Annotated in this window: 44 protein-coding genes and 2 pseudogenes (1 of these 46 running past the window's edge); 33 read left to right on the top strand and 13 right to left on the bottom strand. The window is 71.5% G+C overall.

Going from position 1 to position 57,671, the window contains the following annotated elements:
- From ACFWIA_RS01590 to ACFWIA_RS01540, 11 genes are all read left to right on the top strand, one after another.
- Nucleotides 1-978, top strand: the 3' portion of a protein-coding gene (locus tag ACFWIA_RS01590; RefSeq protein ID WP_386999287.1) for an ABC transporter substrate-binding protein. It extends 96 nt beyond the left edge of the window; only the last 978 of its 1,074 coding nucleotides appear in the window; its start codon lies beyond the left edge, outside the window; the stop codon is at nucleotides 976-978.
- 62 nt (nucleotides 979-1,040) lie between these two features.
- Nucleotides 1,041-2,090 (top strand): FecCD family ABC transporter permease, encoded by a 1,050-nt coding sequence (locus tag ACFWIA_RS01585; RefSeq protein WP_386999285.1) that lies wholly within the window; start codon nucleotides 1,041-1,043, stop codon nucleotides 2,088-2,090.
- Complete coding sequence (locus ACFWIA_RS01580; RefSeq protein ID WP_386999283.1) at nucleotides 2,087-3,166, top strand: FecCD family ABC transporter permease; 1,080 nt, start codon at nucleotides 2,087-2,089, stop codon at nucleotides 3,164-3,166. The genes ACFWIA_RS01585 and ACFWIA_RS01580 overlap by 4 nt, the downstream gene beginning before the upstream one ends.
- Complete coding sequence (locus tag ACFWIA_RS01575; protein WP_386999282.1) at nucleotides 3,163-4,017, top strand: ABC transporter ATP-binding protein; 855 nt, start codon at nucleotides 3,163-3,165, stop codon at nucleotides 4,015-4,017. Before ACFWIA_RS01580 ends, ACFWIA_RS01575 begins: the two co-directional genes overlap by 4 nt.
- Entirely contained in the window at nucleotides 4,007-5,620 is a 1,614-nt protein-coding gene (locus ACFWIA_RS01570; RefSeq protein WP_386999279.1) for an ATP-binding cassette domain-containing protein, read from the top strand. Before ACFWIA_RS01575 ends, ACFWIA_RS01570 begins: the two co-directional genes overlap by 11 nt.
- Nucleotides 5,617-7,227 (top strand): ATP-binding cassette domain-containing protein, encoded by a 1,611-nt coding sequence (locus tag ACFWIA_RS01565; protein ID WP_386999278.1) that lies wholly within the window; start codon nucleotides 5,617-5,619, stop codon nucleotides 7,225-7,227. Before ACFWIA_RS01570 ends, ACFWIA_RS01565 begins: the two co-directional genes overlap by 4 nt.
- Before the next feature lie 127 nt (nucleotides 7,228-7,354).
- Entirely contained in the window at nucleotides 7,355-7,963 is a 609-nt protein-coding gene (locus tag ACFWIA_RS01560; RefSeq protein ID WP_386999276.1) for a hypothetical protein, read from the top strand.
- Between the two features lie 98 nt (nucleotides 7,964-8,061).
- The gene (locus tag ACFWIA_RS01555) at nucleotides 8,062-8,649 is read left to right on the top strand and encodes a histidine phosphatase family protein (protein WP_386999274.1); all 588 of its coding nucleotides are present in this window, start codon (nucleotides 8,062-8,064) and stop codon (nucleotides 8,647-8,649) included.
- 189 nt (nucleotides 8,650-8,838) lie between these two features.
- Complete coding sequence (locus tag ACFWIA_RS01550) at nucleotides 8,839-9,981, top strand: TetR/AcrR family transcriptional regulator (RefSeq protein ID WP_386999272.1); 1,143 nt, start codon at nucleotides 8,839-8,841, stop codon at nucleotides 9,979-9,981.
- Complete coding sequence (locus ACFWIA_RS01545; RefSeq protein ID WP_386999270.1) at nucleotides 9,978-10,610, top strand: transcriptional regulator; 633 nt, start codon at nucleotides 9,978-9,980, stop codon at nucleotides 10,608-10,610. Before ACFWIA_RS01550 ends, ACFWIA_RS01545 begins: the two co-directional genes overlap by 4 nt.
- A 77-nt stretch (nucleotides 10,611-10,687) precedes the next feature.
- The gene (locus tag ACFWIA_RS01540) at nucleotides 10,688-12,334 is read left to right on the top strand and encodes a pyruvate, phosphate dikinase (RefSeq protein ID WP_386999268.1); all 1,647 of its coding nucleotides are present in this window, start codon (nucleotides 10,688-10,690) and stop codon (nucleotides 12,332-12,334) included.
- Nucleotides 12,335-12,476: 142 nt separating this feature from the next.
- On the opposite strand, the gene ACFWIA_RS01535 is transcribed toward ACFWIA_RS01540, so the two are convergent.
- The gene (locus ACFWIA_RS01535; RefSeq protein WP_386999266.1) at nucleotides 12,477-13,688 is read right to left on the bottom strand and encodes a hypothetical protein; all 1,212 of its coding nucleotides are present in this window, start codon (nucleotides 13,686-13,688) and stop codon (nucleotides 12,477-12,479) included.
- Nucleotides 13,689-14,206: 518 nt separating this feature from the next.
- Between ACFWIA_RS01535 and ACFWIA_RS01530 the strand changes: the two genes are divergently transcribed.
- The 7 genes and pseudogenes from ACFWIA_RS01530 to ACFWIA_RS01500 all read left to right on the top strand — a co-directional run bounded on the left by ACFWIA_RS01530 (nucleotide 14,207) and on the right by ACFWIA_RS01500 (nucleotide 21,596).
- Nucleotides 14,207-14,581, top strand: a complete 375-nt coding sequence (locus ACFWIA_RS01530) for an FKBP-type peptidyl-prolyl cis-trans isomerase (RefSeq protein WP_386999264.1) — start codon at nucleotides 14,207-14,209, stop codon at nucleotides 14,579-14,581.
- A 131-nt stretch (nucleotides 14,582-14,712) separates the two neighbouring features.
- A pseudogene (locus tag ACFWIA_RS01525) lies at nucleotides 14,713-14,785 on the top strand.
- A 57-nt stretch (nucleotides 14,786-14,842) separates the two neighbouring features.
- Nucleotides 14,843-15,997 (top strand): gala protein, encoded by a 1,155-nt coding sequence (locus tag ACFWIA_RS01520; RefSeq protein WP_386999262.1) that lies wholly within the window; start codon nucleotides 14,843-14,845, stop codon nucleotides 15,995-15,997.
- Nucleotides 15,994-17,922, top strand: coding sequence for an ankyrin repeat domain-containing protein (locus ACFWIA_RS01515; RefSeq protein WP_386999259.1), 1,929 nt, complete (start codon nucleotides 15,994-15,996; stop codon nucleotides 17,920-17,922). The genes ACFWIA_RS01520 and ACFWIA_RS01515 overlap by 4 nt, the downstream gene beginning before the upstream one ends.
- Complete coding sequence (locus ACFWIA_RS01510) at nucleotides 17,919-19,109, top strand: AAA family ATPase (protein ID WP_386999257.1); 1,191 nt, start codon at nucleotides 17,919-17,921, stop codon at nucleotides 19,107-19,109. The genes ACFWIA_RS01515 and ACFWIA_RS01510 overlap by 4 nt, the downstream gene beginning before the upstream one ends.
- Nucleotides 19,110-19,123: 14 nt before the next feature.
- Nucleotides 19,124-20,329 carry a VWA-like domain-containing protein gene (locus tag ACFWIA_RS01505; RefSeq protein WP_386999255.1) on the top strand — a complete coding sequence of 402 codons (1,206 nt, stop codon included), beginning with the start codon at nucleotides 19,124-19,126 and terminating at the stop codon, nucleotides 20,327-20,329.
- A gap of 172 nt (nucleotides 20,330-20,501) precedes the next feature.
- Entirely contained in the window at nucleotides 20,502-21,596 is a 1,095-nt protein-coding gene (locus ACFWIA_RS01500) for an endonuclease/exonuclease/phosphatase family protein (protein ID WP_386999252.1), read from the top strand.
- Here ACFWIA_RS01500 and ACFWIA_RS01495 read toward each other — a convergent pair.
- From ACFWIA_RS01495 to ACFWIA_RS01485, 3 genes and pseudogenes are all read right to left on the bottom strand, one after another.
- Nucleotides 21,583-21,894, bottom strand: coding sequence for a hypothetical protein (locus ACFWIA_RS01495; protein ID WP_386999250.1), 312 nt, complete (start codon nucleotides 21,892-21,894; stop codon nucleotides 21,583-21,585). The genes ACFWIA_RS01500 and ACFWIA_RS01495 overlap by 14 nt on opposite strands.
- A complete protein-coding gene (locus tag ACFWIA_RS01490) occupies nucleotides 21,882-22,052 on the bottom strand; it encodes a hypothetical protein (RefSeq protein ID WP_386999248.1) in 171 nt (56 codons plus the stop codon). Before ACFWIA_RS01490 ends, ACFWIA_RS01495 begins: the two co-directional genes overlap by 13 nt.
- A 41-nt stretch (nucleotides 22,053-22,093) precedes the next feature.
- Nucleotides 22,094-22,561: pseudogene (locus tag ACFWIA_RS01485) on the bottom strand (hypothetical protein); the annotation flags it as partial.
- On the opposite strand from ACFWIA_RS01485, the gene ACFWIA_RS01480 reads away from it, so the two are divergent.
- From ACFWIA_RS01480 to ACFWIA_RS01470, 3 genes are all read left to right on the top strand, one after another.
- Nucleotides 22,560-23,693, top strand: a complete 1,134-nt coding sequence (locus tag ACFWIA_RS01480) for a serine hydrolase domain-containing protein (RefSeq protein ID WP_386999246.1) — start codon at nucleotides 22,560-22,562, stop codon at nucleotides 23,691-23,693. The pseudogene ACFWIA_RS01485 and the gene ACFWIA_RS01480 sit on opposite strands and share 2 nt — an antisense overlap.
- Nucleotides 23,694-23,842: 149 nt before the next feature.
- Nucleotides 23,843-24,634, top strand: a complete 792-nt coding sequence (locus ACFWIA_RS01475) for a class I SAM-dependent methyltransferase (protein WP_386999244.1) — start codon at nucleotides 23,843-23,845, stop codon at nucleotides 24,632-24,634.
- A 76-nt stretch (nucleotides 24,635-24,710) separates the two neighbouring features.
- On the top strand, nucleotides 24,711-25,073 hold the full coding sequence (locus ACFWIA_RS01470) for a nuclear transport factor 2 family protein (RefSeq protein ID WP_386999242.1): 363 nt from the start codon (nucleotides 24,711-24,713) through the stop codon (nucleotides 25,071-25,073).
- Between the two features lie 44 nt (nucleotides 25,074-25,117).
- On the opposite strand, the gene ACFWIA_RS01465 is transcribed toward ACFWIA_RS01470, so the two are convergent.
- Complete coding sequence (locus ACFWIA_RS01465; RefSeq protein WP_386999240.1) at nucleotides 25,118-25,510, bottom strand: PPOX class F420-dependent oxidoreductase; 393 nt, start codon at nucleotides 25,508-25,510, stop codon at nucleotides 25,118-25,120.
- An 81-nt stretch (nucleotides 25,511-25,591) separates the two neighbouring features.
- On the opposite strand from ACFWIA_RS01465, the gene ACFWIA_RS01460 reads away from it, so the two are divergent.
- From ACFWIA_RS01460 to ACFWIA_RS01420, 9 genes are all read left to right on the top strand, one after another.
- Nucleotides 25,592-26,086: a hypothetical protein gene (locus ACFWIA_RS01460; RefSeq protein ID WP_386999238.1), complete on the top strand. Its 495-nt coding sequence runs from the start codon at nucleotides 25,592-25,594 to the stop codon at nucleotides 26,084-26,086.
- A 68-nt stretch (nucleotides 26,087-26,154) separates the two neighbouring features.
- Entirely contained in the window at nucleotides 26,155-26,721 is a 567-nt protein-coding gene (locus tag ACFWIA_RS01455) for a TetR family transcriptional regulator (protein WP_386999236.1), read from the top strand.
- Between the two features lie 500 nt (nucleotides 26,722-27,221).
- Nucleotides 27,222-28,049: a fatty acid desaturase family protein gene (locus tag ACFWIA_RS01450; RefSeq protein ID WP_386999234.1), complete on the top strand. Its 828-nt coding sequence runs from the start codon at nucleotides 27,222-27,224 to the stop codon at nucleotides 28,047-28,049.
- Nucleotides 28,050-28,129: 80 nt separating this feature from the next.
- Nucleotides 28,130-29,206 (top strand): 3-oxoacyl-ACP synthase III family protein, encoded by a 1,077-nt coding sequence (locus tag ACFWIA_RS01445; protein ID WP_386999232.1) that lies wholly within the window; start codon nucleotides 28,130-28,132, stop codon nucleotides 29,204-29,206.
- A complete protein-coding gene (locus tag ACFWIA_RS01440; RefSeq protein ID WP_386999230.1) occupies nucleotides 29,197-30,267 on the top strand; it encodes a MupA/Atu3671 family FMN-dependent luciferase-like monooxygenase in 1,071 nt (356 codons plus the stop codon). Before ACFWIA_RS01445 ends, ACFWIA_RS01440 begins: the two co-directional genes overlap by 10 nt.
- Nucleotides 30,264-32,063: a beta-ketoacyl reductase gene (locus ACFWIA_RS01435; RefSeq protein ID WP_386999228.1), complete on the top strand. Its 1,800-nt coding sequence runs from the start codon at nucleotides 30,264-30,266 to the stop codon at nucleotides 32,061-32,063. The genes ACFWIA_RS01440 and ACFWIA_RS01435 overlap by 4 nt, the downstream gene beginning before the upstream one ends.
- Entirely contained in the window at nucleotides 32,060-33,256 is a 1,197-nt protein-coding gene (locus ACFWIA_RS01430; RefSeq protein ID WP_386999226.1) for a beta-ketoacyl-[acyl-carrier-protein] synthase family protein, read from the top strand. The genes ACFWIA_RS01435 and ACFWIA_RS01430 overlap by 4 nt, the downstream gene beginning before the upstream one ends.
- An 80-nt stretch (nucleotides 33,257-33,336) precedes the next feature.
- Entirely contained in the window at nucleotides 33,337-33,921 is a 585-nt protein-coding gene (locus ACFWIA_RS01425) for a sterol desaturase family protein (protein ID WP_386999224.1), read from the top strand.
- Between the two features lie 4 nt (nucleotides 33,922-33,925).
- Nucleotides 33,926-34,888 carry a phosphatase PAP2 family protein gene (locus ACFWIA_RS01420; protein WP_386999221.1) on the top strand — a complete coding sequence of 321 codons (963 nt, stop codon included), beginning with the start codon at nucleotides 33,926-33,928 and terminating at the stop codon, nucleotides 34,886-34,888.
- On the opposite strand, the gene ACFWIA_RS01415 is transcribed toward ACFWIA_RS01420, so the two are convergent.
- The 7 genes from ACFWIA_RS01415 to ACFWIA_RS01385 form a co-directional block, all read right to left on the bottom strand.
- Nucleotides 34,827-36,986, bottom strand: coding sequence for an MMPL family transporter (locus ACFWIA_RS01415; RefSeq protein ID WP_386999219.1), 2,160 nt, complete (start codon nucleotides 36,984-36,986; stop codon nucleotides 34,827-34,829). The two genes, ACFWIA_RS01420 and ACFWIA_RS01415, sit on opposite strands and share 62 nt — an antisense overlap.
- A gap of 19 nt (nucleotides 36,987-37,005) precedes the next feature.
- Nucleotides 37,006-37,767, bottom strand: a complete 762-nt coding sequence (locus ACFWIA_RS01410) for an SDR family NAD(P)-dependent oxidoreductase (protein ID WP_386999217.1) — start codon at nucleotides 37,765-37,767, stop codon at nucleotides 37,006-37,008.
- Between the two features lie 34 nt (nucleotides 37,768-37,801).
- Nucleotides 37,802-38,563, bottom strand: a complete 762-nt coding sequence (locus ACFWIA_RS01405; protein ID WP_386999215.1) for an SDR family NAD(P)-dependent oxidoreductase — start codon at nucleotides 38,561-38,563, stop codon at nucleotides 37,802-37,804.
- 42 nt (nucleotides 38,564-38,605) lie between these two features.
- Nucleotides 38,606-39,649 (bottom strand): prolipoprotein diacylglyceryl transferase, encoded by a 1,044-nt coding sequence (gene lgt, locus ACFWIA_RS01400; protein WP_386999213.1) that lies wholly within the window; start codon nucleotides 39,647-39,649, stop codon nucleotides 38,606-38,608.
- Nucleotides 39,650-39,926: 277 nt separating this feature from the next.
- Nucleotides 39,927-40,403, bottom strand: a complete 477-nt coding sequence (locus ACFWIA_RS01395) for a hypothetical protein (protein WP_386999211.1) — start codon at nucleotides 40,401-40,403, stop codon at nucleotides 39,927-39,929.
- A gap of 393 nt (nucleotides 40,404-40,796) precedes the next feature.
- Nucleotides 40,797-41,915, bottom strand: a complete 1,119-nt coding sequence (locus ACFWIA_RS01390; protein WP_386999209.1) for a fatty acid desaturase family protein — start codon at nucleotides 41,913-41,915, stop codon at nucleotides 40,797-40,799.
- Between the two features lie 8 nt (nucleotides 41,916-41,923).
- A complete protein-coding gene (locus tag ACFWIA_RS01385) occupies nucleotides 41,924-42,979 on the bottom strand; it encodes a ferredoxin reductase (RefSeq protein ID WP_386999208.1) in 1,056 nt (351 codons plus the stop codon).
- Between the two features lie 86 nt (nucleotides 42,980-43,065).
- On the opposite strand from ACFWIA_RS01385, the gene ACFWIA_RS01380 reads away from it, so the two are divergent.
- Nucleotides 43,066-44,205 carry a PucR family transcriptional regulator gene (locus ACFWIA_RS01380; RefSeq protein WP_386999206.1) on the top strand — a complete coding sequence of 380 codons (1,140 nt, stop codon included), beginning with the start codon at nucleotides 43,066-43,068 and terminating at the stop codon, nucleotides 44,203-44,205.
- Nucleotides 44,206-45,436: 1,231 nt separating this feature from the next.
- The gene (locus ACFWIA_RS01375; RefSeq protein ID WP_386999204.1) at nucleotides 45,437-45,994 is read left to right on the top strand and encodes an LmbU family transcriptional regulator; all 558 of its coding nucleotides are present in this window, start codon (nucleotides 45,437-45,439) and stop codon (nucleotides 45,992-45,994) included.
- Nucleotides 45,995-46,066: 72 nt separating this feature from the next.
- On the opposite strand, the gene ACFWIA_RS01370 is transcribed toward ACFWIA_RS01375, so the two are convergent.
- Entirely contained in the window at nucleotides 46,067-47,110 is a 1,044-nt protein-coding gene (locus ACFWIA_RS01370) for an ornithine cyclodeaminase family protein (RefSeq protein ID WP_386999202.1), read from the bottom strand.
- Nucleotides 47,111-47,508: 398 nt separating this feature from the next.
- Between ACFWIA_RS01370 and ACFWIA_RS01365 the strand changes: the two genes are divergently transcribed.
- On the top strand, nucleotides 47,509-57,671 hold a 10,163-nt coding region (locus tag ACFWIA_RS01365; protein ID WP_386999200.1), incomplete at its 3' end, for an amino acid adenylation domain-containing protein.

The following is a 57,671-nucleotide window of genomic DNA, read 5'->3' as shown; positions in this document are numbered from 1 at the left end:
CCATCGTCCCGGAAGACGGCGGCCAGCGACGGGGCGAGCCGGCTGCCGGCCGCCGAGGGGAAGACCTCCTACCCGCTGACCCTGGAATCGCCCTTCGGCAAGACCGTGTTGCAGAAGCGTCCCGAACGGATCGCGGCGGTCGTGCCGAACGCGATCGACACGGAACTGCTCCTCTCGCTCGGGGTGACGCCCGTGCTCAGCTCCAGCTTCGTCAAGGAGGGCGGGTACCTCGGCAAGCACGGTGCGGACGACGTCAAGACCTACGAGTTCGTGATGGGCGAGGAGGTGCCGGTCGAAGCGATCGCCGCGAGCAAGCCGGACCTCATCGTCGCCGTCGGGTGGACGGACGGCCTCGGCGGGGTGAAGCTCGCCGACCACTACGACCGGCTGAAGAGCATCGCCCCGGTCGTGACCAGCCCGGACACCTCGTCCCAACTGCTCATCCCCTGGCAGGACTCGATCCGGGTGCTCGGCGAGACGCTCGACCTCGTCGACGCCGCGAAGCGCGTCGTCGACGACCACGAGGAGCACTTCGCGACGCTCCGCAAGAAGCACCCGGAGTTCGAAGGGCTCACCGCCACCTGGGCGATCTTCTACGGCCAGGCCAACGGGCTCCAGTACCTGTCGCGGCCCGATTCCGCTCCGGAGACGTTCCTGGGTGAACTCGGCTTCGCCAACAACCCGAGCGCACGGGAGTTCGCCCGGGACGCCACGGTCAGCGACGAACTGCTGTCGAAGATCGACGCCGATGTGCTGCTGCTCGGTCAGAGCGCGGCTGCGGGCGACAAGGAGATGCGGGAGCTGACCGGTCGCGACCTGTTCCGGAACCTCGGCGCCGTGTCCTCCGGGAACTTCGTGCAGCTCGCGCCGAAGACCGACGACGGCGGGGACCTGCTGTGGGCGATCAGCAGCGGCGGGCCGATCGGCAACAAGTGGGCGACCGGACACCTCGTCCCGCGCCTCGCCGACGCCCTCTGACAGCCCACCGGTGCGGGGCGCGCGCGTTGGCGCGCCCCGCCCGCTCCTTCTGGAGGAGGATCATGACCACGGACGCGTCGCACGGCCTGCTGGAGAAGAAACGCCCGGAACGACTCCCGCCAGCCCGGCGGATGTTCGGGCTGGTGGCGCTGACGTGCGTCCTCGCCGGCGTGCTGGCCCTGAGCGTGAGCTTCGGTGCGAATCCGCTGCCGCTGCGGGACGTGTGGGGGAACGTGTTCCACCCCGACGGGTCCGAGGCGGCGTCGATCGTCTGGACGCTGCGGGTGCCCCGCACCGTCGTCGGCATCGTCTCGGGCATCGCGTTCGGGGTCGCCGGAGCGCTGATCCAGGCGCTCACCCGGAACCCGCTCGCCGACCCGGGAATCCTGGGCGTGAACGCGGGGGCGGGATGCGCGATCACCATCGGGGTGGGCCTGTTCGGAGTGTCGGGCGTCACCGGGTACGTGTGGTTCGCCTTCCTCGGCGCGGTCATCGCCACCGTGGTCGTGTACGCGATCGGCTCCTCCGGAAGGGGTTCCGCCTCACCCGTCACCCTGGTACTCGCCGGTGTGGCCCTGGCCGCGGTGCTGACGGCGTTCTCGACGTTCATGATGCTCATGGACGAGGAGACGTTCCGGTCCCTCAGGAACTGGGGCCTCGGATCGCTGGACCGCACCTCCCTCCCCGACACGCTCGCGGTGCTCCCGTTCCTCGTCGTCGGGCTGGTGATCGCGTGCTGTCTGGGCGGAGCGCTGAACGCCGTCGCCCTGGGCGACGATCAGGCCGCGTCACTGGGCGCCCGCGTCACCCGCACGCGCGTCACCGGGATCGCCGCGGTCACGCTGCTCGCGGGCGGCGCCACGGCACTGACCGGAGGAATGGCGTTCATCGGGCTGATGGTCCCGCACGTCGTGCGCTGGTTCACCGGACCCGACCAGCGGTGGATCATCGCCTACACCGTCCTGGCCTCGCCGACCGTCGTCCTGGCCGCCGATGTGATCGGGCGGGTCGTCGCCCGCCCCGGAGAGATCGAAGCAGGCGTGCTGACGGCCCTGATCGGCGCCCCCGTGCTCATCGCGCTCGTACGTCGCAGGAAGGCAGCCGGACTGTGAACCGCTCCACCACGGGGCCGAGACCGATCGACTTCGGCTACCGGCACGCCCGCCTCCGCATCGGCGGCCTCGTCGCCATCCGCTTCGGCTTCCGCAGCCTGGCGGTCAACACGGCCCTCGCGGTCCTCGCGGTCGGCGTCGCGGTGCTCTCCCTCGGCTTCGGCGACTATCCGCTCGGCCCCGTCGAGGTCGTGCGGGCGCTCACCGGGCAGGGCGACGACTTCCACCGGCTGATCGTGACCGAATGGCGTCTGCCGATGGCGATCGGCGCGCTCCTGTTCGGCGCGCTGCTGGGCATCGGCGGGGCCGTCTTCCAGTCCCTCACCCGCAACCCCCTCGGCTCACCGGACGTGATCGGCTTCGACGCCGGCTCCTACACCGGCGTCGTCCTCACGATGCTGCTCCTCGGCGGCCACCACTATGGGTCGGTGGCCACGGCCGCGATCGCCGGCGGCCTGCTCACCGCGGGCGCGGTCTACCTGCTCGCGTACCGCAAGGGGGTGCAGGGGTTCCGGCTGATCATCGTGGGCATCGCCGTCTCGGCCATGCTCGGATCGATCAACTCCTACCTCATCACCCGGGCCGACATCAACGACGCCATGAGCGTCGGCTTCTGGGGAGCGGGCTCACTGAGCCGGGTCGGATGGGCCGCCCTCGTCCCCGCCCTGATCGGCGGTGCGCTCGTCCTCGGATGCGTCACCGCCCTCGCCCCGGCGCTCCGACAGTTGGAGTTGGGCGACGACGCGGCCCTCGCCCAAGGGGTCAGCGCCGCCCGCGCCCGACCGGTGCTCCTGATCGCGGGTGTCGCCACGAGCGCCCTGGTGACCGCCGCGGCCGGACCGATCGGGTTCGTCGCCCTCTGCGCGCCGCAGCTCGCTCGCCGACTGACCCGCACCCCCGGGGTCACGGTCGCCTCCGCCGCGTTCATGGGGGCCGCCCTCCTCGCCCTCGCCCAAGCGACGTCACTGGCGATCGCGCAGGCGTACCGGCCCGTGCCCGTCGGCCTGATCACCGTCTGCCTCGGCGGGCTGTACCTGATCTGGCTGCTGATCCGCGAAACGAGACGAAGCATATGACCCGTTCCGACACCGAGAAGCGCGTGCGCCCGTCGACCGGCTGCCGGCTCCGCGCCGAGAACGTGACGATCGGATACGACGAGCACCCGGTCAACGCCCGGTTGTCCGTGGCGATCCCGGACCGATCGTTCACGGTCATCGTGGGCCCCAACGCATGCGGCAAGTCCACGCTGCTGCGCGGCCTCTCCCGACTCCTGCGGCCCTCGACCGGGCAGATCGTCCTCGACGGGCAGGACATCCACGCCTACAAGGCCAAGGACGTCGCCCGACGGCTCGGGCTGCTCCCGCAGTCCTCGCTCGCCCCCGACGGCATCCGGGTCGCCGACCTCGTCGCCCGCGGACGCTACCCGTACCAGAAGCTCATCCGCCAATGGACCGACACCGACCAGCGCACCGTCGCGGAGGCGATGGCCGCGACCGGTGTCGAGGACCTGTCGCCGCGCCTGGTCGACGAGCTCTCCGGCGGACAACGCCAGCGCGTCTGGGTGGCGATGGCGCTCGCCCAACAGACGGACATCCTCCTCCTCGACGAGCCGACGACCTTCCTCGACCTCACCCATCAGATCGAACTGCTGGAACTCTTCACCGACCTGCACCTCGCCGGCCGCACCCTGGTCGCAGTGCTCCACGACCTCAATCAGGCGGCACGGTACGCGACACACATGGTCGCCATGAAGGACGGCGCCGTCGTCGCCGAGGGCCCGCCGGCCGAGGTCGTCACCACGGACCTGGTCGAGGACGTCTTCGGGCTGCGCTGCCTCGTCGTCGCCGACCCCGTCGCCGGCACCCCCCAGGTCGTTCCGATCGGACTCGACCGCACGACCCGACGGGAGAGCGTCGATGACGTCTGAACACGGGTCGCCCTCGCCGTCGGTCCGGCGTTCGCCCCTCGCGCGGGCGCTGCTGCCCAGCCTCCCGGTGCTCGGCGTCGCCTCGCTCACCGCAGCGGTAGCCGGGCTCTGCGGTCTCGGCGCGCTCTGGTTCGCGACCCGGGTCCTCACCGACCCACGGCCCGCGCACGCGGTGGGGGCGTGCACCGCATGGGCCGTCAGCGGCCTGCTGTCCGCCGTGTCCTCGTGGACGGCGCACCGCGGCGAAGCCCGCTTCGCCCAACGTCTGCGACACGACGTGGCAGGGCACCTGGCCCGGATGCCGACGAGTGCGCTCGCCAAGCGCGGCGGCGATGCGCTGCGCCGCCTGGTCTCCGACGACGTCGCAGCGCTGCACCACGCCGTCGCCCACCTGCCCGCCGAGCTCGCGACGCTCGCGGTCGTCCCCCTGGCCAGCGCGGTCGCCCTGCTCTCCGTCGCAGGGCCGGCCGCATTGCTCGCCCTCGTCCCGGGACTGCTCGCCGCCTGCTACTACCTGCTCGTCGTTCCGCGGACCTCCGCACGCCACGGCGCCGAAAGCGTCCGGGTGATGAGCGACATCGTGACCGCGGTCGACGACTACGCCCGCGGAATCCGCATCAGCCGCAGCTACGGAGCCCAGGGCGGCGCCGCGGCCCGCTACGCGGCGGCGACCCGTGGCTTCACCACCGGAATGGTCCGCTGGGTGGGACGGGTCGCGACGCTCGCCGCCGTCGCCGGAGCGCTGCTCCAAGCAGCCGCGACCTACGCGATCGCCTACGCCGTCGGCCACGGACAGGACACCGGCACGCTCGCCGCGATGCTGCTGTTCGGCCTGGCCACCGTCACCCCGGCGCTGCGCCTCGGCCACGGTCTCGACTACGTCCGCGCGGGTCGCGCTGCCGCGGACCGCATCGCCGAGGTGTTCCGGGAACCCGTCGTCACGCCCGCCGCGCAGCGAGCCGACGCAGGGGGGACCACCCCGGGCACGGCCCTGGTCCGCCTCACGGTCGGGAACGCGGAACGCGTCCTCGTCGACGAGGTGACCCACACGTTCGAACCGGCGACGATCACCGCCGTCACCGGGCTCAGCGGATGCGGCAAGACGACGCTCCTGCGTGTCATCGCCGGACTCGAATCAGCGACGGCAGGGCACGTCGTCCTCCCGCCCGACCCGACCGCGCGGCCTATCGGTGGACCGGTGCTCCTCGTTCCGCAGGGTGGTGACGTGCTGCCCGGGACGGTCCGCGACACCCTTCGCCTCTCCGCCCCGGACACCGAGGACGGAGACCTCACCGAGGGGCTCCGGCGGGCGCAGCTCGACGTCCCGCCGGGGACCGGGACGACGAACCTCTCCGGCGGCGAGCGGCAACGCGTCGCACTGGCGCGGGCCTTCCTCACCGAAGCGCCCGTGATCCTCCTGGACGAACCGACCAGCGCCCTCGACGAGCGGACGGCCGCCCGGGTCATGGCGGAGCTGCGCCTCCTCGCCGACACGGGGAAGACGCTGATCGTCGTCACGCACGACCTTCGGCTCGCCGCGACCGCCGACGAACAACTCACGCTCGCCGAGGGGCACCTCACGAGGCACGGAGGACGACGATGACCACGCCCGTACTGCAGGCGTTTCCCGCCGCGGCGAAGCGACGGCTGACCCTGATCGGGTGCGGCTGGGTGCTCGTCGCCGTTGCGGAAGCGTCCGCGTACACGGCACTCGCCCGGGCCCTCGCGAACGGGGAGCCGCCCGGACCCGTGCTCGGCGCTGCGGGGGTGGCCGTCGCGACGACCGTGCTGGTCTCACGCGGCGGTTACCTCACCGGCGCCCGGCTCGCCGGCGACCTCTACGACGCGCTCGGTACCGCGTTCGCGCGTGCCAAGCTGTCCTGGTTCACGGAGACCCACCGGGCGCTGATCGGGACCGTCGCCGGGCGCGCCGTCCCGACGCTGATGAGCGTGCCCGCCCACCAGTTGCAGACCTTCGTCCTCTCGCCGCTGCTCCCCCTGCTGTTGCTCGTCGGCATCGGACTCGTCAGCGGGCCGTCCGCCATGCTGTGCGTGGGCGGGCTGCTGACCGTCGCCTTCCTCTCGCAGAGCCTCGCCCAGCGGGCCCTGGCCCGCGCGGACGCCGGCCGGGGCGACGCCGAGCAGGCCGCCGCCGCGGCCTCGTTGGAGTTCGTCGACCACCTCGAACTGCTGCGGACGGCCGCCGGCTCCGAGGGGGCCGTCGCACGCCTGGCGGCCACCTGGCAGGCTCAGCAAGCCGCACTCGCGCGCACCAACAACGCCTCCGCACCGGCGGCCCTCGTCTCGCACCTCGCCGGTGTCCTTCCGCTCGCCGGGGTCGTCGTGCTCCTCGCGGTCACGGGAATCGACGATCCCGCATCGGCGCTCGCGCTCCTGGTCCTGACCGGGCGGGCCGCGGCGCCCCTGGACGCGCTCGCGCTCGCCGGACCGACGGTGAACGACCTGCGCACCGTGGTCCGGCAGTACCGCACCGCGGCTACCGCGCCGGCCCTGCCGGAACCCGCACGGAGCGCCGCGCGCGACGGCCACGCACTGGAACTCGCGGGCATCACGCACCCGCCCGTGCTCCGCGACGTCCGCGCCGTCATCCCGGAAGGGGCGCGGGTGCTCGTCACCGGCCCGACGGGAAGCGGCAAGAGCACCCTGCTGAACCTGCTCATGCGCTTCGACGACCCCGGGGAGGGGAGCGTGACCCTGGGCGGAGCCGCCCTGACGGACCTGCGGTACGAGGACCTCGCCCCGCACTTCGCCTACGTCCCCCAAGAACCGGTCGTGTTCGACGGCACCATCGCCGAGAACATCCGACTCGGCGACCCCACGGCCACCGACGACGACGTCCTCGAAGCCGCTCGGAAGGCCCACCTGGACACCGTCATCGCCCGGTCCCCCCAGGGCATCCACCAGCACGTCGGCCACCACGGCAACGCTCTCTCCGGCGGAGAACGCCAACGCGTCGCCCTCGCGCGCGCACTCCTGAAGGACGCACCGGTCCTCGTCCTCGACGAAGCAACGGCAGCGCTCGACACGACGACGGAACGACACGTCGTGGAGACGCTACGACAACTGCCCAGCACCCTCATCGCGGTCACCCATCGCCGCACCGACATCTGGGACCCGACGGATGTCATCACCCTCCACGGGAGCACCCCCGAAGGAGCCGGATCCGGCCCGCACGGCGGAACGGAGTAGGCGCGCCGGCTCCGACGCCCGCCGCCGAGGCCGTGAATTGTGAAGACCCCAACGGACGGTGGTTTAGTAGGCGCCGTCAAGCAGTGTGGGTGTGGGGGGAGTTCGGGTGCAGTCCGCGATACGGGGAATGCTGCTCAGCGCAGCACTGGTAGCCACGCTGACCGGCTGCGGGGACGGCGAAGAGGCAACGACCGGGAAGCGCAGCGACGCGCCCGCTGCGAACGGACGGACCACGAAGGCGAAACCGTTCATCTCGCTCTCGGCCGCGCAGGTGCGGTCGGCGCTCCCCACCGACTACACCCTGGGGGACGCCCTCGTCGGGGACGACCCGACCGTGATCGAGGGGCAGGAAGCGCGCCAGAACTGCGCCGAGAGCAGTGGTGCGTCCTGTGGCGGACTGGTGGCCGGCGGCAAGAAGGAACTCGGAGCCGAGGGGCCCGCGGGCGAAGGGCACATCGAGTTCACCCTCTACTCCTTCGATTCCCCGGGGGCGGCGAGCGCCGTGCGGAAGAGCCTGGCGGCCACGGCGCGGGCCTCCGTCACGGTGCCCAAGCAGGTCGAGATCGCGTCCGGCGCGGACGAGACCGAAGCGTTCAAGGGCACCAGCACCACCCATGTCGTCATGCGCCTGGGCAGCGTCGTCGCTCATGTGCGAGCCGTGGACACCACGACCGGGACCGTGCACCACGTGGCCACGCACCAGATCGACCTCATCAAGGATGCATCCGGAGGGTAGACCCGGCCTGCGTTCGGCATGCCTCGCCAGACGTCTGGATTTCAGTACCATCCGGATGTTCCGAGCATCTGCACTCACCTCCTCCGGGAAGGGCCGACATGGCGACTCGGCGTCTGTTCATGGTCAGACACGGCGCGGCGGACGCCTTCGGGAGGCTCACCGAAGTCGGACGGCGCCAGACCGAGTTGCTCGCGGAGCGCCTGGCGCGCCTGCCGATCGACACGGTGTGGCACTCGCCGCTGCCCCGGGCGGTGCACTCCGCCCGACTCATCGGCGAACGCCTGCACGGGGTCCCCGTGCGGGAGGCGGCCGAACTGACCGACCACATCCCGCACGTGCCGGAGAAGCCCCCGACGGCATGGGCCGGGGTGTTCGACGGCTACGACCCCGTCGAAGCGGCCAGGGGTGAGCGCCTCGCGGACGCGCTGACCGACCGGTTCGCCCGCCCCGCCGACACCGAGACGCACGAGGTCCTGGTCACCCACGCCTACCAGGTGGCCTGGCTCCTGCGACACGCCCTCGGCGCCCCGCCCGAGCGGTGGCTGGGGATGAGCTGCGGGAACACGGCGGTGACGGCCATCGAGTACTACACCGGCGCGGCCCCGTCGCTGGTGGTCTACAACGACATGAGCCATCTCCCCGCGGACCTGCGTTGGACGGGCTTCGGGCCCGGCGCCCGGCCCTGAGCGGATGAGCGCGGCGCCCTCACAGCAGGTCCTCGGCAGTGCCCGAGCGGTCAGCCCTGCGCACCACGCACACTCAGATGTTCTCACCATCGGGATGTTGCGTGTATCTTCAGTCGGGAGCGGAGACGCTTGAACAGCTGAACTGGACGGCGCGCACGACAGCGGCGTACGCACGGCAAGGAGCAGCGGATGGTCCGGTTGACCCGAGCCCAACAGCAGGAGCGCACCCGCGCCGCCGTACTGACCGCGGCGAAGGCGGAGTTCACCGAGCGTGGATACGCGGCGGCGAAGGTGGACCGGATCGCCGAGCGGGCCGAACTGACGCGTGGCGCGGTGTACTCGAACTTCCCGGGCAAACGCGCCCTCTACCTGGCCGTACTGATCGACCTGTTCGAGCACGACGCCGCGGGCGGGGTCGACCCCTCGGCAGCGCCCGTCCGGACCTCCAGCGCCGAGGCCCTGGGGGCCTTCGCCCGCATCTGGCTCGAACGGCTGCCGCTGTCCGCACACGGCCCCGCCGCCGGCCGGGTGCACCTGGGCTCACTGACCGAGGTCCTCGACGACGAACCGATCCGTGCCGCGTTCGGCCAAGTGACCCGCGTGGAGGCGCTGTTGCTCGCGCTCGCGCTGGAGTCACTGGACTCGCGCGCCGGTACCGACACGCCGCCCGCGCGACAGGTCCGGCGGGCTCAGCTGACCCTGCGGCTGCTGGACGGCCCGGGCACCTCGACGGATCCGGCCCTCGGGTTCGGCGACCCCTTCGACATCGCACTGGCCTGCGCACACCTGGACGCCCTTGCCCTCGCCGACACCTGGAACCCCCCGTACCTGCCCTACGTCCCGCCCGCGCGGGCCTGTCACGACCGGTGGGACCCACCGCGCACGCTGCGGGACCTGCTCGGCGGGCGGACGGTCGGATTCGCCGGGGACGGTGTGATCACGGTCCTCGGAACCCACCGTCTCGCAGCCGCGGAAGAGGCCGTCCGCAGCGCGCGGGCCGGCGATCTGATCACCGTGGCGGTCACCACGGCCGACCCCGCCGAAACCGGACGCCTCGTCCGCCTGCGGATCGGTGACTTCGCCCGCTGCTTGGAGCGCGCGTTCGCTCCCGACAGCCGGCCGCGCCTGCGTCTCGTCCTCGACGAACGCGGCCTGTTGGCGTCGGCCGTCGGCGTACCGAACGCCGACGACAGCACCGAGTACGCGGTCCGCGTACGGCACGACGCGATCGTCAGCCGAGCCCAGGGACCAGGTGCCGCGCACGCCGCGGCCAGCCTCGACCTCACCACCGCAGACGTTTCCCACACCACACCCCATGGGGCCGCGCCATGACCCGACCCGTTTCGTCTCACGCCACCAGCACCGAGCTGCTGGTACTCCACACCCTTCGCTGCATCGGCTTCTCAGGGCTGTCCGCCGTGGCCGGGGCGACCGGACTGCCCGAGTCCGACGTCGAGTCGGGGCTGATCGACCTCGCCGTCGCCGGGCTCGTCACGCGCACCCCGGGCGACTTCGGCGGCTGGGGCCTCACGGACGCGGGCCGCGCCGCGGACGCCGAGCGGATCGCCGACGAGGTGGCGGCGGCCGGTGTGCGCCCCGTTTTGACCGCGGCCCTCGACCGGTTCCTCGTCCTCAACCCCGAACTCCTCGACCTCTGCACGGCATGGCAGACCCGCACCGTCGACGGCGCCATGACGATGAACGACCACAGCGACTCCTCCTACGACGCCCGTGTCCTCGACCGGTTCACGGAGTTCCACCAGCGTGCCCAGCCCCTGTGCGCGGAGCTGTCCGCGGCCCTGCTCCGGTTCCAGCGCTATCCCGTCCGGCTCTCCGACGCGCTCGTCCGTGCGAGGTCGGGCGCTCTGGAGTACGTGACGGACAGCACCGCCTCGTACCACACCGTGTGGTTCCAGCTGCACGAGGACCTGCTGGCCACGCTCGGCATCCCGCGCCACTGAGACCACCGGCCGCCGCGCACGGCAGCCCCCCTCCCCCGCAGCCGGAGCAACGGAGGCGACGCAGAGATGACCACGCGATGACCTGGATTCACCCGCTCTCGGCAGAAGTCGAGGAGACGGCGGACGTCCTCGGCGGCAAGGCCCACGGGCTGATCGTGCTCCGCCGTTTGGGGCTGCCCGTGCCACCGGGGTTCGTCATCGGTACGGAGGCGTGCCGCGCCTACCTCCGCACCGGGCGCCTGCCCCACGGTCTCACCGTCGAACTTGCTTCTGCGGTGGCCGAGTTGGAGGACGCCACGCACCGCGAGCTCGGCGGCTCGGAGCGTCCGCTGGCAGTGTCGGTCCGCTCCGGCGGCAAGGTGTCGATGCCCGGCATGATGAGCACCGTCCTCAACCTCGGGCTCACCTCCCGGGCGACGGCCGCGCTCGCCGAGGAGCGGGGCGAACCGCGGTTCGCGCTGGACTCGCGGCTGCGGTTCCTGACCGGCTTCGCCGCCCAGGTCATCGGTGTGGGCCAGGAGAGCCTGGCCGGCGTGGACCGGGCGATCGCCGGGCGCAACGGCGACCCGAGCGCCTTCGCAACGGCGATCCGTCACGTCGAGCAGCTCATCCACGAACAGAGCGGCGAGCCCGTTCCCGAGGACGCGTCCCGGCAGTTGGAGCTCGCCGTCGCAGCGGTGTTCTCGTCGTGGGACACCCCGCGCGCCAAGACCTACCGCGCCCTGCACGACATCCCCGACGACCTCGGCACGGCCGTGACCGTCCAGGCGATGGTGTTCGGCAACCGCGACGAGCGCAGCGGGTCGGGTGTCGCCTTCAGCCGCGACCCCAACACCGGTGAGCACGTTCCGTTCGGTGACGTCCTGTTCGGCCGTCAGGGGGAGGACGTCGTCTCCGGCAGCTCGCTGACCGGCCCCCTGCACGAGCTGGCCGACCGGGAACCCGCCGTGTGGACCCGCCTGTTGAGCGCCCTGGACCGGCTGGAGGAGCACTACCGCGACGCGTGCTACGTCGAGTTCACCTTCGAGGCGGGCGAGCTGTGGATCCTCCAGGTGCGTCCCGGACGCTTCGTCGGGCGGGCCGCGGTACGGGTCGTGGTCGACCTCGCCGAGGCGGGAGCCATCGGGCGCGACGAGGCCCTGTTGCGCGTCTCGCCGCAGCACCTCGCCCAGGTACGGACACCGCGCATCGCGGCCATCGACCCCCGGGACGTCTTCACCCGGGGACTCGGAGCCTCTCCCGGAGTGGCCGTCGGTCGGGTGGCGACCACCGCCGACAGCGCGGCGCGGCTGGCGGCGGGCGGCCCGGTCCTCCTCCTGCGCCCGGAGACCTCCCCGCTCGACCTGCACGGCCTGGCTGCCGCGACCGGGGTCGTCACGGCACGCGGCGGGCCGACCAGTCATGCGGCCGTGGTGGCACGGGCGATGGGGAAGCCCGCCGTCGTGGGGGCGACGGACCTCACCGTCGACACCGTCGACGGCTGCGTCCGGGCGGGCGGGCGCACCCTCCCCGAGGGCACGCTCATCGCTGTCGACGGAACGGGCGGTGAGGTCGTCGTGGGTGAGCCCCGCATCGTCGCGGCCGCGACCGACCCCCATCTGCACCGGCTGCTCGGGTGGGCGGACGACGTCGTGAGCGGCGCCGACGGCGACCGTGATGAGCAGGAACGTCTGTTCTCGGCGCAGGCCGTCCTGCGTGCCGCCGACCGGGGGACGCCCCACTGACCCCGCGGAGCGCCGGTCAGCCGCTCCGTCGCGGGCGGCAGACGGTTCGCGCGACGTCACCCGGGCAGCACGATCCCGGGCGCGTCATGTGTGAGGCGCCGGGGATCGTGCCGTTCCTCACCCGCCCCCTTGGCGGCGGGGGTCAGCGCTTCCAGACGGTCGCACGCCAGGTCGTCGCATTGCCGGCGCCGTCGGTGCCGACGGAGAACCCGGCGATCACTCCGGCGTCGTTGATCGCGAACGCCGCGGCGTAGGGACCGAGGGACGACGGCGGCAGCGGGACGACCGTGCCGTCGGGCTTCCACAACAGGGCCTTGTCCAGCGCGGGGTTGCCGGCCGGCGGCCAGGCGTACCCGACTGCCGCGCCCCGGTTGTTGATCGACAGCACCTCCCCGGCCGCTTCCGCCGGGTTGTCGAGCACGGTCCTGGTGCCGTCCGCGTTCCAGCGGGCCGTGTCGCCGTTCGGGTTGTCCTCCAACGAAGCCCCCACGGCGGTGCCCGCCCGGTTGACGTCGTATCCCCGCCCGCGCCCGGCGTCACGGACGGTGCCGTCGGCCGCCCACACCAGCACCCGGTCGTACGCCGTGCTCCCGGCGAGCCGTCCGTGGCCGAAGACCACGCCGTTGTCGGTGATCTGGCTCGTCCGGGCCCCGACGATTCCCGCCGGGAGGGGCAGCGCGCTCGCGACGCCCGCCGCGTTCCAGCGCACGGGGTGCGCGGGGCCGTCGGTGCCGTCGCGCTTCTCGGTCCATCCGACCGCCGTGCCCGACCTGTTGATCGACGTCGCGGTGCCGCTGTCGTCGCCGGGCAGCACGGGCAGCTCGGTCCGGCTGCCGTCGGACTGCCAGCGCAGGGGTTGGGAGCGGTTGTTCGCCACGGAGGCGTCGCCGACCGCGACCCCGGAGTTGTTGACGGCCGACGCGTTGCCGTTGCTGGACCCACCGGGAAGCGTCAGCCGGGTCGGGGTGCCGCCCGGTCTCCAGCGCACGGGGTGGGAGTTGGGCTGGGTGTTGTAGGACAGGCCGACCACCCATCCGCGGTCGCTGAGCGCGGTCGTGCGGCTGAACTGCTCACCGGGCAGCGGCGCCAGGCGGGTGTAGCCGGGGCGGCCGGCGTTCCACCGGATCGCGAGTGGTCCGTCGGAGCCCTGCACGTAGTAGTCGCCGACGACCGTGCCGCTGCTGTTCAGTCCCTTGACGAAACTGTGTATCCCTCCCGGCGGGATCGGGAGCAGCCCTGAGGTCAGCTTCCCTTCGGAGGGCTCGGCCACCGCCGTGGGCGCCGACCCCAGGAGGAGCAGGGCGGTTGCCGCGGCGGCGAGGGATGCAGGTCGGCGAACGCGGAAGCGGGCCATCCGGACACTCCTGATCTCTTCAATGACATTGACAGACATATGCATGGGCGTTGCGTCTGTTACCAGCCAGCAAGGCCCCCCAAGCAGATCAAGTTTCCGCCTCTGCCCGCCCGTTGGCAGCTCGATCTACGAATCGGCTGGATTCGTACGCCCGTTCACTTTTGCCCGTATCATCTGCTGTCCGACACGTCCGCCCCGCCCCACGGACGGGCACGGCCTCCAGGTGACGGCGCCCCAGCAGCACTTCCGGTCCCACGGTGACGGTCGCGGCCGACGGCCGGTGAGCGCCCTCGCCCGCATGTGCACGGCGGGAGACGGTGGCGGCTTCCGGCCACCCGCTCAAGCTCCACGCCGCCTCAGGCGGCGGTTCGGACGACGCTGAGGCTGGGCGTGCCCACGTTGCGCAGTCGCAGCACGCTCCCGTTCAGTCGCCGGTAACGTGACCGGGTGCCGCAGGGAACGTCCATGCGGCCGGCAGTTCCGTACGGGGGCCGCCGGCAAGGAGCGATGAGGCTGCGATGAGTGAACCGACGAAGCCCGAGGTCGACGTGCCCGAGGGGGCTGCTCCCACCGAGCTGACCTTCCGGGACCTGGTCGTCGGGGACGGCGCCGAGGCGAAGCCGGGCAGGGTGGTCAGGGTCCACTACGTCGGAGTCGCCTTCGCGTCCGGGAAGGAGTTCGACTCCTCCTGGGACCGGGGCCAGCCCTTCAAGTTCGCCCTGGGCGGGGGCCGGGCCGTCAAGGGCTTCGACCGGGGCGTGCGGGGGATGAAGGTCGGCGGCCGGCGCGAAATCATCGTTCCCCCGCGTCTCGGTTACGGCAAGCAGTCGCCCTCGCCCTCGATCCCGGCGAACTCGACCCTGGTGTTCGTGGTCGACCTGCTTGCGGTCTGAGGAGGTGTGTTGCTGGTCGACCAGGGAGCCGACAGGAGTGCGCCGCCCCGGGCACCCGCAACGCCTGACTTCCCCCGTTTCGAACCGGTAATCGAAAAAATCCTGCGACTGCGTTTATGATCGTCCGCAGCAAGGCCGTAGCGCAGAGGTCGTCGCGCCCACGCATCGAGCTGGAGGACGTCGGTTCGAATCCGACCGGTCTTGCGCCTACTTGATGTCGACGCGGACGCCGGGCCCCGGCGAAAGACCGGTGGAGTGGTGATGGACCAGCCGACAACGCCCGTACGCTGCCCCGCGATCGAGCATCCCGATCTACCGCTCGCCGACCCCGCGCTGCTCACGCCGCTGCTGGCCCGACTCGTCGACGCCCGGCCCGTCGCCGAGGACGAGGCGTTCCCCCTGGGCACGCTGCGCGCCGACGGCCGGGTGGACCTGTGCAAGCAGGGACTCGGCCCCGCGGGCGCGGCGCGCCTGCTGCCCGTGGCCGCGGGCTCCCCGCACGCCACGCACCTGCTGCTCGGCACCAACTCACTGGGCGACGAGGGCGTCCGGTCCGTCACCGGTGCCCTGGCCGCCGCCCGGGACGCCGGCACCGCTCACGGCATCCGGACCCTGTACCTCGGCTGCAACCGCATCGGCCCGGCCGGCGTCACCGCGCTCGCGGACGCACTCGCCGAGGACACCTCGGTGCGCGCCCTGTGGCTCAAGCGGAACCCGGTGACCGTGACCGGCGCCCGCACCCTCGCCGCGCTGCTGCGCCGCAACAGCGCACTGCGCACCCTGGACCTCGTCAACTCCGGGATCGGACCCGAGGGCGTACGGATCCTCCTCGACGCCCTGCTGGACCGCGGGGCGCCGCTCGAACGGCTCTTCCTCGGGGGCAACGGACTGACCGCCGCCGACGCCCCGCTGCTGGCCGCCCTCGTCCGCGACGCCGGTGTCCGCGAGCTCTACCTGACGGCCAACCACCTCGGCGACGAGGGCACCGCCACCCTGGCCGCCGCCACCGACCCGACCCGGCCCGTGCGGCTCGGGCTGGGCGGCAACGGCATCGGCCCCGCCGGAGCCCGCGCCCTCGCCGACGCCCTGGACGGCATCGAGACCCTCGACCTGGGCCGGGCCATGTCCGAACGCAGCCTCGGCTCACCCGGCAACACCACCGGCGACGACGGCGCCCGGACACTGGCCGCCGCCCTGCCCGGAAGCCCGTTGCGCCGACTCGAACTACGCCACACCGGCATCACCGGCCGAGGCGCCAAGAGCCTGCTCGCCGCGCTCCCCGAAGGACACCGCCTCGAATACGTGGGCCTCGGCCCCGGCACGCCCCGCCGCCTCAAGCGGTCCTTCACCGAACGGCTGCGGCCGGCCCTGCCGACCCACCCCGACCTGCGGGCGATCGGGAGCGTGTACCGGTGACCGCGCGTCCCGTCCCGCCCGGCGGCCTCTCCCTCGAGGACGTCTCCTCCTGGGCCCGCGTCCGCCGCTACGCCGTACCCCGCTGGATGATCGAACGGGCCACCCAGGCCCGGGAGGCCGGCGACTGGCGGGCTGCCTGTGCCGCGGCGGCCGTGGACGTGCCGGACGACCTCGACCCCGAGCGGATCGCCGACCGGTACGGCACCGACGTGGCCGCCCGCGTCGCCGACGACCTGCGGCACCTGGCGCCCGACCTGCTGCGCTGGCACCTCCCGCGCACGCTCGGCGGCCACACCACCCTCGCCTGCTGCCGCCGTGTCGTCCTCGCCGCGTACGGCGACTCCGGCTGCGTCCTGTCGCTGACGAACACCCCGATGCTGGCCGGGCCGCAGCGACTGCGCCTGCACCTCGGCCCGGCCGTCGCGCCCGGCGACGACGAACTCCACGGACTGCACTACTTCACGGAGGACTGGACGGCCGCCCGCCGCTTCTGGGACGCCCGCCGCACCGGCGAACTGCGCCGGAGCGCGGGCGCCGTCGACGCCGTCGATTCCGTTCCCCACGGCCGGCTGCCGTTCCTCCACCTCGACGGCACGCCCCGCTCCCCCGAGGAACTCCCGGACGCACACCCCGGCAGCGCCGACCCGGCCGCCCTCGCGGAGTGGGTCGCGGTCCTCCAGGCACGCGGCGAGCACACCGAGGCGTACGCCGCCGCCGGGCTCGGCCTCGACCTCACTCCGCCGCCGCAGGGCCCACGCGCCCTCCAGCAGCTCGACGTCGCCCGGCTCACCTCGTTCATCGCCCCCGACCTCACCCGCCTGGCCCCCGAGATGCGCCTCCTGGCCCGCGCGGGACGCGGGTCGCGCTTCCGCCTCCCCGTGGAGTGGCGCGGCCACCTCCGGGCCGCACTCGACCCGGCCGACCCCGACCGCGCTCCGCTGCGCGTCACCGGCCACGACCGGAGCGAGGAGGACGACAGTCCGAGCTTGCCCTCGTACGTCTGGCAGCGGCTGCCCGACATCGGTCTGCTGCGGGCCGGCCGGATACGGCCCGAGGAGCTGCACCCGCTGGTCGCCGCCGCACTGTTCCCGCACGCCGGCCCCGTGACCGGCCCGCCCGGCCCACGGATGCCCGAACCCGTCCGGGTCCGCTGCGGCGGCGCCTGGCACGAGGTCGTGTCGCGCGACGGCGAGCTGGCGGGCCCGCACACCGCACAGGAACGGCAGCGCGAGCTGGCGCTGCGCGCCTTCGGCGGCACCATCAGCGGCTGCTTCGCCGCGCAGGTCAAGTGGACCAGCGGCGAGGGACAGCTGCCGAAGGCCCTGCGGGAGCAGCGCAACGCCCTGTTCCTGCACGCCCAGCACGGCGACACGCCCGCCGTGACGGCGCTCCTCGACGCCGGCACGGACCCGCACGTCCGCGACCGCAAGGGCCGCGGCCTGCTGCACGCCCTCCGCCTCCTCGACCACCGCGCGTTGCTGCCGCGCCTGCTGGCCGCCGGACTGGACCTGGAGGCGAAGGACGGGGCGCACCGCACTCCGCTCCAGAGCGCCGTCCAGGAGGGCGGTTCGGCCGACCTGGTCCGGGACCTGCTCGCCGCCGGCGCCAGGATCGACGTCATCGACGAGATGGAACTCTCCCTCGCACAGGTGATCCGCCGCTACGAGCGGACCGATCTGACGTTCCTGCGCATGCGCGTCCTACGGGAGCACCCGGACATCGGCTCCGACTGGTTCGACAGCCACCTGGACGAGCGCTACTCCGCCGACGGCGACGTCGAGGCCGACTGGGACGAGGAGCCGGAGGAGGACGAGGAAGCGGCCGGGGCACCGGACCCGGCCACCGCTGCGGACCCCTCCGGGAGCGGGACCGAGGACCGCACCGACGGCGACCCTGAGGCAGACGACGAGGACATGCACCCGTGACCGCCCCCGTACCCGCAGCCCTCGCTGCCGCCGACGACCTCAACAACCGCCTGGGCACCACGAGGACCGAACCGGCCACCAACCCCCAGTTGGAGGCCCTGGCCCTGGCGGTGACGGCGAACCAGCCCGTCCTGCTGTGGGGCGAGCCCGGCATCGGCAAGTCCGCCGGCATGGAACAGCTCGCCGACGCCCTCGGCGTGCACTTGGAGACCGTCGTCGCCAGCGTCCACGAACCGTCCGACTTCGCCGGACTCCCGATCGTCGGCGACGACCCCGCCAGCTCGGGCGTGCCGATGGCGCCGCCGGACTGGGCCGTCCGGCTCGCCCGTACCGGACACGGCCTGCTGTTCTTCGACGAGCTGTCCTCGGCGCCGCCGGCCGTGCAGGCCGCACTGCTCCGCGTGGTCCTCGAACGCCGGGTCGGCAGCCTGGCGCTCCCCGCGTCGGTACGCATCGTCGCCGCCGCCAACCCGCCCGCCAGCGCCGCCGACGGCTGGCACCTCAGCCCGCCGCTCGCCAACCGCTTCGTGCACCTCGACTGGACGCACGACCCGCGCACCGTGGCCCGCGGCATGGCCGGCACCTGGCCCGAAACCGCCCTGCCGACGGTGGACCGGGGACGCGCGTCCGGTTCGGTCGCCCGCGCCCGGGGCGTCATCAGCGGATTCCTCACCGCCCGTCCGGGTCTCGCCCACCACATGCCGAAGGAGGCCGAGGGCCGCGGCCGGGCCTGGCCCTCGCCCCGTACCTGGGAGATGGCGCTGCGGCTGCTGGCCACCGGATACGCCTCGGGCGCCGGGCGCGAGGCACGGGCCACCGCCCTGATGGGCGCCGTCGGCGAGGCCGCCGGCATCGAACTCCTCTCCTACCTGGAGAACCTGGACCTGCCCGACCCCGACCGGGTGCTCGCCGATCCGTCGGCCTTCGCGCTGCCCCAGCGCGGCGACCGCCAGCTGGCGTTCCTCATCGCCGTGGTCGCCGCCGTGCAGAGCGAACCGACCCGCCCGCGCTGGGAGGCGGGCTGGGAGGTGCTCGCCAAGGCGGTGGACGCCGGAGTGCCCGACGTGGCGGCTCGGGCGGCCCGCGACCTCGCCGCGATGCGCGAACCGCACTGGCCCATCCCGCCCGGCATCGACGCCTTCCTCGAACTGTTGCAGCTCGCCGGCGCGTTGCCGGGCGGGCGCTGACCGGCCGGCACGCCATGCCCTCCGCGCCGGGCGGTGGCCTCGACCGCGCCAAGCTGCTGGCCGCCCGCTACCAGGCCACCGAGGCCCGCCCGTACCTCGCCTCCGCCCTGTACGCCCTCACCGTCGTGCCGTCGGACCGGGTGAGCACGATGGCGGTGGACCGGTACTGGCGCTGCTACGTCGCGCCCGCCTTCGTCGACGCGACCGCCGTCGAGGAACTGGCCGGGGTGTGGATCCACGAGGCGGCCCACCTGCTGCGGGATCACCACGGCCGCGCCGACCGGCTGCCGGCCGCGGACCTGCGGGACCACGTCCGGGTCAACATCGCCCAGGACTGCGAGATCAACGACGACCTCATCTCCGACGGTCTGCGGCTGCCCCCCGGACGGATGGAACCGCAGCTCTTCGGGCTGCCGGCCGGGCGACTCTTCGAGGAGTACCTGCGGGACGTCCCGGCCTCGCCCCCGCACCCGCCGGACTGCGGATCGGGGGCCCACGGCGTCCCCGCCCCGTGGGACCTGGGCGAGCACGCCGACACCGGCACGGCCGGTGTCGGCCCGGTGGAGTCCGAGGCCCTGCGCCGCCAGACCGCGCAGGCCGTCCGCGCCCACGCGCGGTCCCGGGGGACGGTTCCGGCGGGCTGGCGGCGCTGGGCGGAAGAGCTCCTGGAACCCACCGTCGACTGGCGCAAGGCACTCACCGGCGCCGTCCGGGAAGCCGCGGCATGGGCGGGCGGCGCGGTCGACTACACCTATCGTCGCCCCTCACGCCGCACCCCCGCCCTCGGCGGCCGGGTGGTACTGCCCAGCCTGCGCCGGCCCCTGCCCCGCGTGGCCATCGTCGTCGACACCTCCGGCTCGATGGGCGAGGACGACCTCGCCGCCGCCCTCGCCGAGGTCTCGGGCGTACTGCGCGAGGTGGGCGTCGGCGGCAACCGGGTCGCCGTCCTCGCCTGTGACGCGGACGTCCAGGCCGTCGCCCGGGTGACCGCCGTCGACCAGGTCGAACTCGCCGGCGGCGGCGGTACGGACATGACCGTCGGCATCCGTACGGCACTCGCCGCCCAGGACCCGCCGAACATCGTCGTCGTCCTCACCGACGGCTACACCCCCTGGCCTCCGGAACCCGTCTCCGCCCGCCTGATCGCCGCCCTCATCGGCGAGGACCCGCCGCAGCCCCCGCCCTGGGCGGAGACCGTACGCATCCCCCCACCCCGCTGACGTGCGCGGTAGCGCCGGGCGGTGGGTAACCCCGGCGCGACCGCTTTTGATCATTAAACATCTGACGTTGCACTTGGGTTCACGTTTCGTGCACGAGGGGCCTCAACAGTGTGTCCTGGCTCGTTTCGAACCTGACCGGGCCATGGATGCAGGTGGTTGATGGAGGTCACTGATGGTCAGGCGTCGTGAGCTGCTCGGGATGGTCGGCGCGACCGTCGGAGCGGGAGTGCTGGCAACGGGCGCGGCCGAGGCCGCCCCGCAGGGTGGGCGGAAGCACGGCGGGCCCGCACACCGCAAGCTCAAGGTCATGCAGTTCAACATCTGGCTCGGCGGCAGCCGGGTGCCGGGCGGCCGGGCCGGCATCGCCGACACCATCGCCGCGGTCGAACCGGACGTGGTGATGCTCAGCGAGTCGAACCCGGAGCGGGTGGCCCGTCTCCTGGCCGATCTCGCGGACCGCGGGCTGACCTACTTCGACAACGAGAACCCGGTCGACCCCGCGGTGATCTCGCGCCACCCGATCGTCGAGCACGCGTCGTTCCCGTCCTGGTCGAAGGCGGTCGTCTCGGTCGACGGCACCGAGGTCGCGGCGTACTCCGGGCACTTGGAGTACCGCTACTACGTGACCTACCTGCCGCGCGGCTACGGCGGCGGCACCCCGTCGCCCCTGGAGACCTCCGAGTACGGCTGGGGCGAGATCCCGACCGGTCCGATCACCGACGTCGGCCTGATCACCCGGCTCAACACGGCCTCGGGACGCACGAAGGCGACGAGGACGGTGCTCGCGGACGCCGCGAGGGAACGGGCCAAGGGGCGGCTCACGCTGTTGGCCGGTGACTTCAACGAACCCTCGCACCGGGACTGGAACCACCGGACCCGGAACCTGTTCGACCACCACGGTGCCGTCGTCCCCTGGTCGACGACGAAGGCGATCGAGGACGCCGGTTTCCGCGACAGCTACCGCGTGATCCACCCGGACCCGGTCCGCAGGCCGGGCTTCACCTGGCCGAGCGACAACCCGGGCGTCGACGTCGGTCAGCTCACCTGGGCGCCGAAGGCCGACGAGCGGGACCGGATCGACTTCGTCTTCTACCACCCGGACCGCCGGATCCGGCTGCTCGACAGCGTCATCGTGGGGCCGTCCCGCACCATCGTGCGCAACGAGCGGGTCGAGGAATCGGGCAGGGACAGGTTCTGGGAGCCCACCTGGACCTGGCCGACCGACCACAAGGCCGTACTCAGCACCTTCCGGATCACCACGCGCTGAGCACGTGCGCGCCCCGGTCAGCCCTGTCCGGCCGAGCGAGCGGGAGATCGCCGGCGACGCACACCACGCGCGCATCGCGGGGGCCGGGGCGGAACGGCTCAGCCCCGGACGGGTCCTGAGCCCCGTTGACGAAGAGCATCCGACGGGCGCGCCGCCGTACCCAGCGGTCGATGTCGGGCATGACCTCCGCGTCGAAGCGCATCGGGACGGTCCGCGGCACGAAGTTGCGGGCTTCGATGGCGTCCGGGTACTTCAGGAGTCCGTTCAGATGATCGGTGGGCACGGTCAGGTAGCCCATTTGAGTGCCGAGTTGATACTAGTAGGAACGAACTGCCGGGCCGTGGAGTCGGCGTAGACGGGCAGGGCCGCGGTCCTCTCCAGCCAGGCGTAGAGCGCGTCGCTGGAGGCGTCCGGGCCGGGGACGGCGGCGTCGTCCGCAGGGACGGTGCCGTCCACGTCGTGGGGGTGGAAGCGGCGGTGTGGAGCAGGGTGAGGCGCTGCTCGAAGGTCCCGGCCGCCGCGTCGTGGTGGTCGACCGGTTGGCGCAGGCCGAGCACGAAGAAGCGGTACCCCGGCTCGGCGCCCGACCGCTCCTCGATGACGCGCAGGCCCGGGAGCGCCCGCAGGGCGTCCGTCACCTCACCGGTCGACGCACGGAGCCGGTCCGCAGCCCGGGCGGGCACGGCGGCCAGGCCCGCTACTGAGGCCGCTGAGGCCGCTGTTGCGGCGGTGGCGAGTAGACCCGTCTCGTGAAGTGCATGCGCGTCCCCTCCGTTGCTGACCTCCTCATCCCATCGGCCGGTGGGACCCGGGGGATCCCCCGCGCGAGGGAACGGCCTCCCGCTGCCGAGGGAGACTCCCCCGCCGGGCGATGCGTCGACGTTCACCGGGCGCCCGGGAATAGCGGCCCTGAGCCCCGGGTTACGGAAAGCACGGCATCCGTACGGCAATTGGGGAGAGTTCATGACAGTCCAGGGCACGGTGGTCGACGGTTTCGAGGGGGTACGGGAGGAGTTCGCCGCCTTCCTCACGGGCGAGGAGCACGCTCCGGGCGCCCAGTTGGTGGTGCACCGGGGCGGCGAGCGGGTGGTGGACCTGTGGTCGGACGGGGTGACCGGGGACTCGCTGCTCGGCGTCTTCTCCTCCACCAAGGGCGCGGCGTACCTGACGACCGCGCTCCTGGTCCAGGACGGCCTGCTGGACCTGGACCGCACGGTCGCCTCGTACTGGCCGGACTTCGCCGCCGAGGGCAAGGGCGGGACCACGTTGCGCGAACTGCTGGCGCACCGGGCCGGGGTGCTCGGCCTGGACGCCGGGCTCACCCGGGAGGAGCTGGCCGACGACCGGGCGATCGCGGCCCGGCTGGCCGGGCAGCGCCCGTTCTGGCAGCCGGGGCGGTCCTTCGGCTACCACGCGCTCGTGATCGGCGCGCTGGTCGGCGAGGTGGTGTTCCGGGCCACCGGGCGCACGCTGCACGAGTGGTACGAGGAACGGATACGCGCCCCGTACGGGCTGGACCTGTGGCTGGGCCTCCCGGAGCGCGAGGAGCCGCGCTTCCTGACCACCCTGCCGATGCTGCCGACGCCGGAGCAGGCCGCCGAGATCGAGGCCGCTGCCTACAGCCCGTACAACCTGACCGGGATCGCCCTCAACGAGCACGCGCCGGACCACGCCGAGCTGTACTCCCTCCCGAACTCCCGTACCGTCCGTGCGAAGGGCCAGGCGTCGGCGGCCGGCATCGGCTCCGCGCGCGGTCTGGCCGGTGCGTACGCGGCGGCCGTGTTCGGCCTGGACGGCCGGAGTCCACTGCTGAAGCCGGACACGGCGACCGAGTTCGCCCGGGTCCACTCCGAGGGCAAGGACCTGGTGGGCGGCGAGCCGGAGGCGTTCGGCCTGGGCTTCGTCGCCCTGGACGTGCGCTTCCCGTTCCTCGGCGCCGGCACCTTCGGCCACGGCGGTGCCGCGGGCTCCCTCGCCTTCGCCGACCCCCGGCAGGGCTTCGCCTACGCCTACACCCGCCGCCGGTACGCCTTCCCGGGCGGCCCGGCCCCGGAGAACGACCGTCTGATGCGGTCGGTGGTCCGTGTGCTCGGCTGACGGGCGGCTGCGCGACCGCCCGTCGCGCCCGTGGGGACACCTCGGCCTCCGATAATTTCGTTGAGCGCGCACCCTGCAATGGTGTTGGCTGGCGGCACCGGACTGTCAGTACCTCAGATGTCCGCTCGGCCGTAGCAGGGAGTCAAAACGTGCAGGACATGGGTGTCGACCCCGTTGCCCACAATCGGGCGGCCTGGGACAAGTACGTCCAAGAGGGCGACGAGTGGACGAGGCCGGTGAGCACCGAGGACGTGGAGCGCGCCCGCAAGGGCGACTGGTCGACCGTTCTCATCGGGCATGAGTCGGTCGACCGCTCCTGGCTGCCGACGGACCTGACCGGCAAGGACGTGTTGTGCCTGGCCTCCGGCGGTGGCCAGCAGGGTCCCATCCTCGCCGCCGCGGGGGCGCGGGTCACCGTGTTCGACAACTCGCCCGGCCAGCTCGGCCAGGACCGGATGGTGGCGGAGCGCGACGGACTCGACCTGCGCACCGTCCTCGGCGACATGCGCGACCTCGGTGCCTTCGGCGACGCATCGTTCGACGTCGTGTTCCATCCGGTCTCCAACCTGTTCGTACCGGACCTGGCACCGGTGTGGCGCGAGTGCTTCCGCGTCCTGCGGCCGGGCGGAAGCCTGCTCGTGGGCTTCCTCAACCCTGATGTGTACTTGTTCGATCATGAGGCGCTCGACGAGCGCGGCGAGCTGAACGTCGTGCACAAACTGCCCTACAGCGACGTCACGCACTACTCCGCCGAGGAACGCGCCACGAAGTTCGGCGCGGATGCCGCTCTGGAGTACAGCCACACCCTCACCGCACAGATCGGCGGTCAACTCGCCGCGGGGTTCGTCCTCACCGGCTTCACGGAAGCCCCGGACCACTCCAACGCAGCCGGTCAGTACCTGTCGAACTACTACGCGACGCTGGCGGTCAAGCCGGGCTGACCAGGTCGCGGGGCCGACCGGGACGACCGTGTCCCCGCACGGCCGCTGCGAGGATGCCCGCAGGGAGTCTTCGGGTGTGGTTGCGGCATCGTGGGATCGGATCCAGGCGAGGGACTGGTCGGGCGTTATCGACTTGGTCGCCGACGATGCCGTGGTCGAGTGGCCGGTCAGCGGGGAGCGCATCGTCGGCAACAGGGACTTCGTCGCGGTGAACAGCGAGCATCCCGAGGGGTCGTCGATTCGGGTGCTGCGGGTCGTGGCCGACGGCGATGAGGTGGTCTCCGAGGTCGAGGTGCCGCACGGCGATCGCGGCGTGTTCCGCGCGGCCTCGTTCTGGACCGTACGGCAGGGGCGGATCGTACGCGGCCGGGAGCGCTGGACGAGCCTCGGAGCCGATCCGCGCCCCGAAGGGCGGGCCGGTCCGGTCGAGCCCATGTGAGGCGGCGGACCTCCTCGTCGAAGGTCAGCGCCCCGGCCGTCTCGCTATCCGTCCAGTCGGATCCGGATGCCCACCGAGCGCTCGGAGCCGCCGCGCAGCCTGCTGCCGAGCAGTCCGACCCGGGCGACCAGCCCGTACTTCCGCTTCAACAGGCCGGTGAAGTGCGCGCTATCCTCCGGCGCCAGCACCTCGGCGAAGCCGGGTGTCGAGGCGCCGAGCGGCTTGCCCCGCCAGTCGCAGGGGCCGACCGTGACCTGACCGCTGTTGCGGATGCGCTTCACCTTTCCGGCGTCCGCCGCACTCCACACCGCCAGTGTCTGACCGTCGAGCATGACCCAGACCGGGGTGGGAACTGCCCTGCCGTCCCGGCGGAAGGTGGTGAGGAGCAGATACTTGCCGGCAGCCAACTCGCGGAGGACCGCGTCGCTATGCGTCATGGCCAGAGGGTAACCGGTTAGTCAATTAGACTGCCGCCGATAGGGCCGAACGGCGCGCACGACGCTGCTGAAGGGAACCCCGTGGGGAGATTCATCTGGAGCGTGCTGGCCGGCTTCGCGATCGGTACCCCCGCGATCCCCGTCGGCCTCTCGCTTTCCCTGCCCGGACCGGTAGCGCTCTTCGCGGTGCTGCTGGGCTCCGGGTGCTGCGTGGTCTTCGCGGTGTTCGCCATGGGCCGGGCTCGCTCGCTTTGGCAATCCTGGCGGGCTCGCCGGAAGTCGCCGTCCGCGGTAGGGGCCTCCGACGGTGCAACGCCGGTGCGGACGGCCGTGAGCGATCGACTCGCCGGCACCACGGGGCGGCGTGCGCGCCGGATCTTCGAACGGTACGGCGTGGTGGGCTTCGGCATCGTCGGCCCCGTCCTCTTCGGCACCTGGGGCTCGTCCCTGCTCGGCGCCGCGCTGGGCATCCCCCGCTGGCGCCTGATCCGCTGGCTGATGGCCGGGGTCACCCTGTGGTGCACCGTCATGCTGTTCGCTTCGGATGCGGCTTTCGACGCCTTCGAGATCGGATGACCGACCGGTGCACAGGGACGTCCACGGCACTGCATCAACCGCTTCGGTCCCCCACTACGATGACCCGCATGTCCCGAGCCGAAGCCACCAAGATGCGCATCCTCCGGGCCGCCACCGACGAGTTCGCCGCGCACGGCATCGCCGGAGCCCGGGTGGACCGGATCGCCAGGACGGCGTCGGCCAACAAGAACCTCATCTACGTCTACTTCTGCAGCAAGGAACGGCTCTTCGACACGGTCTTCGACACCCATGTCACCCACGGCCTGAACACGGTTGCCTTCACCCCGGACGACCTCCCTGGCTATGCGGGGCGCCTCTTCGACTACGCCCAGGAACACCCCGAGGTCATCCGGCTCGCCATCTGGCACCGCCTGGAGCGCGGCGACAGCCACGACCGGGACCCGGCACTCGCGGCAGTGACACGCGGCGCCGAGCTGGAGGCGCTCGCCGCGGTGCAGAAGGACGAAGGCATCGGCGCCGCCTTCTCGCCCGCCGCGCTGCTCACCCTCGTCCTGGGCCTTGCCCTCGCATGGAACCCCGGCAACGCCACCGGCCTGCCCGCCTCGGCGATCGAGGCCGAGAGCACCGAGGACCGCCGCCGCTCGATCGTCGAGGCCGTGCGCCGCCTCCTGTGAGTCGGTCCCTGCCGGCGTTCCGCTCCAGGGCTCACGGACGCCTCTCCGTATCACCGGAGTAGCCGGGGTGCCGCGCACCCGCACTTCCAGCCCCTGAGGCCGCTCGGCAAGCGGCCCGCCCGCACGTCGGCCTTCACCCACGCCGAACAACGCGATCCGTCACAAGAACAGCGCATGGTGAATCGACTTGCGTCGCGCCTGCGAATGAGCGGAAGCAGGAAATCCCATGTCACCACTCATCCCGCAGGTACTCAATTTCCCCATGATGTACAGGCGCAGCATATGCAGACACGCGCCCCATAAGTAAATCAAGCCAAATCGCGAAGAGGGGGTAGCCCTCCGCATCGAACCCTCGGCACTATATTCTGGCGAATCGAAGATTTGATCGAGAGGAGGCGATTCTTCAGATGGCATCCACATTCAGCCGACGGGGCGACTTACCCCCGGAGCACTTCGCGCCCGTTGCTTGGCAACCATGGAAACTTCTCTGCTATGTGGCGATGCTGATCTTCGCCATAGTCGTCGGATCGACGTATTCGGGTCCGCTCACCGTACTCGTCAAGGTCGTCTTCGTCGTGTTCGGTGCCCTCCAGTTCATCGGCGTATTCGGATTGATGCACGAGTCGGCGCATGGGCATCTGGCCCGCAGCGGAAGGGCGAACAGACTGCTCGGGGAGGTGATTTCGATGGTCGTCGGGACGTCGTACCCGGGCTACCGCGCAGCGCACCTGACCCATCACGCCAGGTTCCGCACCGAAGCCGATCCCCAGGAGGTCATCTTTCCCAGGCGGTCCGCGCCGGTCACGATGGCCCTCCTCACGGCCGCGTCCGTCTTCGGCGCACCGATCTTCCTGCTGGTACGTGCCCCGCTGATCGCTGTGAAGCACCACAACGTGGTGCGGGCGCTATGGGGGCCGATCGCGGCGGTGGCGCTCTACACGACGCTCTACACGGTGCTGCCCAGCGCGCAGTCGAGCTTCCTGTTGATGACGATCGTGGCGGGGTCCGTGCTCGGCAGTCTCAACGACATCGTCTACCACCAGGGTTTGGTGGCGGACAACACTCTGCGGGCGTCCACTTCCTTCGACTGCGATGGCTTCGGTCAGATGTTCCTCAGCGGCGCCAATAGGCACGCCGAACACCATGCCTATCCCGCGGTGCCCGGACCGAGACTGGTCAAGGTGAGCAAGATCCTGCGCGACGACTTCCTCGCCCGCGGCGTTCCCTATGAGCGTAGCTTCACCGTGGCCTTCGCCCGGCGCTTCGTCACCAACCCCCTGTTCCTCCCCGTGGCCCGAAAGAGTGATCCGGCCAAGGCCGAGAGGTGACCGGGTCGATGACGGGATTCCGGATGATGTCCGCTCGGCTTGACGTTCTCGGAACCGGTGTCTCCATGCCGGGGCCGCCCGTGTCGAACGACGACATGGTGCAATTCATCGCGCTGGGGAACGACAGGCATCGGTCCGAATTCGTGGCGAAGATCGCGGACCAACTGGGTGTGTACCAGCGATTCCTGTCCCGCGATCTCGCCGCGACACGTGAGCTGCCCCGCGCCGGCGACACGAACCCGGAGTTGAGCGAGCGGGCGATTCGCTCCGCACTCGAACAGGCGGGGCTCACGATCGATGACGTGGACCTCCTCATCGGCCACACCACTTCGCCGCACACGCTGCTGCCGCCGAACGTCTCGTGGGTCGCCGATCTCCTCGGCTACCCGGGGCAGTACATGGAACTGCGGCAGGCATGCACGGGCTTCGCCAACGCACTCATGATCGCCGGCTCGATGCTGACCTCGATGGCGGCGGACTGCGTGTGCGTGGTCGGCAGCGAAACGGGGTCCGTGTTGTTCGACGTCGACGAAGCCGTGACGGACCGCGGCCAACTGGTGAACGCGGCGCAGATGGGTGACGGGGCCGGCGCGATCGTCCTCTCCCGTTACACGGGGGGCGGCGGCGCCCATCTCGCGAACGCCTACTTCGGAACCCTCGGCCTGGGCAGGCCCTCCGGCTTCAGCCTCGCCACGGGTGGCTCCTCAAGACCGGCGCACGACACGGGCCAGCCGGGTTCGAGGAACTTCGTCAACGACTACGCACTGGCCCGTGAGGAGGGTCTCGACCTGTTCCGCGCGGGCTTCGAGGCCCTGCGATCGATCGGCTTGGACGAGCCGCAGGTCGACCGGTACCTGACTCACCAGGCGAACGGCCGCATGGGCGAAGTGCTCGCTCCCCTCCTGGGCATCCCGGCGAAGAAGTTCCACAACTGCGCCGCCGACTACGGGAACACCGGCTCGGCCTCGACGTGGATCGGGCTGCACAGCGTTCGCGAGCAGCACGTCCTGGAGCCCGGACAGGTGCTCGGCGTACTCGGGGCGGAGGCGACCAAGTTCATGTACGGCGGCTTCTCCTACGTGGAGGGCAGCCGGGAAGGCCCCGTCCACGACACACCGTCCGGATCGGCCGAGGCGGGGGCGGTCCCATGCGGCTGAGCCTGATGTTCTTCTCCGGCGCGCTGGAGCCGAGCGCCGCGGACCAGTACCGGACCGTCCTCGAACTGGCCGAGTTCGCGGACCGGGAGGGATTCGCCGGAATCTGGCTGCCCGAGCGTCACTTCTCGACCTTCGGCGCCCCGTTCCCGAACCCGGTGCTGCTGCTGGCGGCCGTCGCCTCCCGAACGGAACGCCTGACACTACGTACGGGAAGCCTGGTGGCCACGCTGCACGATCCGCTGCGGATGGCCGAGGACCTGGCGGTCCTCGACAACCTCTGCCGTGGACGGCTGGAGGTCGGGTTCGCCTCCGGCTGGTCGCCGGACGACTTCGCCTTCTTCCCCGAACGCTACGCGCGGCGGCACGCCCTGCTCTTCGAACTGATCGACCAGGTGCGGGCCCTGTGGCTCGGCGGTCCGCACGACGCCCGTTCGGGAGACGGCGAGGACATCAGAGTGCGGGCCTTGCCCCGTCCGGTGCAGCAGGACCTCCCGGTGTGGATCGCCGCCACGCAGAGCGTCGAGACGTTCCGTAGCGCCGGCCGACGCGGGGAAGGGGTGCTGACCCATGTCCTCGACGGCAACCTGCAGAAGCTCACGGAGAACATCGCGGCCTACCGCCAGGAGTTCGCGGCGGCCGGTCGCGACCCTGCGGACGGCCGCGTCGCGCTCATGCTGCACACCTTCCTCGGCCCGGACCGGGACGAGGTGATCGATGTCGTCAGGGACCCCTACTGCGACTACCTCAAGACCATCGCGCCCCTGGCCCGAGGTCTGGCCACCGCGAGGAACCGCAGCGTCGACCTCGACCGGCTGAACGCCCGCTACCTCGACGAGTTCGTGCGGGCCCACTTCCAGCGCGCCCTTGACGGCCGGTCGCTCATCGGCACGGTCGAGGACGCACAGACGACGATCAAGACCGTGCGCGAGCTGGGCGTCGACGAGGTCGCCTGCCTCCTGGACTTCGGGCTGCGAGGCGAGCAGGTCCGTCGGCAGTTGCCGTACCTCGCCGAGTTGAACGAGTCCGTCGCCCGAGAGCCGATCAGGGGGAGCCAACGATGACCATGCGTGCACCACAGGCCCGGGTCGACGACGTCGAGGACGATCCGATCCGCATCCTCAGCCCGCACTGGGAGAAGACGCCCGCGTTCGAGCCCCGGCCGGGTGCGGCGACGGACGCGGCGTGGTTCCTGCTGTCATGGGGGCCGAGTCGGTGCGCCGACGCACTGGCCGCGACGCTGCGGGAGAGCGCCCCGGGCGTCGACGTCAGGCGCGTGGACGTGGCGACGGAGTCCGTGGAGCCCCCTGACGACGGCGCCGGAACCGAGCAGCGTCATGTGTTCTTCGTGGACGGGACCGCGCCGTTGACCGGACCCGATGTGGCCGACGCCGCGAACTGGGCGTGGACCGACGCGGTGGTGCACGCATGCCAGGCGGTGGCGTCCCGGCCGGGCGCGAGAGTGTGGATGGTGACGCGTACCGGGCTTCACGGCTCGGGGGCCCGCGACGTCGTCAGGCCCGAACACGACTTCGTCTGGGCACTGGGTCGCTGCCACGCCGCCGAGAGCTCCGAGAGCTGGGGCGGCCTCGTCGACCTGGACGTCGACGATCCGACCACGGCCGGCCGGATGCTGGCGGACTACCTGCTCTCCGACTCGGCGGAGGACGAGATCCTGCTCCAGGACGACGGCCCGCTCGTGGCACGCCTGCGTGCCTCGTCGCTGCCGCCCACCGCGCGCAACCAGAGCCTTTCGACGGAGCGGCTGCACATCGTCAGCGGAGGGGCGGCGGGACTGAGCTTCGAGATCGAGCGCTGGCTCGCCCGCCGCGGGGCGAAGCGGCTGCTGATCCTCGGTCGAAGTCCGCTCGACGCGGAGCGCGAGCGCAACATCCACCTGCTCAAGGAGCTGGGATGCGGCGTGGAGTACGAGGTCCTGGACGTCGGGGACCCGGCGGCGGTGCACACGCTCACGGCCCGTCTGCGGCAGCGCGGCGACGCCCTCGGAGGCGTGTTCCACCTCGCTTCGCACTGGCGACTGGACGGGCGGTCGTGCGTGTCCTCGCTGAGGACCGCCACCGATGAGCAGACCCGGGTGTTGCTCGCGACGAAGGCCGGCGGTGCACTGCTCCTCGGCGAACTCGCCGAGGACCTGGGTGCCGAAGCGATGGTTCTCTTCTCGTCCGCAGCCGCCACGCTCGGGTCCCCGGGACAGGCCAACTACGCGGCGGCGAACGCCGTGCTCGACGGCGTGGCACGTCGCCTGCACCGGGGCCGGGTGCGTGCCGTCAGCATCGCGTGGGGACCCGTCGGCGAGGTGGGCTTCGGCGCCACGCCGGACGGGGCGCGGCTGCACGACGTGTGGCAGCGGCTGGGCCTGCGGCGGCTGACCGTCGTCCAGGTGCTCTCCGCCGTCGACATGGCGTTGTCCCAGGATCAGCCGAACCTCACCGTGGTCTCGTGGGACGCTGCGGGAGCCGACGCGCTGCCCTGGGTCGGAGTACGTCCCGCGCTGGAGCCGCTCGCCGCAGGGCAGCAGCAGGGGTTGGCCCTGAGGCGGCTGGGAGAGCTGGCGGGCGAGGATCGCGTCGAGTACATCGTCCACGTGATGGGCGGGCACCTCGCACGCATCCTGTCGCGCGCGCCGGAGGAGATAGATCCCGAGAGTTCGTTCGCGATGATGGGAGTCGATTCGCTCATCGCGCTCGAAGTGCTCTTCGTCGTCGAACGCGAATTCGCCGTCAGGCTCGGGCTGGACCAGGTCCTGCTCGGCATGGACTCCACCCTCGCGGTCATGGCGAGGCAACTCGACCAGCAGCTCCGCGAGGTCTCGACGCAGACCTCCGGGAGCCCCCGATGAAGGACGTCTGTGTCAGCGGGCTCGGGGCACTGACTCCCCTGGGGGCGAGCCTGGAAGAGTTCTGGAACGGCCTTGTCGAGCCGTCCCTCAAGTTCGCGCCGCCGTCCGGCTGTCCCCAGGTGGGAGTGCCGGTGGCGGAGATCCGTTCCTCGGAGTTCATCACGGGTTCGGCCGTCTCCCATCCCGCGCTGTGTGATCGGTCGGCCCTGCTGGCCGTGGCGGCCACGCGGAGTGCGCTGGACGACGCGGGCCTGACCGCCGACTCCTGCGACCCCGGGCGGATCGCCGTGATCATCGGAAGCGGCGCGGCGGGCGTCGCCACGCTGGACGAGGAGTACGAGCGGTTCTACCGACAGGGCCAGCCGAGGCTCAGTCCGCTGACCGTGCCGAAGATGATGAGCAGTTCCGCGGCCAGCTGGATCTCCATGGCGTTCGGATTCCGCGGACCTGCCTTCGTTGTCGCCAGTGCCTGCGCGTCGGGGACGCACGCGATCGGGATCGCCGCGCAGCTCATCGAGTCGGGCGCCGTCGACGCCGCGGTGTGCGGCGGCACCGATGCGTATCTCGCCGAGGGCGCGCTGAGTGCCTGGCAGTCCGTCGGCGTGTTGTCGGAGGACACCTGCCGACCCTTCGCCGCGGGCCGTACCGGTCTTGTCCTGGCCGAGGGCGCGGGCGTGTTGGTGCTGGAGTCGGCTGAGCACGCGCGCGCGAGGGGGTTCGTGCCCCGGGCGCGGGTGCTCGGCGCCGGTTCGAGCGCGGACGCGGGGCACCTCACCCGGCCCTGTGCCGAAGGAATGGCCTCGGCCATGACCAGCGCTCTGCGTGCGGCGGGGGTCCCCCGGACCGAGATCGACTACGTCAACGCCCACGGAACGGGCACGATCGCCAACGATCTGACCGAGACGGCGGCGCTCAAGACCGTTTTCGGGGTCGACTCCGTGCCGGCCATGTCCTCGACGAAGGGCACCACCGGTCACGCCCTCGGCGCCTCCGGTGGCATCGAGGCGCTGGCCGCCCTCCTGGCCCTCGAACACGGTGTGCTACCTCCCACCGCCCACTTCGACGCGCCTGATCCCGCATGCGATCTCGACTGTGTGCCGAACACCGCGCGGGAGCACCGGACCCGCACGGTGATGTCGAACTCGTTCGCGTTCGGGGGTCTCAACGCCTCCGTGGTGTTCGGGCGGCTGTGACCCAGAACATCACCACACAGCCGCCCACGAGCGGCCTGGAGGGCAGAACCATGGTCCATTCGGTTACCGATGCAGCGGGAATGCTGGCTTCCTTCGCCGGCGGAGTAGTGGCGTGGACCCTTCTTGAGTGGCTCCTGCACGGGCAGGTCTTCCATTCGCGCCGGCTCCGCAACCCGTTCGCGAAGGAGCACGCGCTCCACCACGCGGATCCGCTGCACATGGTCGGCTGGCCCCGCAAGCTCCTCACCCTCGCCTTTGTGGTCGTCACCCTCGTCGCGCTGCTCCGGCTCGCCCTCGGACGCGACGAGGCCGTGGCCTTTCCCTGCGGACTCGGGCTTGCCTACCTCGGCTACGAGGCACTGCACCGGATCATCCATCTGAGGCCGCCTCGCACGGCCTACGGACGGTGGTTGCGACTGCACCACGTCCAGCATCACTTCCACACCCCGCGACGCAACTTCGGCGTGACCACGACCGTTTGGGACCGCGTCTTCGGCACCTACGAGCCGTTCGAGACGCCCCTCGCAGTGCCCGAACGGCTCGCGATGCCCTGGCTGTTCGACCCCAAGACCGGGCAACTCGCCGACACGTTCGCGGAGGACTACGTCCTGGTGCGCCGGGCGCGGGACGCCCGTGACTCCGCGGCGCCGTCCTCCCCACGGTGACGTCGTGCCCCGGGTGCTGAGTTTCGCTGTTGTCACCCGCGTCGTGGGCGTCGCGTACGTGTCCTACCTGGTCGTGTCGAACGGCCCGCCGGTCTTCCGACTGCTCCTCGGTGCGGTGGCCTTGGTGGTCGTCGTCATGTGTCACCGCTGGCGGGCCTTCGCGCTCTTCGCGTCCCCGTTGCTCATCCAGTTCCTCGTGTACGACAGGCAACGTGTGCTCTCACCCGCGGCAACGGGGGTGGAGATCGACGTCACCGGCCCCCGCGACTGGGAGTTGGCCTGGTTCGGCGTGCGCACGGCTCACGGTCCGGTGACACCGGCAGAATGGATGCAGGACCACACGACACCGGTCCTCGACGCCCTCTGCGGCCTGGTCTACCTCTTGTTCATGGTCGGCTTCATCGCCCTGGCCGCCTGGTGGCGGTTCGGGGAGCGACGCGCGGAGGCTCAAGCCGTCACTTGGGCGCTGCTCGCGCTCCACCTCATCGGCTACACCGTCCACCTCCTCCATCCAACGGCGCCGCCCTGGTACGTCGAGAGGTACGGCACCGGCCCGGCCGTGGCCACAGCACCACCGGAGGCGGCCGGTGGCCTCCGGTTCGACCGGCTTCTGGGCATCTCGTGGTTCTCGTCGCAGTACCGGGACAGTTCGAGCGTCTTCGGCGCACTGCCGTCCCTCCACGTGGGACAGACCTTTCTCGCAGCCCTGTTCGCGTGGAGGTACCGCTCCCTCCGCGTCGTCGCGACGGCCTTCTTCGGCCTCGTGCTCCTGGCCTCGGTCTACCTCGACCACCACTACGTCGTCGACGGGATCGTCGGCATGGCCCTCGCCGGAGTTGTCTTCGCCACCACGGTCCGCATCGTGCGGCGCACGGGCCCTTCCCCCAGGGGAGAGTCGTCTCCCCTCAGGCCGCCTCGGCGCGGCGCGGGTCGTCCGCCCGCCGACGGCGTGGCGTCCACCAGGTGAGGTCGCCGAGCAGCGCCATCGTCGCCGGGACGAGCAGACCGCGGACGACGGTCACGTCGACCGCGATCGCGACCGCCATTCCGGTGCCGAACATCTTGATCGTCGGGTCGTCGTTGGACACGAACGCGAGGAACACCCCGATCATGATCATTGCGGCAGCGGTGATCACTCCGCCGGTGGCCGTCAAACCCTCGCGCACCGCTCGCAGGTTGTCCTTGGTCATGTTCCAGCGCTGTTGGACGACGGACAGCAGGAACACCTCGTAGTCCATCGAGAGGCCGAACAACAGGGCGAAGAGCATGAGCGGCACATAGCTCGGAATGGGCACCGGACCGGAGAGTCCGAGCCACGTCACGCCCCATCCCCAGGTGAACACGGCCGTCAGGGCGCCGTAGGCCGCCCCGACAGAGAGGAAGTCCATCGCGGCGGCTTTGAGGGCGACCAGCGGCGCCCGGAAGGCCAGCAGCAGGACGGCCACCGACAGCAGCAGCACGACTCCGATGACGACCGGCAGCTTGGACGTGACGCGTTCGGCGAGGTCCACCCGCGCGGCGGTCGTCCCGCCGACGTGCACCGCCACGCCCGGCACGGACACGCCGCGCAATCGGTGCACGAGGTCAGCCGTCGCCGTGTCACCCCCCGAAGTCGAAGCAATCGCCTGCACCGTGACGACCCGTCCGTCGTCGGATGAGGTCACCGGCCCGACGAAGGCCACGCCCGGCAGGGTGCGCACCGCCGCCACGAACCGGGCGACGCGGGGGTCCCCGGCATCGGTGGCCGGCGTCGGCAGTCGACCGAGCACGGTGAGCGGCGACCCCGTGCCCGGGCCGAACGCCTCCGAGATGACGTCGTTGGCTTGGCGGACGGCAGTGGAGGGCGGCGATGAGCCGGCGTCGAGTTGGCCGAGCCGCAGGTCGGCCGCAGGTGCGGTGAGCAGGGCCAACAGCACGAGCGCGGAACCGCCGACGAGCCAGGGCCGACGCGTCACCCGGTCGGCCTGGCGGGCCCAGTAGCCGCCGTCGCCGGTGGATCCGGCTCGGCGACGGAGCGCCCGACTCAGCCGGTTGTACAGCAACCCCCCGCGGGCGATCCGGCGTCCGGCGAGCGACGTCAGCGCGGGGAGCAGGGTGAGTGTGGAGGCAACGGCGAACAGGACCGCGGTCCCGGACGTCCAGGCCAGCGTCTGGAGGAGCGGCACCTCGGTGAGGCCGAGCCCCGCGAGTGCCACCGCGACCGTCACACCGGCGAAGGCCACCGCCGTGCCCGAGTCGCCGAGCGCGCGTCCGATGGCCTCCGGTACCGGAAGGTCCGCCCGCGCCGACTCCCGGAACCGGCTGAGCACGAACAGCGCGTAGTCGATGCCGACGCCGAGGCCGACCATGGTGGCGATGGTCGTCGCCACGGTGGGGATCGAGGTGGCGTTCCCGGCGAGTCCCACGGTCGCCAACGTCGCGATCAGCGAGAGCGCCGAGGTCAGCAGGGGCAGCAGCGCGCCGAGGAGCCCGCCGAGTGCGAAGAAGAGGACGAGTGCGGCCAGGGTCAGACCGACGTACTCGGTGCCGTAGCCGCCCGACCCGTCGATGGCCTGGGCGAATGCCGCACCCGGAAGTGGCCGCAGGCCGGCATCGGCCGCGGGCCGGGTGGAATCCATGACGGCGCGTGCCATCTGCTCGGTGAGCTCCGCCCGGCGGACGTCCATCCCGATCGTGAACCAGCCGGTGCGTCCGTCCGCCGCCAGCGAACCTTCCTTCGCCGAGGGCGGCTGCACCGCGGTCACGTGCACCACCCGCCGCAGGGAGGCAGCCGTTGCCGCCAGCACGCGGGAGCGGGCCTCGTCGTCCAGCCGCCCTGTCGAGGCCGTGACGATCACGATCCCGGAGGTGGGCGGTGTCACGGTCAGGTCCCGCACGAGTTGGGAGTCAGTGCCTGGCAGACTGACGTCGTTGTTCGTCGGCGTGCCCAGCACTTTCGCTCCGGTCACCAGTGCCGCCACCACCAGTAGCCACGCACCGATCACGACGAATCTGTGTCGGACGCACGCCCGACTCACCGCCGCGACGACCCGAGCGACCCGGCCGTCGTGCGTCGCTGCGCTCATTGGTCCCTCCCGACCGCCCTCACCTCAGGGGCGGGCGATGTTTGGTGAGCGGGCCGCCGCTGCGGACGAGTCGACGCGGCGCGACCCGGGCCAGCCACACCAGAGTCTTGTAGATCGGACTCGGCACCGAGATCACCGTGCCCCTGTCGACGTCGGCGAGGCAGTCGCGGACGACCCGCCGGGCGTCGAGCCACAGGGGCCCGGGAAGCTTGTCCAGGCTGATCCGGGCTCGTTGGTGGAACTCCGTACGGACGAAGCCCGGGCACAGCACGGTCACGGTGACTTCCGTGGCGGCCAACTCGGAGGCAAGCCCCTCGCTGAACGCGATGACCCACGACTTGGCCGCGGAGTACGTCCCTCCCGCGACCCAGCCGGCGGCACTGGCCACGTTGACTATCGTGCCGTGGCCCCGGTCCCGCATGGAACGCCCCGCGGCATGGCTGATGACGAGCACCGCACGGCACAGGACGTCGAAGAGGGCCTCCTCGGTGGCACGCTCGTTGTCGAGGAACCACTTCCGGAGTCCGAAACCGGCGTTGTTGACGAGGAAGTCGACCGTGTGCGCGCGTCCGGCGACACGCTCGACGTCGGCGCGAACGGACAAGTCGGCGAGGACGGCCTCGGTCTCGACGCCGTATGTCCCGGCGAGTTCGGCGCAGACGCGTTCGAGACGTTCGGCCTCGGGGGCGACGAGGACGAGACGGTGGCCGCGTGCGCCGAGTTGACGTGCGAACTCCAACCCGATTCCCGATGTGGCTCCGGTGACGAGCGCAGTAGCCATACCGCAGAGGATATCCGAGAGAACCAGGGCGAGTTCAATGGGAAAGACGGGCTCGCGCCACAGAACTTCCGCTCCGTCGCAGAAGGCGTCGGGGAGCCAAGCGCGCGGCAATGACGATTCCCTTGTAAAGCGGACTCGGGACGGAGATCACCTTGCGCCTGCCGGCGTCCCGCAAACAGACGCGCACGACGGACCGGGCGTCGAGCCAGGCTCGACCCGGGATCGCTCCGGTCCCTATACCGGCACGCTGGTGGAACTCCGTACGGACGAAGCCGGGGCACAAGGCGGTGACGGTGACTCCGAAAGGGGCGAGTTCGCCCGCGAGGCTCTCACTGAAGACGGTGACCCATGATTTGGCGGCCGAGTACGTACCGGAGGCGAGCCAGCCGGCGACGCTGGACACATTGATGATCTGTCCCCTGCCGCGCTCCTTCATCGCCCGGCCCGCGGCATGACAGATGACGAGGACGGCGCTGCACAGGACGTCGAACATCTCCTCTTCCACGCGGAGTTCGTTGTCCAGGAAGCGCCGTCGCGCACCGAACCCGGCGTTGTTCACCACCGTGTCGACGGTCCGGGCCCGCTCGGCGACCCGGTCGACATCGGCCCGGTGAGCGAGGTCGGCGACGAGAACCTCGGCCGTGACGCCGTGCTCCGCCCGAAGCTCGTCGGCCACCTCCCGGAGACGGACTTCGGACCGGGCCACGAGGACCACCCCGTCCCCGCGGGACGCCAGTTGACGCGCGAACTCCAACCCGATACCGGACGTGGCACCGGTCACGAGAGCGGTAGGCATTCCGCAACTGTAGCGAGAGCGGCGGCCTTTCCAGGAGGAATCTCAGCCATCTCCCACGTCGTCGAACGGGGCCTTTGCGGGGCCCGTGCCGCGGTCGTCGTTGTCGGGCTTGTCGCCCTCGAAATCGGCTCCCGCGCCCTCAAGACCGGAAGTCCGGGTGCGGTCGGGCCCGATGCCCTCGTCCGGCGCGGCCCCCTGCCGCACGGGACCGGCACCGTCCGCTTCGGCGGCGACACGCAGCAGCGACTCTTCGCGGCCGGGGTGCCGCCGCGCCGACAGGAAGGTGAGTGCCGTGGCCACCACCCCCACCGCCATGGCGGTCCAGAGGTTCAGGCGCAGGCCGAGGACGTGGTTCGCCGAGTCGATGCGCAGCGCCTCGATCCACAGCCGGCCCAGCGTGTAGAGCGCCACGTACATCCCGAAGACGCGGCCGTGTCCGAGCCGCCACCGGCGGTCCGCCCAGATCACGACGCCGGCCACGGCGAAGTTCCACAGCAACTCGTAGAGGAACACGGGATGGAACGTCCCGAGAACCTCTGGTCGGCCGTCCGGGCCGAGTACGGCACGGCCGACGGACTGGTCCCACTCGTGGATGCGCAGGCCCCAGATCACGTCCGTACGGCTGCCGTACACCTCGTTGTTGAACCAGTTCCCCAAGCGCCCGATTCCTTGTGCCAGCGCGATGCCCGGAGCGGCCGCGTCGGCCAACGGCGGCAGCAGCACGCCGGCGCGTCGGGCGCCGATCCAGGCCCCGAGCGCACCCAGGCCGATGGCACCCCAGACGCCGAGACCGCCTTCCCAGACGTACAGCGCGGCGATCGGATCGCCGTCGGGACCGAAGTACGGCTGCCACGACGTCGCGACGTGATACAGCCGACCGCCGACGATTCCGAAAGGGATCGCCCAGGCCACGATGTCGAGGACGGCACCGGGCTCGCCACCGCGCTGCGCCCATCGCCGTTCGGTGAGCCACACCGCGACGAGGATGCCCATCAGGATGCAGACGGCATAGGCCCGCACCGGTACCGGTCCAAGGTGCCAGACGCCTTGGACCGGGCTCGGAATGGCCATGGTCGCCACTCTCATGAGAGCCCTCCCTAGAACCACCACCGAGCGTAGCCCGCCCCTCCTGCGGCGTGCCGAGGAACGTGAACTCGTCCGGCCGGTGATGCCGCGTCCGCCGTCCAGGCGACCGTGCCGGTCGGGCACCTGGCATGACGGGCGGTCAACTCACCGTTGGCGCGGGGCCGATCGGACGCTGCAGACGCACGGTGGGCATCGAACCTGCGCAGCCGGCCGAGGACAGGGGCCTCCGGCCTGCCACAGGCTGTCCCGCAAGAGATCTCCGGAGCTCTGTGGTGGGCTACCCCATCGCTGCGCGGGCCGTGTCGAGAAACGCCGACCGGTTGCCCTCCAGGTAGTCCCGTACGCTCTCGCCGTCGGGCAGGCCTTCCCACACGGCTCGGTTGAGGTCGAGGAAGTGCGCGTGTGCTGCGTCATGCACGGGTGGGGGGAACTGGACGCGGATGAGCCGGTCCGCGACCCAGAAGCGGTACATCACGTCGCGGGCCGTGAGGTACCAGGCGTCGGTGTCCTCCCACTCGGAAGGTCTGATGTATGCGGTGCGTTCCGCTTCTGCCGACACCTCGATGAACCGCTCCAGCAGCGCCAGCCGTTCCGCGCGCCGAGCCTCCGACAGGGCGCTCTGCTGCCGTTGCTGTTCAGCGCGCTCCACAGAGAGTTGAGTCCTGTGCTGGACGAGGTAGGACAGCACGCCACCGAGGACGACGCCGCCCAACGACACGAGTGACACCCAGACTTGACCTGACATGGTGGCCATCGTGCCATGCTGTCGATCTTCGAGAACATCTTGTTCCGCGGCTCTCCACCACGCCGTGCTCGGCATCGCACGACGGCCGGGTTTCGCCGAGGCGACTCGAAGGTCATTTACGGGACAGCCCTTCGCGAACAGGCGGGATGGACACTTTAGGGCTATCCGACTGACATCGCCCTCCCCGGAGTGTGCAATGGGCGAATCCTAGGGGGAGCTCTTGATTTCGTGAGACCAGAAGATCACCCAATCGGGAAGATCCTGCTTTCACTCAGCGCGTTTTCCGCACACGACCTCAATTTGTGACGCACCATCAAGACCGTTCGCCCCAAGGGAATCACGGTACGTACGAAGAACCGGCGACGCGCCGCAGGCCAACGCACGTCCGACCCCGTACCGCGATCAGGCCGCGACGAGCCCCTGGTCGCGGTCCGGCGTCTTGGCCTTCGGCTTCCTGTTGGGCAGGGACAGCCGGAAGACCTTGCACCACGCGGAGAACACCTGCTTGGGCAGCGGCCCGGTGACGTACTCCAGCTCGTACTTCTCGAACAGCGCCCGCACCTTCACCGCGACCTCGGCGTACCGGTTGCTCGGCAGGTCCGGGAACAGGTGGTGCTCGATCTGGTGCGACAGGTTGCCGGTCATGAAGTGCATCGCCCTGCTGCCGCTGATGTTCGCCGAGCCCATCATCTGGCGCAGGTACCACTGGCCGCGCGTCTCGTTCTTGATCGACCGGCGCGCGAAGACCTGGACGCCCTCGGGGAAGTGCCCGCACATGATCACCGAGTGGGACCAGATGTTGCGGACCAGGTTCGCGGTGAAGGTGGCGGCGAGCGTGGGGAGGAACGACGGGCCCGACAGCAGCGGATGGATCACGTAGTCCTTGAGCACCTGCTTGCGGATCTTGCGGCCCACGGCCTTGGCCCGCGCGCGGAACGCCGGGTCCTTGCGGCGGCGCTTGCTCAGGTTCTTGCCGAGCTCCAGGTCGTACGCGGCGATGCCGTACTCGAAGAAGCAGGCGTTGATGAAGTTCCACAGCGGTTGGCCGAGGTGGAACGGGTGCCACCGCTGGTCCTCGTCGACGCGCATGATGCCGTAGCCGAGGTCGTTGTCCTTGCCGATCACGTTGGTGTACGTGTGGTGCAGTTCGTTGTGCGAGTGCTTCCACTGCTCGGCCGGCGAGACGTGGTCCCACTCCCAGGTGGTGGAGTGGATCTTCGGGTCCCGCATCCAGTCCCACTGGCCGTGCAGCACATTGTGGCCGATCTCCATGTTGTCCATGATCTTCGCCACGGACAGGCCGACGGTGCCGATCACCCACGCGGGCGGGAAGAGGGAGAACAGCAGCACGCCCCGGCTGACCAGTTCGAGCCTGCGCTGCGCCGAGATGACCTTGCGGATGTAGGCGGCGTCCCTCTCGCCGCGGCTGGCGATCACCTCGTCGCGGATGGCGTCCAGCTCGCGGCCGAGCTCCTCGATCTGCTCTGCGGTCAGGTGGGCGGTGGGGTCGATGGCGGTCAAGGTTGTTCCTACCGTTCGATGTCGCAGGGGCCCGCCGCGGCGGACACGCAGGTCTGGATGAGGACGCCCGGCTCGGACTCGGTGATCTCGCCGGTGCGCAGGTCGCGGACGGCGCCCGCCTTGAGCGGCGTGACGCAGCCGAAGCAGATGCCCATGCGGCACCCGGAGGGCATGAGCACGCCGGCCTCCTCGCCGACGTCCAGCAACGGCGTGGCGCCGTCCGCTTCGACGGTCTTGCCGGTGGTGCTGAACGTGACCGCGCCACCGTCACCGACGACGGCGAGGGCGGTGCGGAAGCGTTCGGTGTGCAGACGCTCGGGCACGCCGTGCTCGGCCCAGTGCGCTTCGGCGGCGTCGAGCAGGCCCGCGGGCCCGCAAGCCCAGCTCTCGCGCTCGGCCCAGTCGGGCACGAGTTCGTCGAAACGGGCGATGTCGAGCGTGCCGTCCGTGTCGGTGTGCACCTCGGTGAGACGCAGCTTCCTGTCCGCGACCAGCTCGTGCAGATCGTCGCGGAAGATCACGTCTTGCGGCCGTGGCGCGCAGTGGACCATGACGACGTCGTCGAACTCGGTGTCGCGCAGCATGCCCATCACCGGCGTGATGCCGCTGCCGGCCGTCAGATAGAGCACCTTGGCGGGCTTGGCCTGCGGCAGCACGAAGTCACCGGTCGCCTGGTCGAGCTGGATCAGCGTGCCTGCTTCCGTCCTGCGGACCAGATGGTTGCTGACCTTGCCGTCCGGGATCGCCTTCACGGTGATCGTGACGCGGCCGTCCCGACGGTTCGTCGGCGAGGTGATGGAGTAGGCACGCCACAGGCGCACCCCGTCGACGTCGACCCCGATCCGCACGTACTGACCGGCCGTGTGGCCGCGCCAGCCCCGTCCGGGCCTGATCACGATGGTCGCGGCGTCACCCGTCTCGGGATGCACGGCCTCGATGCGCCCCCGCAGGTCCGCACCCGCACGCAGCGGGCTGACCAGGTCGAGGTAGTCCGACGGCAAAAGCGGCGTCGTCACCATCTCCAGCAGTTTCCACGCCCTACTGCGGAGGGCTGCACTCGTCATGACTCCAGCTTGATGCGCCTCCGGGCGTAAAGTCTTACCCGTAGGACGTGAATCTAGTCGGCTGAATTGTTCGCAGGGAACAAAACATGGGGTATGTCATCAGGAGGGCCACCGAGCTGGCCCTCGATGAGACGACGGTCACCGCGCTGCGGGCCGCGCTGAAGGGCACGGCCGACGAGGTCGTCCAGGCGATCATCGACGAGGTCCCGCCGTACGCCAACGCGCTGTCGGGCCGCATGGGCGGCACCATCCGCCGAGCCGTCCGCACCGCTCTGGGGCACTACCTGGACCGCGCGAGCGGGAACGCCATGGCCGGCGACGCCGGTGACGCAGCCTACGAGCTGGGCCGCGGCGAGGTGCGCGACGGCCGGTCGATGGACGCCCTGCTCAGCGCCTACCGCGTCGGCGCCCGCGTGGCCTGGCGATGCCTGGCGGCGGGTGCCGTACCCGCGGGTCTGCCCGCCGCCGAGGTCGCCAAGTTCGCCGAGCTGACCTTCGCCTACATCGACGAGCTCTCCGCCGCGAGTGCTGCAGGCCACGCCGACGAGCTGGCCGCCCGGGGCCGGGCCCACGAGCGCCACCTGGAACACCTGGCCCGCGACCTCCTCACCGGCGCGAGCCCGGACGTGCTGCTGGCCTCTGCCGGGCGGGCAGCCTGGCAGCCCCCGGTTTCACTGACCGCGGTCCTCCTGCCCGCCGCCCAGGCCCGGCCCGCCTACCGTGCGCTCGACCCGAGCACCCTCGTCCTCGACGATCTACCGGACGCCACCGGTGTGCTGCTCGTCCCCGACGCCGATCGGTCACACCTCTTGAGTCAGCTGACCGACCGCACCGCCGTGGTCGGCCCGGCCCGGCCGTGGATCCGGGCGTCCGCCTCGTACGCACGAGCCGTCCGCGCCCGCTCCCTCTCCTCCGATGTGCGCGACACCGAGGACCACCTGCCCGAGCTGGTGCTGCGCGCCGACGCGGACGCGTTCGCGGACCTGCGCGCCCGAGCCCTCGCACCGCTGCGGACCTTGCCGGCCGTGACGGCACGGCGGCTGGAGGAGACGTTGCGGGCGTGGCTGCTGCACCAGGGCAGACGGGAGGAGGTGGCGGCGGCGTTGTTCGTCCATCCCCAGACGGTCCGGTACCGGATGGGGCAGTTGCGGGAGCTGTTTCCGGATCTCGCATCGCCACACCGGGTGCTCGAACTGACGCTGGCGGTCGGACTGCGGGGCGACTGATCACCGCGCTGGTGCCCCCCCCGGGGGGGGCGGATCGCGCCTGACGGCCCCCGGAGCGGACGGGCTCCTTCACCGGAGCGTGTCGTGACCGTGGAAACGAACGACCTGACCGTGCGTCCGATCAGACGTCTGCTCCTCGTGCATCCGGAGACCGGCCGCCGGTCAAGGGAATCGCGCTGTGGAGACCTGGCTCGCCGAACGCCGTGTCACGCCCGGTCAGGTGAGCTGATGCCCTACACCGAGGCCGTTCCGCTCGGGGTGCCAGTGGCCGGCGACATCGAGCACCGCCCCCGCCGGGCCCGCGTGCGCTGGCTCCGTCCCGCCTCCAGGCGCCGCGGGTCCCTCTCCGAAGGCAAGGACACGCACGACGAAGCTGAGGAGGGGATTGCCGGGATTCTGAAAGCTGCGGAGCGCCGGGGCCACCCGGCGGCGCCAGGCCGTCCGTGGTGCGATCCGTCCCTAGCGCCGCGTCCGACCGACCTCCCGGTGGAGGAGTGCCCGCACCCCTCGTCCGCGCGTCCGGGGTGGACGGCCGTGGCCGATCGAGCCATCGGTCGTCGTGCCCACAGCGGCCGGTGATGCGGGCGGCGTGCGCACCACCCCGGGGAGCGACTCTTTCGCGAAGGTCGAGTTTCAGCCGCCGCATTCATTTCCGCCGTGAACTGTTCGCGATCACACCCTACCGAGTACCTCCCTTGACTGGCGGTTTCGAGATCACGTAACGTAATTCACGCAGCACGGTCGGTGCAGCAAAGCCATTCGAGAATGAACACCAATCCCAGGAGTTCCCCCTCAAACTCCTGACGGTGTGCGAACGCAACGAGCGCGGAGGAAGCGTGAAAGAGCGCCACCCCGCGATGGCAAAACCGAGAAGAGTCATCGACGTCCCCTCCGTCGCGGGCTCTCAAGGGTCGACACACCAGTCGTGTTCTTCTTTCCGGTGACAAACCGGCATGCTGCATCGGCGAACCACCCATGAAATCATCACGTCCCCGTCCGGCTGTGCGCGGCCGAGCCCCAGTAACGACCGGCGGTGAATGCTGTTCGCCTCCGGAGGCAGACAAGATTTTCCTTGTTCGTTTGTTTGCGCGGAAATCTCTTCCCAGGGGGATCGCAAAAAATGATCAGAACTCGGGCGGACCTGTCCAGCACCCGAAGCAAGGAACAACGGGCGCCCAATCCACCTCCCGGCACACCACGCAATGGGCGACCCGAGCCAGAACAGCTCCTCATGACAAAAGTCGGGCTGCGCTTTCCTCCGAACCTGAGCTTCCATGAGTGGGAGCGAGCCGGGCGGCGTCTGTCCGACATCGTGGACTCGTCCTCCTGGTGCCTGGGCGATTGGTTGATCTACGGGAAGGAGCACTACTCCGACCGGTATCAGCGGGCCTTGCGGGCGGCCGGGCTCCAGTACCAGACGCTGCGCAACTACGCCTGGGTCGCCGGTCAGTTCCCCCTGGCGCAGCGGCGGTGCGGGCTGAGCTTCCAGCATCACGCCGAAGTGGCGTCGCTCGCGCACGACGAGCGGGACCGGCTGCTCGACAAGGCGGAGCTCAAGCAGTGGACGACCAAGCAGTTGCGCGCCCGTATCCAGGCGGAGCGCTCGGGGTGCGGGAGCGAGACCCCCGATCTCGCGATGATCCCGCGCATCCGGGTGCCCAGCAGCAGGCTCGTGTCCTGGCGCCGGGCCGCGGACCACAGCGGCAGCGACTTCGGGAGCTGGATGCTCTCCGTCCTCGACCGCGCGGCGGAGCAGACCCTCGCCGAGGGGACCGGGCCGGCGGCCTGAACACCCCACCCCACGAACCGGGGCCGGAACCGAGCACAGGTTCCGGCCCCGGGGGCTCACCCTCGCGGCAGGTCAGGCACGAGGCCCGCTGATCGAGTACGGGTCGAGCAGATCCTCCGGACGGCCCTCGATCGAGACCTTGGTGCCCAGCCCCAGTTCCTCGGCGAGGTCCATGAACACATCCAGCGCCAGATGGTCCTCGAAGGCGAACCCCGTGGAGTCGAAGACCGTCAGCCGGTCCCGGTACGTCTCGTCGGGTGAGGCGCACACCTCGGCCAGCGTCGGGCCGATCCCGTCGTCCGCCAGTTGCTGGCACTCCCCTTCGCGCAGCGCCTGGCCGCGGTGGTCCGGGCAGACCAGCGCCCGCCGTAGCAGGGTGACCGGCAGTTCGGTCTTGCCGATCTCGTCCGCGCCGATCGAGTTGATGTGCAGATGCGGCGCGTGGTCCCCGTCCGGGAGCACGGGCCCCGCCGCGACCGGTACCGAGGTCGCGGTGCACAGCACGTCCGCCGCGGCGAGGATCTCGCCGGGTCGGGCCGAGCGGACGTCGAGGCCGAGGAAGTCCGCCCGGCGGGCGAAGGTGCGCTCGTGTGCCGGGTCGATGTCGTGGACGAGGACCCGGTCGATGTCCAGCACCAGGCTGAGGCCGTGCAGTTGGGTGACCGCCTGCGCGCCCGTGCCGATCATGCCGACGGTCCGGGACCCGGCGTGCGCCAGCCGCGTGGTCGCCACGGCGGACGCCGCGCCGGTACGGACGGCCGTCAGCAGGACCCCGTCGGTGAGGGCGACGAGCCGGCCCGTGTCGTCATCGACGCGTGCGATCGTGCCGAGGATCGTCGGCAGATGATGGTCAGCGATGTTCCGGGGGCTGTAGGAGATGGTCTTGACGGTGACCCCGGCCCGCGGTTCGCGGTGCGGCATCGTCTCTATGACGCCGGGAACGTCTCCTGTCCGGGTGAAGCCGGTGCGTATCGGTGAATCTGACCAAAGACCCTGCCCCAGTTCTGTGAAGCCTTTCTCCAGCGTGGAAATCATGCGGCGCATCAAGGCGTCGCGGCCGACGATGTGCAGGATGCGCGCGACGTCGTCCTGACCGATCAGCCAGGTGTTCTCCACAGAGCACTCCTCACCTCAGTTCAGTGGCTGCACGACGCCCAGAAATCCGGCGGCGTGCTGTGGTCCGATGACATTCCGGGACAGCGGGCCGAGGGAATTCCCCCTATGACCGGTGGATCGCTGCCGGCGGTCCCGCAGACGGCGAACAGCCGCCGGGCAGCAAAGCGAAAGGTCACGCTAGCAGTCGGTCGGCGCCCTTCGCGAACACCTGGACGATCCCTTTCCCGGTATTCCGCGGACCACCGGTGCGGTTCGTCCTGTCGACAGGACGGCACCCACCTGTCGGCAAGCCTGCCCCAAGTCTTTCAAGCGAGTTGACCACCTGGTGCGCAGCCCTGAGTCTGAGGGCTTCCGCGCGATCTCCAGTTCCCGCTTTCCGCCGTTGAGGAGATGTCCGCATGCGTTCTTTCAGTGTGTCGTCGGCCCAGGAGCGCTTCTGGCTGGCGCAGCGGTTGACGCCGGACGTACCGAACAACGTGACGGCGCTCTGGGACGTCGCGGGCACGGTCGACACGGAAACGCTCGGCGCCGCCCTGCGGGAAGCCTTCGCGTCCACACCGACCCTGTGCGTCAACTTCCGGGAGGGAACGAAAGGATTGCGCCAGGTCACCCGTGACCTCGGGGACTGGCAGCCCTTCTCAGTCGATCTTCGCGCGGAGCCCGACCCGGAGGCGGCGGCACGGGACCTGATCGCCGGACTGGTCGCTCAAACGTTCGATCTGGCGCATGACGCGCTGTTCCGCGCCGGGGTGGTCCGACTGACCGGGAAACGCTGTCTGCTGGCCCTGGTGTTCCCCCATGTCGTCACCGACGCGCACGGGGTGTTCACCCTGCTGTCGCACCGCATCGCCCGGGTGTACTCCGCGCTGCGGGCCGGGACCCCGGTACCGGAATCCGGGTACGCGGAGCCCGGGGTCCTCGCCGCCGCGGACGCCGACTACCGTTCCTCGCCCCGGTTCACCCGCGACGTTGAGTTCTGGCGCGGCTACCTCACGGACCCCTCGCAGGCGGCCCGGCTCCCCCGAGACCTCGCCCCCGCGCCCTCCACCACGTACTCCTCCGCCCCCGGCGGGGACCGGGGCGCACCCCGGCGGCATCCGCGCGACTGGGGCGAGGTGACCCGCGTGCTCGGCGTCGGCAACCACACCGTGGCCGTTCCCCGGCGGGACACCGACGCCTGGGCCCGTGCGGCCCGGGAGGCGGGCACGGACCTGGCCGGCCTGCTCGGTGCGGGAACCGCACTGTTCCTGCGCAATCTGAGCGGACTGCCCCAGCCGCTCTTCTCCGTGACGGTCGGCAACCGCTTCGGACCCGGACGGCTGACCCCGGGCGTGCTCTCCAACATCCTGCCCCTGCGACTGCCGGTCACCCCGGAACAGAGCCTGGGCGACGTGGCGCGGGCCTTCGGCGACGCCCGGCGCCGGGTGTTCCGGCACGCCGGGCTCCAGGTCTCGGAGATCCGGCGGGCCACCGGGCCGACCGGTTCCGGGCGGAGCCCGTTCGGCGCCATCGTCAACGTCATGCCCCCGGTGGAGCCGCTCGACCTCGCGGGCACCCCGGCCACGTTCGTCGGCGGCTCCTTCGGAGTGGTCGACGAGGTGATGGTGTCCACGTACGGCGACGGTCACGAGGACGGTGGGCTGTACGTCCGGGTCGACACCCCGCCCGGTCTGTACCGGGACACCGACGCGGCCGTCCTGTGCGAACGGCTCGTCACGTTCCTGCGCACCTGCGCACAGGACCCGACGGCGCCCGTGCGGGCCCTCGGCATGCTCGGCGACGACGAACACCGGCGACTGCTCACGGAGTTCAACGCGACGCGGGCCCCCGGGCCCGGGGAGAGCATCCCCGAACTCTTCGCCCGACAGGCCGCCGCCACCCCAGACGCCGAGGCCGTGCGCTTCGAGGGCACCACCCTGACCTACCGCGAACTCGACGCCCGCTCCCACCGGCTGGCCCGGCTCCTGCGGGAGCGGGGCGCGGGCCCGGAACGGATCGTCGCGGTGGCGCTCCCCCGCTCCGCGGAGCTGGTGGTGTCGCTGCTCGCGGTCCTCCGGTCGGGGGCCGCCTATCTCCCCGTCGACCCCGAACACCCCGCGCACCGGGTCGAGCACGTACTGCGGGACGCGGCGCCCGCGCTGCTGCTCACCACCACCGGTCTGGCCGACCGGCTGCCGGCCGCGGACACCCCACGACTGACCGTGGACACGCTCCTCCCCACCCGGCACCACCCGGACGACCCGGACGACGCGGGGCCCGGCCGGCCGCCCGCCCCGGCCCATCCCGCGTACGTGATCTACACCTCCGGCTCCACCGGACAGCCCAAGGGCGTCGTCGTGTCCCACCGGGCGATCGCCAACCGGCTGCGGTGGATGCAGGAGGCGTACGGGCTCGATGCCACCGACCGGGTGCTGCAGAAGACCTCCGCGGGCTTCGACGTGTCCGTGTGGGAGTTCTTCTGGCCGCTCGTCACGGGAGCCACCCTCGTGGTCGCCCGTCCGGAGGGGCACAAGGACCCCGCGTACCTGGCCGAGCTGATCCGGCGCGAGGGCGTGACGACGGCGCACTTCGTCCCGTCGATGCTGGCGGAGTTCCTCGGTGATCCGGGCGCGGCCTCCTGCACCGGTCTGCGGCGCGTGGTGTGCAGCGGTGAGGCGCTGCCCGCCGCACTCGTCACCCGGTTCCGGCACGTGCTGGACACCCCGCTGCACAATCTGTACGGGCCGACCGAGGCGGCCGTCGACGTGACCGCCTGGCAGTGCCGCGCCGGAGTGTCCCCCGTACCGATCGGGCGCCCCATCCACAACACCCGGCTGTACGTCCTGGACGACTGGCTGCGTCCCGTACCGCAGGGCGCGCCCGGCGAGCTGTACCTGGCGGGGGCGGGTCTGGCCCGCGGCTATCTGGGCCGACCCGCGCTGAGCGCCGGGCGGTTCCTGGCCGACCCGTTCGGCGGGCCGGGGGACCGCATGTACCGCACCGGTGACCTCGCCCGGTGGAACGACGAAGGCGAGATGGAGTTCCTCGGCCGGGCCGACCAGCAGGTCAAGATCCGCGGGTTCCGGATCGAGCCGGGCGAGATCGAGGCGACGCTGCTGCTCCACCCCGGCGTGGCGCGGGCCGCGGTGGTCGTCCGGGAGGGCCCGGCGGGCGGTGGCCATCAGCGGCTGGTGGCCTACGTCGTCCCGGTGGGCTCCGGAGGGGTCGGCAGCAGTGTGGCCGGCCGGGCCGGGGACATCGACTTCCGGGCGGGTGTCGACGCGGGTGAGCTGCGGACCTTCGCCGCTGCCCGGCTGCCCGACTTCATGGTGCCCGCGGCGTTCGTGACGCTGGACCGGCTGCCGCTCGGCCCCAACGGGAAGCTCGACCGGGCCGCGCTGCCGGAGCCGGAGTCCGGCGGGGGCGTCCGGCGCGCACCGACCACCCCGGAGGAACGGGTCCTCGCGGAGGTGTTCGCCGATGTCCTCGGGCTGGACGAGGTCGGCGCGGACGACGACTTCCTCACTCTGGGCGGCGACAGCATCCTGGCGATCCAGGTGGTGTCCCGGGCCACCGGGTTGGGGCTGCGGCCCCAGGACGTGTTCCTGCACCGGACCGTCGCCGCACTCGCCGGAGCGGCCCGGGCCGCCGGAACCGCCGGTGCCGACGGCCGCGCACCGGAGCCGGCGGGCGCGGGACTCGGCCGGATGCCGCTGCTCCCGGTGGCGGCGGCCCTCGCCGCACGGGGCCCGGGGCTGGACCGGTTCGCCCAGTGGATCGTGCTGGACCTGCCGTTGGGCATCGACGCGGACGGTCTCGCGGCGACCCTCGGCGCGGTGCTCGACCGGCACGACGCGCTGCGTGCACGGCTCCTGCCCGAGAACGGTGACCGCGACGGGAGCGGTGGGCCGTACGGGAGCCTGTTCGTGCCCCCGCGCGGCAGCACGGACGTACGGGGACTCGTCCACCGGGTCCGCTGGCATCCGGACCCGGCCGACGACGGCGACCGCGACGACGGCCCGCCGACCGACGACCTGATCCGGAGCGAGGCCGCCGCGGCCGTGGCGCGGCTGGACCCGGCGGCCGGGGTCATGATCCGCTTCGTCTGGCTGGACCCGGGGCCCGGACGGGCCGGACGGCTGCTGGTCGCCGTTCACCATCTGGCCGTCGACGGGGTGTCGTGGCGGGTGCTGCTGCCCGATCTCGCGGACGCCTGGCGACAGGTCGCCGCGGGGGAGAGCCCCGAACTGCCGGAGGTGACGACCTCGTTGCGCGGCTGGACGCACGCGCTGCTGGCGGAGGCCGTCCGGCCGGGACGCACCGCGGAACTGCCGCTGTGGCGCCGGATCACCGAGGCACCCGAACCGCTGCTGGGGACACGGCCCATCGATCCCGCCGTGGATCTGATGTCCACGGCGGACACCGTCCGGGTGGAGTTGTCGGGCGCGCTGACCCGCGCCCTGCTCACGGAGGTCCCCGCGGCTTTCCACGGCAGTGTCGAGGACGTCCTCCTCGCCGCACTGGGGATGGCCCTCGTCCGCCGCCGCCGGGACCGGGGGGAACGCGGCACCTCGGCACTGATCCGGCTGGAGGGCCACGGCCGCGCCCAGGACGTCGTCCCCGGCACCGATCTGTCCCGTTCGGTGGGCTGGTTCACCACCGTGTTCCCGGTCCGGCTCGACCTCGGCGACAGCGACCTCGACCAGGCGTTCGCGGGCGGCACCGCCGCGGGCGAGATGATCTCAGCGGTGAAGGAACAGGTGCGGTCCGTCCCCGACAAGGGCATCGGCCACGGGCTGCTCACCTACCTCAACCCGGAGACGGGCCCACAGCTGCGGCAGTGTCCGGCGGGGCAGATCCAGTTCAACTACCTGGGCCGGTTCTCGCACACCGACATGCCCGCCCGGCTGCGGGGACTCGGCTGGACCCGGGCGGCCCGGACCCCCGAACCGGTCGCGGCACCCGACCCGGCGACCCCGGTGCCGGCCGCGCTGGACATCGGGGTCGTCGTCACCGGCGACGGACCGGGCACGGAGCGGCTGACGGGGCTCTTCACCTTCCCGACCGGGGTCCTGTCCCGTACCGAGGTCGAGGCGCTGGCCGGGCTCTGGTCCACCGCGCTGAGCGGGCTCGCCCGTCACGTCACCGAGCACGGCGGCGGCGGTCTGACCCCCTCCGACCTGCCGCTGGTCCAGGTCGCAGCGGACACCGTCAGCGCCTGGGAGCGGCGCTTCCCCGGCCTGTCGGACGCATGGCCGCTCACGCCGCTCCAGTCCGGGCTGCTGTTCCACACCCGGTTGTCGGACGAGTCGTCCGACGCGTACCAGATGCAGTACGTCCTGCATCTGAGCGGTCCCGTCGACCCGGAACGCCTCCGGACCGCGGGCCGCCGGCTCCTCGACCGCTACCCGAACCTGCGGACGGCGTTCGTCACGGACCCCGCGGGCGACCCGGTGCAACTCGTCATCGACGGGGTGGACCTGCCGTGGCGGCAGGTGGGCCTCAGCGGCCTGCCGGCGGCGGAGCGGGACGCCGCGTTCGAGGAACTCCTGACCGACGACCTGGCGACCCGATTCGACCCCGCGGCGCCGCCCCTGCTGCGGATGACGCTGGTGACCCTCGGGCCGGACCGCGCCGAACTGGTCCTCGGGGTCCACCACGTCCTGCTCGACGGCTGGTCGCTGCCGGTCCTCATCGGTGATCTGCTGCGCCTGTACGGGGAGCCGGACACCGCTGCCGCAACGGCACCGCACCGGGGGTACCGGGAGTTCCTGCGGTGGCTGTCGGAGGTGGACCGCGAGGAGTCGCTGCGGGTGTGGGCCGAGGAGCTGGCCGGGGTCGCGGAGCCGACGATGCTCGCGTCGGCCCTCACGACCCGGCCCGGGGCACCCGGCGTCGGCCACACCGACGTACCCCTCGACGCGACGGACGCGCGGGCCCTGGCCCGCTGCGCGGCCGGGGCGGGGGTCACCCTCAACACCCTGGTGCAGGGCGCGTGGGCAGTGCTGCTCGCGGAGGTGACGGCCCGTAACGACGTCCTGTTCGGGACGACCGTGTCGGGACGCCCCGCCGGTCTGCCCGGCGCGGACACCATGGTCGGAATGTTCGTCAACACCGTGCCGGTACGGGTGCGGTGCGCCCCCGACGGGCCGTTCGGGCCACTGCTCGCGGACCTCCAGGAGCGGCAGGCCGCGCTGCTGGAGCACCACCACTGCGGGCTGGCCGACGTCCAGCGCGCCTGCGGGCACGACGCCCTGTTCGACACGCTCGTGGTGTTCGAGTCGTTCCCGGTGGACCGTGCCGCGCTCAGCGACGCCGACGCATCGGCCGGGCTCACCGTCACCGGGGTCCGTCCCTTCGCGGCCACGCACTACCCGATGACCCTCCTCGCGGTGGCCGACCCGCTGCTGAGACTGTCGCTCCAGTACCAGCAGGACGTGTTCGACCAGGCGACGGCCGACCGGCTCGCGCGGCGGCTGGCCCACGTGCTGCGCCGGGTCGCCCGGGACCCCCGGCTCCCGGTCCGGGAGATCGGCGTGCTGGAACCCGCCGAACAGGAGCTGCTCGCCTCCTTCAACGACACCGCGGAGCCCACCCCGGAACTGACCCTCGTCGATCTGTTCGAGCGCAGGGTGGCGGCAGCACCGGACGCCCTGGCCCTGGTCTGCGAGGATGTGTCCCTGTCGTACGGGGAGCTGAACGCACGGGCCAATCGGCTCGCGCACCAGCTCATCCGGCGCGGTATCGGCCCGGAGTCGGTGGTGGCGGTGGCGCTGCCCCGGTCGGCGGAGCTGATCGCGGGCCTGCTGGGCGTCCTCAAGTCCGGTGCCGCGTATCTGCCGATCGACCCCGAGCACGGTTCGGCCCGGCTGGCAGCGGTGCTCGCGGCAGGCTCCCCCCGGCTGGTGCTGACGGACACCCCGAGCGGGGCGGTGCTGCCGGACACCGAGGTGCCCCGGCTGTACCTGGACGAGGTGGGGTACGGCGACGGCTGGGACGACGATCCCACCGACCGGGACCGTACGGCGCCCCTGCGGCCCGGCCTGCTCGCGTATGTGATGGGGACCTCCGGGACGACCGGGGTGCCCAAGGGCGTGGCCGTCACCCATGGCGGCGCGGTGAACGCCGTGCTGCGGATGCCCGACTGGCTCGCCGTACCCGAGGGCTCACGGATGCTCGCGGGGACGTCCGTCGCCTTCGACATCTCCGTGTTCGAGGTCTTCGCGCCGCTGTGCTCCGGCGGTGTCCTCGAACTGGTCCGCGACGTCCTGGTGTTGGCCGAGCGCGACGGCTGGGCGGGCGGAGTGATCAGCACCGTGCCCTCGGCGTTCGCGGAACTGGTGGAGCAGATGACGGGGCGGATCAAGGCGGACACCGTGGTGTTCGGCGGTGAGGCACTGCCCGCCGACCTGGTGCGCCGGGTCCGTGAGGCGATTCCCGGGGTCCGGGTGGTGAACACGTACGGTCCGTGCGAGACGTTCTACACGAGCGCGTTCACGGTGGCCGGGCCACGGCCGTGGGACGGCACGGGCAGTGTCCCCATCGGGACCCCGCTGCCCAATCTGCGCATCCACACCCTCGGCCCGGGGCTGACTCCGGTGCCCCCGGGGGTGGTGGGTGAGCTGTACATCGCGGGGGACGGCACGGCCCGCGGCTACCACGGCCGCCCCGGCCAGAGCGCCGAACGGTTCGTCGCCGACCCGTACGGTCCGCCCGGCACCCGTATGTACCGCACCGGTGACCTGGCCCGGCTCGACGCCGGCGGGCAACTGGTGTTCGTGGGCCGCGTCGACCACCAGGTCAAGATCCGCGGTCATCGTGTCGAACCCGCCGAGGTCGAGGCGGTGCTGACCCGGCGGCCCGGTGTCGCCCAGGCGGTGGTCGTCGCCCGGGAGAGCCGCGCGGCGGGCGGCGGACGCTATCTCGCCGCCTACGTGGTGCCCGAGGAGCCCCGCGCCCTGCCACCGTCCGGCAGCCCGGACCCGGCCGGCGACCCGGCCGACCCGAGCGGTGACGTGACCGCGTCGGCCCTGCGCGCCTACGCGGCCGACTCCCTGCCGGACTACATGGTCCCCGCGGCGGTCCTGGTCATGGACCGGCTGCCGCTCACCCCCAACGGCAAGCTCGACCGGTCGGCCCTGCCCGAACCGGAGTTCACCGGCGGGAGGCACCGGGCACCGCGCACCCCGCGCGAGGAAGTGCTGTGCGCCCTGTTCGCCGAGGTGCTCGGGGCCGGACGGATCGGTCTCGACGACGACTTCTTCGCATGCGGGGGCCACTCGCTGCTCGCCACCCGGCTCGTGGGCCGCATCCGTGCGGCGCTCGGTGCGGAGATCCCCGTCCGCTGGGTGTTCCAGGCCCCGACGGCCGCCGCACTGGCCCTGCGACTGACGAGCGGCGGACGGGTGCGGCCCGCGCTGGGACGCCGGGTGCGGCCGGACCGGGTGCCGCTGTCGTTCGCCCAGCGCAGGCTGTGGTTCCTCCACCGCTTCGAGGGGCCGTCGGCCACCTACCACATCCCCATGTCCGTGCGGCTGCGGGGCCAAGTGGACCTCGACGCACTGGCGGCGGCGGTCGGGGACGTCGTCGAACGGCACGAGAGCCTGCGCACGGTGTTCCCCGAGGACGCCGACGGCACCCCGTACCAGCGGGTCCTCGACCCGGAACACGCCCGGCCCGCCGTCCCCGTCCACGAGGTCACCCCCGGCCTGCTGTCCCGGACGGTGGACGATCTCGCCCGACGGCCGTTCGACCTCTCGGCGGACGTCCCACTGCGGGCCGATGTCCTGCGGACTGGGCCCCGGGAGCACCTCCTTCTGCTGACGATCCATCACATCGCCGCCGATGGCGCCTCGATCGCACCGCTGACCCGCGATCTCTCCACCGCGTACGCAGCCCGCCGGGACGGGACGCGGCCCGTGTTCCCGGAGTTGTCCGCGCAGTACGCCGACTACACGCTGTGGCAGCGTGAACTCCTCGGGGACGACGACGATCCGCGAAGCATCGCGGCGGTCCAGGCCGCCCACTGGCGGGACCGGCTCGCCGGGGTCCCGCAGCCGCTGGCACTTCCCGCCGACCGGCCACGGCCCGCCGTCGCCGGGCACCGGGGCGAAACCCGTTCCTTCCTGCTGGACCCCGGACTGCTGGGCGCGGTCGAGGAGTCGGCCCGCCAGCGGGGGCTGACCACGCCGATGTTCCTCCAGTCCGCGCTGGCCGTCCTGCTGCACCGGCTCGGCGGCGGCCCCGACCTCACGATCGGCTCGCCCATCGCCGCGCGCACCGACGAGGCGCTCGTCGATCTCGTCGGCTTCTTCGTGAACATGTGGACGCTGCGGGTCGACCTCGGTGACGACCCGACGTTCACCCAGCTCCTGGACCGCACGCGTGACACCTCGCTCGCGGCCTACGACCACCAGGACCTGCCCTTCGAACGGCTGGTGGAGCTCCTCAACCCCGCGCGCTCGACCGCGTACCACCCGCTGTTCCAGGTGATGTTCGTCTGGCAGAACACGGCCCGGCCCGAACTGGAGCTGCCGGGCCTGGACGTCACACTCGACCCGGTGACGACCGGCACCGCCAAGTGCGACCTGTTCTTCAATCTGGCGCCGGTGGCGGGCGGGGGTGCGGTCGGGGGCATCGAGTACGCGACGGACCTGTTCGACCCCACGACCGTCGAACTGATCGCGGAACGCTACGTCCAGGTGCTCCAGCACTTGGTCGACGACCCCGACCAGCACGTCTCCCGCATCGACGTCCTCCTCCCCGGCGAACGCGAACGCCTCCTCCACACCGGAAACGACACCGCACGAGAACTCCCCGACACGACCGTGTCCGACCTCTTCGAAGCACAAGCAGCCCGCACCCCCGACGCCCTCGCGGTCGTCTGCGGCGACGACGAACTCACCTACCACCAACTCAACACCCGCGCCAACCGCATCGCCCACTGGCTCACCGAACAAGGCGTCGGCCCCGAACAACGCGTCGGCATCAAGCTCCCCCGCTCCACCGACCTCGTCGCAGCCCTCCTCGCCGTACTCAAAGCCGGCGGCGCCTACGTACCCATCGACCCCGAACACCCCACCCCACGGATCAACCACGTCCTCGACGACAGCCGACCGGTGCTCGTCCTCGACACCGACGCGCTGGCGGCGGGGATCGACCATCCGAACGGACAGAACCCGGTACGGGCCGGGCTGTCGGCGCAGAACGCGGCCTATGTGATCTACACGTCGGGTTCGACGGGCAGGCCGAAGGGCGTCGTCATCCCCCACCAGGCACTACTCAACTTCCTCATCGCCATGCAAGACCACCTCCACCTCACACCCGACGACCGACTCCTCGCCCTCACCACCATCGCCTTCGACATCGCCGCCCTCGAAATACACCTCCCCCTCACCACCGGAGCCACCACCCACCTCGCCCCCCAACACACACTCAAAGACCCCACCACCCTCACCCAACTCATCCACCACACCCAACCCACCCACATCCAAGCCACCCCCTCCCTCTGGCACCTCCTCACCACCCACAACCCCCACACCCTCCAACACACCCACGCCCTCACCGGCGGCGAACCCCTCCC

The sequence above is a fragment of the Streptomyces sp. NPDC127068 genome (assembly GCF_042724695.1).
Taxonomy (GTDB): domain Bacteria; phylum Actinomycetota; class Actinomycetes; order Streptomycetales; family Streptomycetaceae; genus Streptomyces.
Note: the sequence above shows the minus strand (reverse complement) of the source record. Positions and strands in the feature narration are given on the sequence as shown.

What these genes read in the sequence shown, in the direction of transcription:
- ACFWIA_RS01585 (WP_386999285.1), top strand. Translation starts at nt 1,041, where the DNA reads ATGACCACGGACGCGTCGCACGGCCTGCTGGAGAAGAAACGCCCGGAA.
- ACFWIA_RS01575 (WP_386999282.1), top strand. Translation starts at nt 3,163, where the DNA reads ATGACCCGTTCCGACACCGAGAAGCGCGTGCGCCCGTCGACCGGCTGC.
- ACFWIA_RS01570 (WP_386999279.1), top strand. Translation starts at nt 4,007, where the DNA reads ATGACGTCTGAACACGGGTCGCCCTCGCCGTCGGTCCGGCGTTCGCCC.
- ACFWIA_RS01565 (WP_386999278.1), top strand. Translation starts at nt 5,617, where the DNA reads ATGACCACGCCCGTACTGCAGGCGTTTCCCGCCGCGGCGAAGCGACGG.
- ACFWIA_RS01560 (WP_386999276.1), top strand. Translation starts at nt 7,355, where the DNA reads ATGCTGCTCAGCGCAGCACTGGTAGCCACGCTGACCGGCTGCGGGGAC.
- ACFWIA_RS01555 (WP_386999274.1), top strand. Translation starts at nt 8,062, where the DNA reads ATGGCGACTCGGCGTCTGTTCATGGTCAGACACGGCGCGGCGGACGCC.
- ACFWIA_RS01550 (WP_386999272.1), top strand. Translation starts at nt 8,839, where the DNA reads ATGGTCCGGTTGACCCGAGCCCAACAGCAGGAGCGCACCCGCGCCGCC.
- ACFWIA_RS01545 (WP_386999270.1), top strand. Translation starts at nt 9,978, where the DNA reads ATGACCCGACCCGTTTCGTCTCACGCCACCAGCACCGAGCTGCTGGTA.
- ACFWIA_RS01540 (WP_386999268.1), top strand. Translation starts at nt 10,688, where the DNA reads ATGACCTGGATTCACCCGCTCTCGGCAGAAGTCGAGGAGACGGCGGAC.
- ACFWIA_RS01535 (WP_386999266.1), bottom strand. Translation starts at nt 13,688, where the DNA reads ATGGCCCGCTTCCGCGTTCGCCGACCTGCATCCCTCGCCGCCGCGGCA.
- ACFWIA_RS01530 (WP_386999264.1), top strand. Translation starts at nt 14,207, where the DNA reads ATGAGTGAACCGACGAAGCCCGAGGTCGACGTGCCCGAGGGGGCTGCT.
- ACFWIA_RS01520 (WP_386999262.1), top strand. Translation starts at nt 14,843, where the DNA reads ATGGACCAGCCGACAACGCCCGTACGCTGCCCCGCGATCGAGCATCCC.
- ACFWIA_RS01505 (WP_386999255.1), top strand. Translation starts at nt 19,124, where the DNA reads ATGCCCTCCGCGCCGGGCGGTGGCCTCGACCGCGCCAAGCTGCTGGCC.
- ACFWIA_RS01500 (WP_386999252.1), top strand. Translation starts at nt 20,502, where the DNA reads ATGGTCAGGCGTCGTGAGCTGCTCGGGATGGTCGGCGCGACCGTCGGA.
- ACFWIA_RS01495 (WP_386999250.1), bottom strand. Translation starts at nt 21,894, where the DNA reads ATGGGCTACCTGACCGTGCCCACCGATCATCTGAACGGACTCCTGAAG.
- ACFWIA_RS01480 (WP_386999246.1), top strand. Translation starts at nt 22,560, where the DNA reads ATGACAGTCCAGGGCACGGTGGTCGACGGTTTCGAGGGGGTACGGGAG.
- ACFWIA_RS01465 (WP_386999240.1), bottom strand. Translation starts at nt 25,510, where the DNA reads ATGACGCATAGCGACGCGGTCCTCCGCGAGTTGGCTGCCGGCAAGTAT.
- ACFWIA_RS01455 (WP_386999236.1), top strand. Translation starts at nt 26,155, where the DNA reads ATGTCCCGAGCCGAAGCCACCAAGATGCGCATCCTCCGGGCCGCCACC.
- ACFWIA_RS01450 (WP_386999234.1), top strand. Translation starts at nt 27,222, where the DNA reads ATGCTGATCTTCGCCATAGTCGTCGGATCGACGTATTCGGGTCCGCTC.
- ACFWIA_RS01440 (WP_386999230.1), top strand. Translation starts at nt 29,197, where the DNA reads ATGCGGCTGAGCCTGATGTTCTTCTCCGGCGCGCTGGAGCCGAGCGCC.
- ACFWIA_RS01435 (WP_386999228.1), top strand. Translation starts at nt 30,264, where the DNA reads ATGACCATGCGTGCACCACAGGCCCGGGTCGACGACGTCGAGGACGAT.
- ACFWIA_RS01430 (WP_386999226.1), top strand. Translation starts at nt 32,060, where the DNA reads ATGAAGGACGTCTGTGTCAGCGGGCTCGGGGCACTGACTCCCCTGGGG.
- ACFWIA_RS01425 (WP_386999224.1), top strand. Translation starts at nt 33,337, where the DNA reads ATGCTGGCTTCCTTCGCCGGCGGAGTAGTGGCGTGGACCCTTCTTGAG.
- ACFWIA_RS01415 (WP_386999219.1), bottom strand. Translation starts at nt 36,986, where the DNA reads ATGAGCGCAGCGACGCACGACGGCCGGGTCGCTCGGGTCGTCGCGGCG.
- ACFWIA_RS01410 (WP_386999217.1), bottom strand. Translation starts at nt 37,767, where the DNA reads ATGGCTACTGCGCTCGTCACCGGAGCCACATCGGGAATCGGGTTGGAG.
- ACFWIA_RS01405 (WP_386999215.1), bottom strand. Translation starts at nt 38,563, where the DNA reads ATGCCTACCGCTCTCGTGACCGGTGCCACGTCCGGTATCGGGTTGGAG.
- lgt (WP_386999213.1), bottom strand. Translation starts at nt 39,649, where the DNA reads ATGAGAGTGGCGACCATGGCCATTCCGAGCCCGGTCCAAGGCGTCTGG.
- ACFWIA_RS01395 (WP_386999211.1), bottom strand. Translation starts at nt 40,403, where the DNA reads ATGGCCACCATGTCAGGTCAAGTCTGGGTGTCACTCGTGTCGTTGGGC.
- ACFWIA_RS01385 (WP_386999208.1), bottom strand. Translation starts at nt 42,979, where the DNA reads ATGACGAGTGCAGCCCTCCGCAGTAGGGCGTGGAAACTGCTGGAGATG.
- ACFWIA_RS01380 (WP_386999206.1), top strand. Translation starts at nt 43,066, where the DNA reads ATGGGGTATGTCATCAGGAGGGCCACCGAGCTGGCCCTCGATGAGACG.
- ACFWIA_RS01375 (WP_386999204.1), top strand. Translation starts at nt 45,437, where the DNA reads ATGACAAAAGTCGGGCTGCGCTTTCCTCCGAACCTGAGCTTCCATGAG.